This window comes from Streptococcus mitis SK1080, from assembly GCF_000220085.1.
Classification (GTDB): Bacteria; Bacillota; Bacilli; order Lactobacillales; family Streptococcaceae; genus Streptococcus; species Streptococcus mitis_K.
In genome coordinates this window covers 1-57,671 of sequence record NZ_AFQV01000006.1, presented here as the reverse complement: position 1 = coordinate 57,671, position 57,671 = coordinate 1, and the positions used below count along the sequence as shown (strand labels likewise).

The 57,671-nt window shown below is 41.7% G+C and carries 44 protein-coding genes, 2 tRNA genes, 3 rRNA genes, 1 other RNA gene and 6 pseudogenes (1 of these 56 running past the window's edge); 6 read left to right on the top strand and 50 right to left on the bottom strand.

Going from position 1 to position 57,671, the window contains the following annotated elements; all coding sequences use genetic code 11:
* The 25 genes from purK to HMPREF9957_RS03490 form a co-directional block, all read right to left on the bottom strand.
* On the bottom strand, positions 1-801 hold the 5' portion of the coding sequence (gene purK / locus HMPREF9957_RS03605) for a 5-(carboxyamino)imidazole ribonucleotide synthase (protein ID WP_000097975.1). 291 nt of this gene lie to the left of the window's left edge; only the first 801 of its 1,092 coding nucleotides appear in the window; it begins with the start codon at positions 799-801; its stop codon lies beyond the left edge, outside the window.
* A complete protein-coding gene (purE, locus tag HMPREF9957_RS03600; protein ID WP_000165492.1) occupies positions 788-1,279 on the bottom strand; it encodes a 5-(carboxyamino)imidazole ribonucleotide mutase in 492 nt (163 codons plus the stop codon). The genes purK and purE overlap by 14 nt, the downstream gene beginning before the upstream one ends.
* Before the next feature lie 185 nt (positions 1,280-1,464).
* Positions 1,465-2,727, bottom strand: coding sequence for a phosphoribosylamine--glycine ligase (gene purD / locus HMPREF9957_RS03595; protein WP_000772231.1), 1,263 nt, complete (start codon positions 2,725-2,727; stop codon positions 1,465-1,467).
* Between the two features lie 120 nt (positions 2,728-2,847).
* Complete coding sequence (gene purH / locus HMPREF9957_RS03590; RefSeq protein ID WP_000166539.1) at positions 2,848-4,395, bottom strand: bifunctional phosphoribosylaminoimidazolecarboxamide formyltransferase/IMP cyclohydrolase; 1,548 nt, start codon at positions 4,393-4,395, stop codon at positions 2,848-2,850.
* Between the two features lies 1 nt (position 4,396).
* Positions 4,397-5,098, bottom strand: a complete 702-nt coding sequence (locus HMPREF9957_RS03585; protein ID WP_001045459.1) for a hypothetical protein — start codon at positions 5,096-5,098, stop codon at positions 4,397-4,399.
* On the bottom strand, positions 5,095-5,661 hold the full coding sequence (gene purN, locus HMPREF9957_RS03580) for a phosphoribosylglycinamide formyltransferase (RefSeq protein ID WP_000717475.1): 567 nt from the start codon (positions 5,659-5,661) through the stop codon (positions 5,095-5,097). Before purN ends, HMPREF9957_RS03585 begins: the two co-directional genes overlap by 4 nt.
* A complete protein-coding gene (purM, locus tag HMPREF9957_RS03575; protein ID WP_001284584.1) occupies positions 5,658-6,680 on the bottom strand; it encodes a phosphoribosylformylglycinamidine cyclo-ligase in 1,023 nt (340 codons plus the stop codon). Before purM ends, purN begins: the two co-directional genes overlap by 4 nt.
* A 224-nt stretch (positions 6,681-6,904) precedes the next feature.
* On the bottom strand, positions 6,905-8,347 hold the full coding sequence (gene purF, locus HMPREF9957_RS03570) for an amidophosphoribosyltransferase (protein ID WP_000220613.1): 1,443 nt from the start codon (positions 8,345-8,347) through the stop codon (positions 6,905-6,907).
* A gap of 93 nt (positions 8,348-8,440) precedes the next feature.
* Positions 8,441-12,166, bottom strand: a complete 3,726-nt coding sequence (locus tag HMPREF9957_RS03565) for a phosphoribosylformylglycinamidine synthase (RefSeq protein WP_000361200.1) — start codon at positions 12,164-12,166, stop codon at positions 8,441-8,443.
* A gap of 54 nt (positions 12,167-12,220) precedes the next feature.
* A complete protein-coding gene (locus HMPREF9957_RS13730) occupies positions 12,221-12,364 on the bottom strand; it encodes a phosphoribosylaminoimidazolesuccinocarboxamide synthase (protein ID WP_078228447.1) in 144 nt (47 codons plus the stop codon).
* A gap of 1 nt (position 12,365) precedes the next feature.
* Complete coding sequence (gene purC / locus HMPREF9957_RS03560; protein WP_000043307.1) at positions 12,366-13,073, bottom strand: phosphoribosylaminoimidazolesuccinocarboxamide synthase; 708 nt, start codon at positions 13,071-13,073, stop codon at positions 12,366-12,368.
* A gap of 170 nt (positions 13,074-13,243) precedes the next feature.
* The gene (gene comB / locus HMPREF9957_RS03555) at positions 13,244-14,593 is read right to left on the bottom strand and encodes a competence pheromone export protein ComB (RefSeq protein WP_000801599.1); all 1,350 of its coding nucleotides are present in this window, start codon (positions 14,591-14,593) and stop codon (positions 13,244-13,246) included.
* Between the two features lie 12 nt (positions 14,594-14,605).
* Complete coding sequence (gene comA, locus HMPREF9957_RS03550; protein ID WP_000668274.1) at positions 14,606-16,759, bottom strand: peptide cleavage/export ABC transporter ComA; 2,154 nt, start codon at positions 16,757-16,759, stop codon at positions 14,606-14,608.
* A gap of 1,075 nt (positions 16,760-17,834) precedes the next feature.
* Entirely contained in the window at positions 17,835-18,014 is a 180-nt protein-coding gene (locus HMPREF9957_RS03540; protein WP_001024119.1) for a Blp family class II bacteriocin, read from the bottom strand.
* A gap of 208 nt (positions 18,015-18,222) precedes the next feature.
* Positions 18,223-18,411: a class IIb bacteriocin, lactobin A/cerein 7B family gene (locus tag HMPREF9957_RS03535; RefSeq protein ID WP_000180826.1), complete on the bottom strand. Its 189-nt coding sequence runs from the start codon at positions 18,409-18,411 to the stop codon at positions 18,223-18,225.
* Positions 18,412-19,354: 943 nt separating this feature from the next.
* Positions 19,355-20,086, bottom strand: a complete 732-nt coding sequence (locus HMPREF9957_RS03530; protein ID WP_001221867.1) for a response regulator transcription factor — start codon at positions 20,084-20,086, stop codon at positions 19,355-19,357.
* Positions 20,083-20,898 carry a GHKL domain-containing protein gene (locus tag HMPREF9957_RS13445; protein WP_000184942.1) on the bottom strand — a complete coding sequence of 272 codons (816 nt, stop codon included), beginning with the start codon at positions 20,896-20,898 and terminating at the stop codon, positions 20,083-20,085. Before HMPREF9957_RS13445 ends, HMPREF9957_RS03530 begins: the two co-directional genes overlap by 4 nt.
* A gap of 564 nt (positions 20,899-21,462) precedes the next feature.
* Positions 21,463-21,609 carry a smi_0057.1 family bacteriocin-like peptide gene (locus HMPREF9957_RS03520; protein ID WP_000425304.1) on the bottom strand — a complete coding sequence of 49 codons (147 nt, stop codon included), beginning with the start codon at positions 21,607-21,609 and terminating at the stop codon, positions 21,463-21,465.
* 152 nt (positions 21,610-21,761) lie between these two features.
* Positions 21,762-22,931, bottom strand: a complete 1,170-nt coding sequence (locus HMPREF9957_RS03515) for a PspC-like choline-binding domain-containing protein (RefSeq protein ID WP_000748704.1) — start codon at positions 22,929-22,931, stop codon at positions 21,762-21,764.
* A gap of 485 nt (positions 22,932-23,416) precedes the next feature.
* Entirely contained in the window at positions 23,417-24,073 is a 657-nt protein-coding gene (locus HMPREF9957_RS03510) for a hypothetical protein (RefSeq protein WP_000780633.1), read from the bottom strand.
* A gap of 3 nt (positions 24,074-24,076) precedes the next feature.
* Complete coding sequence (locus tag HMPREF9957_RS12945) at positions 24,077-24,271, bottom strand: hypothetical protein (protein WP_102211087.1); 195 nt, start codon at positions 24,269-24,271, stop codon at positions 24,077-24,079.
* Between the two features lie 89 nt (positions 24,272-24,360).
* Positions 24,361-24,594 carry an acyl carrier protein gene (locus HMPREF9957_RS03505; protein ID WP_000136446.1) on the bottom strand — a complete coding sequence of 78 codons (234 nt, stop codon included), beginning with the start codon at positions 24,592-24,594 and terminating at the stop codon, positions 24,361-24,363.
* Positions 24,595-24,599: 5 nt separating this feature from the next.
* A complete protein-coding gene (gene plsX, locus HMPREF9957_RS03500; protein WP_000717439.1) occupies positions 24,600-25,592 on the bottom strand; it encodes a phosphate acyltransferase PlsX in 993 nt (330 codons plus the stop codon).
* A complete protein-coding gene (gene recO / locus HMPREF9957_RS03495) occupies positions 25,589-26,359 on the bottom strand; it encodes a DNA repair protein RecO (RefSeq protein WP_000616132.1) in 771 nt (256 codons plus the stop codon). Before recO ends, plsX begins: the two co-directional genes overlap by 4 nt.
* Positions 26,356-27,525, bottom strand: a complete 1,170-nt coding sequence (locus HMPREF9957_RS03490; RefSeq protein ID WP_000366355.1) for a pyridoxal phosphate-dependent aminotransferase — start codon at positions 27,523-27,525, stop codon at positions 26,356-26,358. The genes recO and HMPREF9957_RS03490 overlap by 4 nt, the downstream gene beginning before the upstream one ends.
* Positions 27,526-28,094: 569 nt before the next feature.
* Between HMPREF9957_RS03490 and HMPREF9957_RS03485 the strand changes: the two genes are divergently transcribed.
* The gene (locus HMPREF9957_RS03485) at positions 28,095-29,105 is read left to right on the top strand and encodes a YeiH family protein (RefSeq protein WP_000009166.1); all 1,011 of its coding nucleotides are present in this window, start codon (positions 28,095-28,097) and stop codon (positions 29,103-29,105) included.
* Positions 29,106-29,286: 181 nt separating this feature from the next.
* Here HMPREF9957_RS03485 and HMPREF9957_RS03480 read toward each other — a convergent pair whose 3' ends face one another.
* A complete protein-coding gene (locus HMPREF9957_RS03480; protein WP_000076477.1) occupies positions 29,287-29,724 on the bottom strand; it encodes a CoA-binding protein in 438 nt (145 codons plus the stop codon).
* An 83-nt stretch (positions 29,725-29,807) separates the two neighbouring features.
* Positions 29,808-32,441: a DNA polymerase I gene (polA, locus tag HMPREF9957_RS03475; RefSeq protein WP_004241996.1), complete on the bottom strand. Its 2,634-nt coding sequence runs from the start codon at positions 32,439-32,441 to the stop codon at positions 29,808-29,810.
* Between the two features lie 147 nt (positions 32,442-32,588).
* Between polA and HMPREF9957_RS03470 the strand changes: the two are divergent.
* Positions 32,589-33,562 (top strand): annotated as a pseudogene (locus HMPREF9957_RS03470) (Rpn family recombination-promoting nuclease/putative transposase).
* Positions 33,559-34,011, top strand: a pseudogene (locus tag HMPREF9957_RS0102070) (Rpn family recombination-promoting nuclease/putative transposase); the annotation flags it as partial. The pseudogenes HMPREF9957_RS03470 and HMPREF9957_RS0102070, both read left to right, overlap by 4 nt.
* Before the next feature lie 150 nt (positions 34,012-34,161).
* Here the strand turns inward: HMPREF9957_RS0102070 and HMPREF9957_RS03460 are convergent.
* The 6 genes and pseudogenes from HMPREF9957_RS03460 to HMPREF9957_RS03445 all read right to left on the bottom strand — a co-directional run bounded on the left by HMPREF9957_RS03460 (position 34,162) and on the right by HMPREF9957_RS03445 (position 41,542).
* Positions 34,162-36,612, bottom strand: coding sequence for an LPXTG cell wall anchor domain-containing protein (locus HMPREF9957_RS03460; protein WP_001080342.1), 2,451 nt, complete (start codon positions 36,610-36,612; stop codon positions 34,162-34,164).
* Between the two features lie 322 nt (positions 36,613-36,934).
* The gene (locus HMPREF9957_RS13680; protein ID WP_000757038.1) at positions 36,935-38,323 is read right to left on the bottom strand and encodes a hypothetical protein; all 1,389 of its coding nucleotides are present in this window, start codon (positions 38,321-38,323) and stop codon (positions 36,935-36,937) included.
* A 366-nt stretch (positions 38,324-38,689) separates the two neighbouring features.
* Positions 38,690-39,118 (bottom strand): annotated as a pseudogene (locus HMPREF9957_RS0102055) (Rpn family recombination-promoting nuclease/putative transposase); the annotation flags it as partial.
* Between the two features lie 7 nt (positions 39,119-39,125).
* Positions 39,126-40,088: an Rpn family recombination-promoting nuclease/putative transposase gene (locus HMPREF9957_RS03450; RefSeq protein ID WP_000603329.1), complete on the bottom strand. Its 963-nt coding sequence runs from the start codon at positions 40,086-40,088 to the stop codon at positions 39,126-39,128.
* A gap of 183 nt (positions 40,089-40,271) precedes the next feature.
* Positions 40,272-40,436: a hypothetical protein gene (locus tag HMPREF9957_RS13285; RefSeq protein ID WP_004242079.1), complete on the bottom strand. Its 165-nt coding sequence runs from the start codon at positions 40,434-40,436 to the stop codon at positions 40,272-40,274.
* 107 nt (positions 40,437-40,543) lie between these two features.
* On the bottom strand, positions 40,544-41,542 hold the full coding sequence (locus tag HMPREF9957_RS03445; protein ID WP_000288758.1) for an Abi family protein: 999 nt from the start codon (positions 41,540-41,542) through the stop codon (positions 40,544-40,546).
* Between the two features lie 337 nt (positions 41,543-41,879).
* Between HMPREF9957_RS03445 and HMPREF9957_RS12395 the strand changes: the two genes are divergently transcribed.
* A protein-coding gene (locus HMPREF9957_RS12395; protein ID WP_141562063.1) for an IS3 family transposase occupies positions 41,880-43,228 on the top strand; the annotation gives its coding sequence in 2 pieces (ribosomal slippage) (positions 41,880-42,321 and positions 42,321-43,228; 1,350 coding nt in all).
* Positions 43,229-43,261: 33 nt separating this feature from the next.
* Here the strand turns inward: HMPREF9957_RS12395 and HMPREF9957_RS13280 are convergent.
* The 12 genes and pseudogenes from HMPREF9957_RS13280 to comW form a co-directional block, all read right to left on the bottom strand.
* Positions 43,262-43,483, bottom strand: a pseudogene (locus tag HMPREF9957_RS13280) (Rpn family recombination-promoting nuclease/putative transposase); the annotation flags it as partial.
* A complete protein-coding gene (locus tag HMPREF9957_RS03420) occupies positions 43,482-44,393 on the bottom strand; it encodes an Rpn family recombination-promoting nuclease/putative transposase (protein WP_000603340.1) in 912 nt (303 codons plus the stop codon). The gene HMPREF9957_RS03420 and the pseudogene HMPREF9957_RS13280, both read right to left, overlap by 2 nt.
* Before the next feature lie 117 nt (positions 44,394-44,510).
* Complete coding sequence (locus HMPREF9957_RS03415; RefSeq protein ID WP_000010155.1) at positions 44,511-45,479, bottom strand: ribose-phosphate diphosphokinase; 969 nt, start codon at positions 45,477-45,479, stop codon at positions 44,511-44,513.
* Between the two features lie 144 nt (positions 45,480-45,623).
* Positions 45,624-46,439 (bottom strand): PrsW family intramembrane metalloprotease, encoded by an 816-nt coding sequence (locus HMPREF9957_RS03410; RefSeq protein WP_000742253.1) that lies wholly within the window; start codon positions 46,437-46,439, stop codon positions 45,624-45,626.
* A 24-nt stretch (positions 46,440-46,463) separates the two neighbouring features.
* Positions 46,464-46,961 (bottom strand): beta-class carbonic anhydrase, encoded by a 498-nt coding sequence (locus HMPREF9957_RS03405; RefSeq protein ID WP_004237611.1) that lies wholly within the window; start codon positions 46,959-46,961, stop codon positions 46,464-46,466.
* A gap of 72 nt (positions 46,962-47,033) precedes the next feature.
* Positions 47,034-48,395, bottom strand: coding sequence for a DNA repair protein RadA (gene radA, locus HMPREF9957_RS03400; RefSeq protein WP_077804517.1), 1,362 nt, complete (start codon positions 48,393-48,395; stop codon positions 47,034-47,036).
* Between the two features lie 13 nt (positions 48,396-48,408).
* A complete protein-coding gene (locus tag HMPREF9957_RS03395) occupies positions 48,409-48,966 on the bottom strand; it encodes a histidine phosphatase family protein (RefSeq protein ID WP_000863573.1) in 558 nt (185 codons plus the stop codon).
* On the bottom strand, positions 48,926-49,369 hold the full coding sequence (locus HMPREF9957_RS03390; protein WP_000701982.1) for a dUTP diphosphatase: 444 nt from the start codon (positions 49,367-49,369) through the stop codon (positions 48,926-48,928). The genes HMPREF9957_RS03395 and HMPREF9957_RS03390 overlap by 41 nt, the downstream gene beginning before the upstream one ends.
* Positions 49,370-49,425: 56 nt before the next feature.
* An RNA gene (ffs, locus tag HMPREF9957_RS12390) (signal recognition particle sRNA small type) lies at positions 49,426-49,523 on the bottom strand.
* Positions 49,524-49,555: 32 nt separating this feature from the next.
* A complete protein-coding gene (tadA, locus tag HMPREF9957_RS03385) occupies positions 49,556-50,023 on the bottom strand; it encodes a tRNA adenosine(34) deaminase TadA (protein ID WP_001110110.1) in 468 nt (155 codons plus the stop codon).
* A 199-nt stretch (positions 50,024-50,222) separates the two neighbouring features.
* Complete coding sequence (locus tag HMPREF9957_RS03380) at positions 50,223-51,509, bottom strand: adenylosuccinate synthase (RefSeq protein WP_001832534.1); 1,287 nt, start codon at positions 51,507-51,509, stop codon at positions 50,223-50,225.
* A gap of 230 nt (positions 51,510-51,739) precedes the next feature.
* Positions 51,740-51,976 carry a sigma(X)-activator ComW gene (gene comW / locus HMPREF9957_RS03375; protein WP_000941924.1) on the bottom strand — a complete coding sequence of 79 codons (237 nt, stop codon included), beginning with the start codon at positions 51,974-51,976 and terminating at the stop codon, positions 51,740-51,742.
* Between the two features lie 141 nt (positions 51,977-52,117).
* On the opposite strand from comW, the pseudogene HMPREF9957_RS12385 reads away from it, so the two are divergent.
* Both HMPREF9957_RS12385 and HMPREF9957_RS0102045 read left to right on the top strand, forming a co-directional pair.
* A pseudogene (locus tag HMPREF9957_RS12385) lies at positions 52,118-52,346 on the top strand (transposase); the annotation flags it as partial.
* Between the two features lie 129 nt (positions 52,347-52,475).
* Positions 52,476-52,772 (top strand): annotated as a pseudogene (locus HMPREF9957_RS0102045) (transposase family protein); the annotation flags it as partial.
* Positions 52,773-52,848: 76 nt separating this feature from the next.
* Here the strand turns inward: HMPREF9957_RS0102045 and HMPREF9957_RS03370 are convergent.
* From HMPREF9957_RS03370 to HMPREF9957_RS03350, 5 genes are all read right to left on the bottom strand, one after another.
* Positions 52,849-52,922, bottom strand: a tRNA-Asn gene (locus HMPREF9957_RS03370).
* A 5-nt stretch (positions 52,923-52,927) separates the two neighbouring features.
* Positions 52,928-53,043, bottom strand: a 5S ribosomal RNA gene (rrf, locus tag HMPREF9957_RS03365).
* A 76-nt stretch (positions 53,044-53,119) separates the two neighbouring features.
* Positions 53,120-56,020 (bottom strand): 23S ribosomal RNA (locus tag HMPREF9957_RS03360).
* A gap of 125 nt (positions 56,021-56,145) precedes the next feature.
* Positions 56,146-56,218 (bottom strand) — tRNA-Ala (locus HMPREF9957_RS03355).
* Positions 56,219-56,269: 51 nt separating this feature from the next.
* Positions 56,270-57,671 (bottom strand): 16S ribosomal RNA (locus HMPREF9957_RS03350); the annotation flags it as partial.

Genomic DNA, 57,671 nt, shown 5'->3' with positions numbered 1-57,671 from the left:
GTTGTGTGGTCGTGGAGCAATCTCATTGACGATGATATCATCAGCTGTCGCAAACATTTCTACGCAGAGAGTTCCAGAGAGACTCAGCTGTTCTGCGATTCGCACTGCCATGGCTTTGGCTTTATCAGCTAGACTTTCTGAAATGCGAGCTGGGACGATAGTCTTTGAAAGAATGTTGTTTCGGTGCATATTTTCCTGAACTGGGAAGACTGTCACATCCTTGCCATTTCCTGATAAGATGACAGAAATTTCAAGGTCAAAATTGACAAATTCTTCCAAAACACAGTCAGCTGAATCTACTAGTTCATAGGCTTCTTCCAAATCTTCTGCTGAGCGAATGACCTTTTGACCATGTCCATCGTAGCCACCAGTCGCAGTCTTGAGGACATAGTTTTTGGACAAGTCAATCTCCGCCAAATCTTGGCTTGAAGTCACAACCTTGTAAGGTGCCACTGTTACTTGAGCCTTATTTGACAAAAAATCCTTTTCAAAGATGCGATTTTGCGAAATACGGAGCAGGTCAGTACCTTGAGGAAGTTGTCCATCCTTGATGACAGCATCCAGACCATCAGCATCGACATTTTCAAACTCATAGGTGAGGACATCGCAACGCTTAGCCAACTGACGCAGAGCATCCACGTCATTATAAGGAGCAACGATGATCTCCGCCACGCGAGAGGCCGGGCAATCCGCCGCAGGATCCAGCGCGATAACCTTGTGCCCCATGTAGATAGCAGAAATGGCCATCATCTGACCCAGCTGGCCGCCACCTATAATTCCGATTGTTTTAGGTGAGCTCATTTGTAGACTCCTCTGCGATTTTTCCTTGCTCTTCTGCAAAATCTGCCAATGCTGTCGCGATAGCCCGATCCTCTACTGAGAGGAGACGGAGAGCGAAGAGGGCAGCGTTAGTCGCACCTGCTTCACCAATAGCCATAGTTGCGACTGGCACACCACCTGGCATCTGCACAATGGAATAGAGTGAATCCACGCCACTAAGGGCACGAGATTTGACTGGCACCCCAATGACAGGAAGGGTTGTTTTGGCAGCTACCATTCCTGGCAAATGGGCTGCGCCTCCAGCACCTGCGATGATAACCTTGATGCCACGACTACGAGCTTCTTCGGCATGTTGGAACATGAGGTCTGGTGTACGGTGGGCAGAAACAACTTTCTTTTCGTAGGCTACACCGAAGCTGTCTAGGACTTCTGCTGTTTTTTGCATGGTTGCCCAGTCTGATTTTGAGCCCATGATGATGGAAATAATTGGTTTAGTCATAATTTTTCCTTTTTTCTTCTTTTTTGATAATGGTCTTAGGTGGTGGGGACGGAAGCAAACCTTCGGTTTCATTCCTAAAATTTGAGCCTAAGGTCTCAAATTTTCCCTAGACCAGAACAGAAATTGTTCTGGTCTTTTCACCACGGCGACCATTATCGTACTTGGTGACTTCGTCGCTTTTTTCTTTATCGAATAGCCTTGCTTCCGATATCTGTTCGGTAAAAGAGGCCTTCTGTTTTTTGTTGGGCGAGTTCTTGATAGATGGTACTTTGAGCTTCTTTGACGGTTTCTGCTGTGGTGACGAGCATATAAACTCGTCCGCCATTTGAGAGCAGTGCTCTGCTATTTTCCGCAAACTTAGCTCCTGCATAGTAGGTGATAATGTCGCCATCGGTTTTGGCTGGCAACTTGACACCTTTTTCATAGTCTAGCGGGTAGCCGTTTGATGCGACAACCACACCCAGAGTCACACCCTTATCCGTCCAGGTGATGTTTGGCTCCTTGCTATCCAGAATATCTGTAATATTTTGTGCAAAGTCAGATGTCAAACGAGGCAAGATAATCTGTGTTTCAGGATCTCCAAAGCGAGCATTGAACTCGATGACTTTAGGACCTTCTGCTGTCAGGATAAGCCCTGCATAGAGGATGCCAAGATACGGACGGCCTTCTTTGATCATCCCTTCAAGGACTGGCTTGACAATAGTCTCAACCGCTGTATCAACTACACGCTGTGGTAAGTGTGGAACTGGCGCATAGGCACCCATACCGCCCGTGTTAGGGCCCTTGTCGCCATCATAGGCACGTTTGTGATCCTGAGCCGTTGGCATAACGTAGAACTTGTCCCCATTGACAAAGGCAAAGAGAGAGAATTCTTCTCCGTCGAGGAATTCCTCGATGACCACACGCGCTCCTGAGTCACCAAATTTATTGTCCAAAAGCATCTCATGAGCGGCTTCGACCGCTTGCTCAACCGTCTCAGCAACGACGACACCCTTCCCAAGCGCCAAGCCATCTGCCTTAACTACGATAGGCGCACCCTGCTTTTCGATATAGGCTTTTGCTTCCTCAAAGTCTGAGAATGTGCCATAGGTTGCTGTCGGAACGCCATATTTGACCATGATTTCCTTAGCAAAATCCTTGGACCACTCCAACTCTGCCGCCAATCTTGTCGGACCAAAGGCTTTGAGACCAGCTTGGTTAAAATTATCCACGATACCAGCTGCAAGGGCGTCATCTGGCCCTATAAAGGTCCAAGCAATATCGTTGGCTTTTGCAAACTCAATCAATTTAAAATGTTCGGAAATAGAGATATTTACCAATTCCAAACTATCAAGAGTCATCCCATCATTCCCAGGAGCTACAAATACTTTTTCAACGTCTTTTGACTCAAGCAACTTCTTAGCAATCGCATGTTCACGACCACCCGAACCGACAACTAACAGCTTCATTCCTCAACCTCTTTTGCGAATTATTTACTAATATTATATCACAAACGTTCGCTTTAATCTTGTTTCACTTAGTATTTTAAGCTAAAAAAGGAAAGAAACTGTTTTCTTCCCTTTACCTTCTTAATGTCTAAAATGTCTCACGCCTGTGAAGACCATGGTCAGACCATATTTGTCAGCAGCTTCGATGGATTCCTGATCACGGACGGACCCACCTGGCTGGATGATAGCCTTGATACCTGCTTTGGCGATTTCCTCCACGTTATCCGCAAATGGGAAGAAGGCATCCGATGCAAGAACAGCACCATCAAGACGATCTTTAGCTTGTTCAATCGCAATACGAACAGAAGCCACACGGTTGGTTTGACCTGGGCCAACGCCAAGTGTCATGTGGTCATTGGTCACGATGATACCGTTTGATTTGACGTACTTGATAGCTTTCCAAGCAAACTCAAGAGCAGTCGCTTCTGTCTCAGTTGGCTGGCGTTTGGTCACCACTTGCCAGTCAGCTGGGCTTTCTTTGACCACGTCTTGATTTTGCACAAGAAGTCCACCCACAACACCTGTGTATTCTGCTTCTGCTTCACTGGCATCTTGTGCGTCAAATGGCAAGGCAAGGATACGCAAGTTTTTCTTTTTATTAGTCAAAATAGCTAGCGCTTCATCCGTATAGCTTGGTGCGATGATGATTTCAAGGAATACACCATGCATCTTTTCAGCTGTCGCAGCATCCACCTCACGGTTGAGAACGACAATTCCACCAAAGATAGACACTGGGTCAGACTCATAAGCGTAGTCCCAAGCAGTCTCGATGTCATCAGCCTGACCGATTCCACATGGGTTCATGTGTTTGAGAGCAACAACGGTTGGACGGTCTTTGAAGTCACGGATAATACGAATGGCCGCATCAGCGTCACGGATATTATTGAATGACAGTTCCTTACCGTTAAGCTGTTTCGCTGATGCAATAGAATAATCTGTCGGCAAAGCTTTCTGGTAAAAGTCTGCATCTTGTTGAGGGTTTTCACCGTAACGCATAGCTTGTTTGAGGTCATAGGTCAAAGTCAACTTTTCAGGTTTGCTTTCCCCCACTTGAACTGTGAAATACTCTGCAATCAAGGCATCATAAGCCGCTGTGTGACGGAAAACCTTGGCTGCCAAACGTTGACGCGTTTCGTAAGTCGTTTCACCATTGGCTGACAACTCGTCCAAAACCACTGTATAGTCAGCAGGGTCTACCACAACCGTCACGCTGGCATGATTCTTCGCTGCCGAGCGAAGCATAGATGGCCCACCGATATCGATGTTCTCAACCGCATCAGCGTACCTCACGTCTGGTTTGAGGATCGTTTCCTTGAAAGGATAAAGGTTGACCACTACAAGGTCGATAAGCTCAATTTGGTTCTCCTTGGCCGCTTCCAAGTGGCTATCCAAATCACGACGGGCGAGGAGCCCACCGTGGATATTTGGATGAAGGGTCTTAACACGGCCATCCATCATCTCTGGGAAGCCCGTCACATCATCGATCGCAATAGTCTCCACCCCAGCATTGTCAAGGGCAACCTTTGTCCCACCTGTCGAGATAATATCCCAACCAAGTTTTTTGAGTTCTTGGGCAAATTCAACAATGCCCGCTTTATCTGAGACGCTGATTAAGGCGCGTTTAGTCATGTTAGTTATCTTCCTTTTCTAATATCATATACTTCACTTCGTATAAAATATCTGTTAAATACACTTCTTTTGAAGCCTTTCCAAATACAGGATATTTAATAATTTTTTTAATCCCACTATCTATAAGTTTGATTAAAATTACCATTATAGCTACAATAATAATTATATTTCCAAACGTTTCTCCAGAAATGTTTGTTTTATCTTCAACGAATAATCTATTTAAAGCCAGAGTAATAGTTGCTGTTACCAAAACTTTCCCAATAGTACCTATAGCTTTAACTATATTTTCATATTTTTGTAGCTGACTATTTCTTTTCTCGCTTAAATCATTAACCAACATATCAGCGACTTCTTTAGCATTATCTCCGTAAAGATATTTCAATCTATACTTGACTTTATCACATAATTTGGTAAATTTACTAGGCACCCCAACTGAAACTTCATCAAATTTTATAGTATAAAATAAAACTAATACTGTAAAAATTATGGTAAGAAAAATAAGAATATTCCTCAAACAAACAAATTTAGGGAAAAATTGGAATACAATTGCAGCTCCTATGATAAACAGTATCCATAAGATAAAGTATATCATCAACCTTTGTCTCTCTTTCCGTATTTCAGGATAAAATTGTTTTTCATATTCATTAAAGGATGCTTCAAATTCTTTTATATTTTTCAACAAATCATCAACTACTTTATTCATAAAATTCTCTTATTTATCCTTTCCACTCCCAAACTATCCAGCACCTCTGGATAGAGCTGATACTCCGCTTCATGAATACGTTCTTCAAAGCTGGCTATGGTATCATCAGCTAACCGTGGCACACGGACTTGTTTGATGATCTTACCAGTATCCACACCAGAATCTACCCAGTGAATGGTCACACCAGACTGATCCACGCCAGCATTCCAAGCGTCCTCAATCCCATGAGCTCCTGGAAATTCTGGCAAATAGGCTGGATGAATGTTGATAATCCTGCCTTCATAAGTTGCCAGTAAGGTAGGCCCAACAATTTTCATGTAGCCTGCTAGACAAACCAAGTCAATCTGGTGCTCTTCTAATAGCTCAACAAGTGCTGCTTCGTAGTCTGCCTTGCTCTCAAACTCCTTGAGTTCAAAAGCATAGGACAGAACGCCGAGTTTGTCTGCACGTTCGAGCACATAGGCTTCATGATGGTCTGAAAAGACAAATTCCACTGGAAATTCTTCGGCAATCACCTGAAAATTTGAGCCATTACCAGAGGCAAAAACCGCTATTTTTTTCATTTGATGATGACACTTTCGTTTTCTTTTTTGACAATGCGACCAATTTCATATACTGGTTCATCCAACAATTCCTTGACACGACTTACATTTTCAGGGCTAACTGCTAGCACAAGTCCCACACCCATATTGAAGATTTCAAACATTTCTTCATGTTTGATCTGACCGTATTTTTCAAGGGCTTTGAAAATTGGAAGCACTGGAACCTTGTCTTCTTCAATCTCAGCAGCCAAGTCAGCTGCAAACATACGAGGGACATTCTCAATAAAGCCACCACCAGTGATGTGGGCAATGCCGTTGACCAACCCTTCCTTGATGAGTGGTAAGACAGCCTTGACATAGATACGAGTCGGCTCAAGAAGAACTTCCTTGAGTTTCTTGCCTTCCAATTCTGGCAAGATTTCCTCACCTGTGTAATCCGCAAAGACACGACGGACGAGAGAGTAACCATTGGAATGAATCCCACTTGAAGCAAGTCCGAGAAGAACATCTCCCTCTGCCACTTTTGAACCGTCAATGATTTGAGATTTTTCAGCCACACCGACCGCAAAACCAGCCAAATCATAGTCATCTTCGCCGTACATGCCAGGCATTTCAGCCGTTTCCCCACCAATGAGGGCAGCGCCTGCCTGCACACAACCTTCTGCCACACCAGCGACAACTTGTTCTAGCTTAGCTGGTTCATTCTTCCCTGTCGCTACGTAGTCAAGGAAATAGAGGGGCTCCGCACCTGCAGCAATGATATCATTGACACACATGGCCACACAGTCCTGACCGATGGTATCGTGCTTGTCGTACTTGATAGCCAGCATGAGTTTGGTTCCGACACCGTCAGTTCCTGAAATCAAGACAGGTTCTTTAACCCCAGTCTTTGAAAGGTCAAACATACCACCAAAGCCACCCAGAGCTCCCATGACACCTGCACGCTCCGTACGAGCCACGTGCTTTTTGATTCGTTCAACAACTTCATAACCCGCTTCAACATCCACACCAGATTGAGCGTACGCATTTTTATTTGCCATTTTATTTTTCCTTTTCTTTTTTTGGGAAAGACTGCGACGTATTTTTAGGTAAACAATTATTTTATCTAAAAATACTAGTCAGGTCTCTAGCTTTGGTCCTATAGGAGAAAGCGTCTACTGACAAATGCTTTAGCTTTTAGTCAGTAGTGAGACGTGGAGCATAAGCATTTTTATTTGTCATTTTGTCTCCTCTTCCTTTCCTTTAATGGAGAATCTTTATCCGCCTATTTGTAAAAACTGGTCTTTTCTTCCAAACTTCTACGATAGTCTTCTTCGTAGTCATATAGAGGTGTTGGGTAATCACCGTCAAAGTAAGCAACACAGAGACCACCATTTGGCGCATCCGTTTCAATCCCAATTGACTCAATCAAACCTTCAACAGACAGATAGGTCAGACTGTCCGCACCAATGATTTGGCGAGTTTCTTCAACCGTATGATTGGCCGCAATTAGCTCCTGACGGGTCTGGATATCAATTCCATAGAAGCATGGATAAGCTAGCGCTGGACTACCAATGGCAACGTGAACCTCAGTCGCACCCGCTTCTTTCAAGAGCTGAACGATACGACGAGAGGTTGTTCCACGTACAATAGAGTCATCAATCATAACCACACGCTTGCCTTTTACAACACCAGAAACAGCAGAGAGTTTCATCCGCACTCCTTGCTCCCGCAATTCTTGAGTCGGTTGAATAAAGGTACGTTGGGTGTATTGGTTCTTAATGAGGCCCATTTCATTTGGGAGCCCGGACTCTTCCGCAAATCCCATAGCCGCGCTGAGGGAAGAATTGGGCACACCGACCACAATATCTGCTTCATGCTTGAATTCACGCGCCAATTGGGCACCCATACGTTTACGTGCCGTATGGACATTGACACCATGGATATTAGAATCAGGGCGGGCAAAATAGATATACTCCATAGAACAGATTGCTAACTGAGTATCATCTGTATAGCTGTCATACTGAATGCCCTTGTCATCAATGATCACAATCTCACCTGGCTTCAAATCACGAATCCATTCAGCACCAATGACCTCAAAAGCACAGGTTTCAGAGGAAACGACTACTGCTCCGTTGGCCATTTTCCCGATAGAAAGTGGACGGAAACCATTGGGGTCAAGAGCCGCAATCAACTTATCCTCAAACAGCAAGATATAGGCAAAACCACCTTTGACAAGGCTGAGCGCCTCCTTAATTTTACCCATCAGGCTAGGATTATGACTGCGACGAATGAGGTGAGCTAAGATTTCCGAGTCCGAAGTAGCACTGAAAATCGCGCCTCTATCTTCCAATTCTTTCTTGAGAGAGGCCGCATTGGTCAGATTCCCATTATGAGCCAAGCCAAACTGCATATCGTGAAAACGGAAGAGGAAAGGCTGGATGTTATCTACAGAAGCTTCGCCAGCAGTCGCATAACGCACATGCCCAATCGCACCAGTTCCTGTCAATTTATCTAAGTTAGCAGGATTTCTGAAGACTTCTGATAGAAGACCCATATCGCGATGCCGCTTTAGTTTCCCTTGGTCATTGGAGAGAATTCCTGCCCCCTCCTGACCACGGTGCTGAAGACTATGGAGACCAAAATAGGTCAATTTAGCAGCATCTGGATGTCCCCAGATACCGAAAACACCACATTCTTCATTAAGAGATTTTACTTCGTATGTCATTTTATATACCTAATTTTTATTTGTGTAGCACCAAGAGCTAAATCTACATGACTTTTACATTACTGATACTATCTATTAGAAAATCTGCAAGTCTTATTTTCCAGTAAAGTATTTAACCGCTGACGCGAACAGGTGCTGGTCTTTATTTCCTGGGATGTTTTGGAAAAGACCGTCTTCATAACGTTCTGAGTGGCCCATCTTACCAATGATTTGGCCGTTCTTGCTGGTAATTCCTTCGATGGCATGGACAGAACCATTCGGATTGTACTTAGAGTCCATACTTGGTTTGCCGTTAAAGTCAACATATTGGCTAAAGATTTGACCATTGTCACGGAGCTCCGCAAATTCCTCAGCCGTCACGACAAACTTCCCTTCACCGTGCGAAACAGGAATGGCATGGATATCGCCCACTTGCACCCCAGCAAGCCATGGTGAGTTAGTATTGGCAATGCGAGTTTCTACCATCTTGGCCACGTGTTGGTTGGCATCATTGTAGAAGAGGGTTGGGCTCGTACTGCTTGCATCTTCAAAGTTCCCGTATGGAAGAAGACCTGATTTGACGAGGGCCTGGAATCCATTACAGATACCGATAATCAAGCCACCACGAGCGATAAAGCTATCAATAGCTACACGCACTTTTTCATTAAGCAGAATATTGACAATAAACTTGGCTGAACCATCTGGCTCGTCCGCAGCTGAGAATCCACCGGCAAAAAAGAGAATGTTAGCTTTACTGATGTTGTCAACCATAGTTTCGACTGACTTGACAATAGCTTCTTCATTCAAGGTCACAAATGGCACCAAGTTAACTTCTGCACCTTCTTTCTCAAAGGCCTTTGCTGAGTCATATTCTGAGTTGGTTCCTGGGAATACTGGGATGTAAACCACAGGTTTTTCAACCTTTTCTCTGGCTTTAATCACAACATCTGATACCACAGCTGGTACTTCAGCCAGTTCTTTCGCTTGAGCAAATTCTGTTGGGTAAACTTCCTCCAGTTTGCCTTGGAAGGCACTGTCAAGTTTCTGTCCATCTAGCTTCACACCGTTGACAAGGAGTGTAAAGTCTGCTTTCGTTTGACCGATTTTCTCTACTCCAGCAATTTCTTCAGGAGATGTGAAGACAAATCCGCCCAATTGAGCTGTCAAAGCCGTTTCAAGTTCAGGCAAGGTTACTTCTGCACCGATATGATTTCCAAAGGTAGCAAGGGCCAAACTTTCAAGCACACCACCGTATTTAACAGCTGAAGCTGCTGTTACTTTGTGAGCCTTTTGAAGGGCTTCAAACTGAGCAAAGTTAGACTTAATCAAGTCAAAATCAATCTCTGCAGCAAGAGCTTGACCTGGGATGTAGTAGATGTTTTCACCAGCATTCTTGAACTCTGGCGAAAGCACCTTACGGCTATCTGCCGTCGTCACCCCAAAGGCTACCAAAGTTGGTGGCACAGTTAATTCTTCAAAGGTACCAGACATAGAGTCCTTCCCACCGATAGATGGCAAACCAAGCTGAATCTGAGCTTCGATAGAGCCTAGGAGAGCTGCTACTGGCTGACCAAAACGCTCAGCTTGTTTGTCCATGCGTTCGAAATACTCTTGGTAAGAGAAACGAGCCTTAGACCAGTTGGCACCAGCAGCCACCAAACGAGCAGTCGCTTCAATAACCGCATAAGCAGCACCGTGGTATGGAGACCATTCTGCTACATAAGGGTTGAAACCTTGAGCCATGACTGACGCAGTATGAGTCACACCGTGTTGAACTGGCAATTTCTGCACAGATGCCTCAGTTGGTGTGAGTTGGTAACGACCACCAAGTGGGTGATTAACCGTAGAGCGTCCAACAGAGCAGTCAAAGATAGTCTGTAATCCTTTTTGACTGGCATGGTTGAGGTCAGATAGAACCGTAAGGGTATCTGCTTCAAGTGTGTCAGCGCTTGTTGTACGCTCTTCTGGGAGTTTGACATCCTTGTCCACCACCTTTGCATCAACGACCACACGCACACCATTGGTGTCAAGGAAACGACGTTCCAAGTCGACAATGATTTCACCATTCCAGTGCATGACTAGATTTGGTTTTTCAGTTACTGTCGCAACCACAACAGCATCAATATTCTCTTTGTTACATTCTGAAACGAAGGCATCTACATCCTCAGGACGAACCACCACAGCCATCCGTTCTTGAGATTCAGAGATGGCAATTTCGGTACCATTCAAGCCCTGATATTTAAGAGGCACCTTGTCTAGATCAATTTCAAGACCGTCTGCCAATTCACCGATGGCTACACAGACACCACCTGCTCCAAAGTCATTGGACTTCTTGATAAGACGAGTGACATCGCCATTACGGAAAAGGCGCTGAATCTTGCGTTCTTCGATAGCATTCCCTTTTTGAACCTCAGCTCCAGCAGTCTCTACAGACTCAACTGTTTGAACCTTGGAAGAACCTGTCGCACCACCGACACCATCACGTCCAGTCTTACCTCCAAGGAGGATAATGACATCACCCGCTTCCGGTTTTTCACGGACAACATTGCCCTTTGGAGCAGCACCGACAACTGCACCAAGCTCCATGCGTTTAGCTACAAAGCCTGGGTGGAAGTATTCACGAACGTAGGTTGTTGCAAGCCCAATTTGGTTACCGTATGAAGAATAACCATGAGCCGCTGTCTTAGAAATGACCTGTTGTGGTAATTTCCCAGCACGCGTTTCCGAAATCGGTGCGGTAATATCACCGGCACCTGAGATACGCATAGCTTGGTAGACATATGAGCGACCTGACAATGGGTCACGAATGGCTCCACCGATACAAGTAGCCGCCCCACCAAATGGCTCAATCTCAGTTGGGTGATTGTGGGTTTCGTTTTTAAACATGAGGAGCCATGGTTCTTTCACACCATCAACGTCCACTTCAATTTCGACTGAGCAAGCATTGATTTCGTCTGACACTTCCATATCATCCAAACGTCCATTAGCACGCTCATAACGACCAAAAATAGTGGCCATGTCCATCAAGGTTTGTGGCTTTTCAGAACGCCCCAACTCATCACGCATGGCAATATATTTTTCATAGGTTGACTGCAATTGCTTTTGGAATTTCGATGCGGAGAAATCAATCTGTTTCAACTCTGTCTCAAAAGTCGTGTGACGGCAATGATCAGACCAGTAAGTGTCCAAAACCTTGAGTTCAGTCTCAGTTGGTACACGCCCGATTGACTTAAAGTAGTCCTGGATAAAGAGCAAATCATCCACTTCCATAGCCATCCCTTGCTCGGCCTTGTAGCGGGCAAAGTCTTCTGCCCTATAGCTTTCAAAGAAAGTCAATTTAGGAATGGTCTTGTCTGACTCAGAAAATTCCTGCTTGGCAATCCCTGTCGTGATATCCTTGAAACGAGAATCAACTGGGTTGAGCAAGTAGTTCTTGACTGCTTCCAACTCAGTCACATCAATATCTTTATTGACTAAGTAAAGTTGAGCGGTATTGACTGTTACATCACTCGAACTTCCTAGTAAAAGCAAGGCTTCCTGTGAAGATGCTGCGCGCTGGTCAAACTGCCCTGGTAGGCTTTCAATGGCAAAGAAAGCATAGTTGGCAAGATCCGCCTGCACAGCCGCTTCGTCCAAGACATGGTCTGTCACCTGCTCAGAGAAGATGTGTTTCTCTGCAGGTGCAAACAAACCCTCTGCCAAATCAAAGACATCATACACTTGCACAATACGAATACTTTTCAAGCTTGAAAGTCCCAAGTTATGCTGAAGTTCTCTAACTAAACTTTCTGATTTGACCTGAAAATCAGCCTTTTTTTCAACAAAAATACGTTTATCCATCAATTCTTATTCCTTTATTTCAGCTCTTGCAATGTTCCAACGACCTTGAGGTTGTTATTTCAACCCCTGCAACTTTTCCCAAACAATCTCGTAAACGTCGGTTAGTTCTCCCAATCCTCTACGGAGTGAAAAGGTCTGGGGAACCTTTTCAGCCTGAGTCCTTTTAGTTGAGAGACGAAGGTTTTCCGTTGCAAACAGATTATTTCAACCCCTGTAACTTTTCCCAAACAATCTCATAAACGTCGGTTAGTTCTCCCAATCCTCTACGGAAAACATCCTTATCCATGTGGTTGCCATCCGCATCCCACAAACGGCAGTTATCTGGTGAAAATTCATCTGCTAAGATAATCTTGCCATCCTTGTCAAAACCGAACTCTAGTTTAAAGTCAATCAACTTAAGCCCAATCTCAGCAAACCAGCCCTTCAAAAGTTCATTGATACGACGGGTTTCCTCCTTCAAGTAGGCAATCTGCTGGTCATTCGCAATCTGTAGGAATTTCACATGCTCATCATTGATGAATGGATCATCCAAATCATCATTTTTATAGTAAAATTCAACAATCGGAGTCTCAAATGCGATTCCCTCATCCACACCAAAACGTTTTGAAAAGGAACCAGCCGTGTAGTTGCGAAGCACGACTTCCAAAGGAATAATCTTAACCTTTTTATTGAGTTGTTCCGTATCTGAAAGTTTCTCCACAAAGTGAGTCGCCACACCAGACGCATTTAATTTCTCAAAAATAAAAGATGAAATCTGATTATTCAAGACTCCCTTACCTGCAATCTGCTCCTTCTTAACACCATTGAAAGCAGTCGCCTGGTCCTTGTAAGTTGAAATAATAAGATTTTCATCCTCAGTTGTATAGATATCTTTAGCTTTTCCCGAATAGATCAATTGTTTTGACATTTTAAAGTTCGCCTTTCGTATTACTTGAGCACATTCTACCATAAAAAACCTAAAATTACAAGAATTTTAACCGAATAAACAACGTGGTGGTCTCAAAAATCATAAAGAAAAAACTGCAAGAAAAAGATTTCTCACAGTTTTAAAATCATTTAACTATAAAAACACGAACATTACTCTTTGTTCAAAAATTGATCCAAATAATAACGCAGGTAACTTTTCTTACCTGTAATCATCTGTAGACGACCTTCCACCCCGTACCGAAGTTTTTCAGCCTGCTCAGAAGTTAGATTAGTCTCCGCCTCGATTTTAAAGAAATTCCCTTTTTCAGTCTTGGTAGCTGTCGCATCAATACTTGTAATAGTAGAATCTAGGAAAAGTTGATTCTTGGCATCATGAGTCGTCGTATAACGAACAGAATCACCGACCTTGATCCTTGCTACATCTTTTGAACTTAGATAAGCTGTGAGTTTGGCTTTCCCTTCTTTTTCCAAAGACGGATAGAGTTGGGCTAGTAGAGTCCCCTCTGCTACCATGGTAGAATCACTGGTCTCAGGATTAAGGTGAATCACCCCATCCTCACTCGCCGTAATTTTCCCCTTGTCTAAAAGATTTCCCTGAACCTTCTTACCTGACTCTGCCTCCAAGATTTTCTGGGCTAGAAGGGTCAATTCCTGACCAACCTTTGCCAAGTGTTGGGATTTGAGAGACTCCAATTGACTGCTTAAACCAGACGCATAGGCTTGCTGGGCACCCGAACCTGCATATTGGACACGGTAAGTAGCAAGACTGGATTCTAACTGAGAAAGCTGTGCTTCAACCTGCGCAATAGCCTGGGCCTTAGATTGCGAATTTTCCTCGCCCTGAGACTGGTAGGACTGGTAGAGAGAGTAGGCTAGATTCTGACTGGTCAAGGAAGCACCTGTTTCCATAGCTGACTTAGCTGTCTGGTAATCGCGAATTTTAGCCTCTGTTTGGCTGATGAGATTCCCGATTTCAGCTTGGGTTTGACTAGCTGCTGCATTCTGGGACGCGATGGTCTCATTTTGTTGCGATGTACTAGCCCTAAGACTGCCTGCTTGACTGAGGTAGTCACGAAAGGTGGCTTGGTAGCCAAACTTATCCTCCTCTGGAAAGTGGTTCTCCCCTTCTTGCAGACTTTTTTGCAAATACTCCAATTGCTTTTTTTGATCCTTGAGCATGTCCAACTGACTAGCATAGGCCTCCGCTTGGATACCCTCTGCCCCTTCCTGGTATTGAACTAAAAGATCCCCCTGCTTAACCAGCTTATTTTCTTCCAAATGATTGACAAGAATACGATTGTTGCTAGTTGACTGGATACTTGCAAGAATACGACTAGGCTCGACAGTAGCTCTAGTTGACAAACTCATCTCCTTCTCTGCAAATGTTGCAAAGCCAAGCAAAAACACGAGCAGAAGGGACATGGGTACAATCACTCGACTGGAAAAATTATGGTAACGACGATTATAAAACTCCGCACTTTCTAAAAATTCTGGTTTCATCCTCTCCTCTTTCTAGCTATTCACCAAATGGGCGTAAAAGCCACCCCGTGCAAGCAAATCAGCATGCTTTCCTTCTTCAACAATCTTGCCCTGATCCAAGACAACAACCTTCTCTGTCCGCTCAGCAATGGTCAAACGGTGGGCAATGAAAATCAAGGTCTTGTCCAAAGCCATGAGATTATCTACAATTCTCTTCTCAGTCAAAATATCCAAACTGCTGGTCGCCTCGTCCAAAATCAAGACAGGGGCATCTGTCAAGAGAGCACGCGCCAGAGCGATTCTCTGCCGTTGACCACCTGAAATTCCTGCCCCGTCCGAAGTCAATTCTGTCTGGTAATTCAGTGGCATGCGCTCAATGTCCTCCCGAATCTCTGCCAATTCGACCGCCCGTAAGATATCTTCCTGTGTCGTCCCTTCCTTGGCTCCAAGGAGAAGATTCTCCAAAATCGTTCCGTTAAAGACATAGGGCTGTTGAGGCAGATAGTTGATATACTGGCGCAAGGCCTTTTTATCAATCTGATTGAGATTGACACCACCCAGACTAATCTCTCCCTGACTTGGGTCGTAAAAATTAACCATCATCTTGGCCAAGGTCGTCTTACCTGACCCTGAAATTCCCACAAAAGCCACCTTAGAGCCTTTGGGAATGGTCAAATTGATATCTGACAAGACATCTCGACCATAGCCATACTTGTAGGAAACCTGCTTGAAAGTCATCTCTCCCTTCATCAAGCTCAGATCCTCAACTGTTTTCTTCTCCTCAAACTCAGAAGCTACCAGATAAACCTCATTCAGACGGTTATTGGCAACCTGCGCTGTCTGAAGCTTAGTTTGCAGGTTGATGATATTCTCCAAAGGATTGGTAAAGTAAACCAGCAAGGTATTATAGGTAATCAACTGCCCCAAACTCATCTTGCCATCCATGACCAGAACAGCCCCCATCCAGAGAATGCCGACATTGAGCAAGAGATGGGCAACTTTTTTCAGAGCCTTTTGCTGACTCTCTGCTCGACTATAGGTAAAGGATTTTTTCAGATAATCCACAAATTCCTTGTCAATCTTTTGGTAACGCTGACTTTCACTGGTCAAGGACTTGATAGTCTCAATACCGTTGATGTCCTCAATGATAGAAGAGGATAGAACCGCATTGGCTTCCATGGTGTCCCGGTTCATCTTTTCAAACGGCTTCATAAAAGCAAAGATAATCACTGTATAGATAGGAAGTGCCAATAAAGTCATGAAAAAGAGATTGGTATTTTGTGAAAATAAAACAAGAGAAATAATGACAACCGTTGACACATCTAGGAAAATCGAAAGAATGGTCGAAGCCAGCGCATCAATGATACTGTTAGCATCTGTAAAACGAGACACGATTTCCCCTGTCCTGCGTGTCGCAAAAAAGGACATAGGCAGGTGAAAAACATGCTTGATATAGGACAAAATCACATCAATCGACAAGCGTTGCCCCAAAACAAGTAAGAGATACTCCTGAGCGTAAGACAAGATCTGCTGAAGAATATAAACAATCACCAGCCCAATAGAAATAATCCCCAGTGTCGAACGCATCTGATCTGGCACATAGGTATCAATGATAGACTGCAGATAATAAGAACCCACAATGTTAATCAAGGTTACCAAGAGTGTTGCCAAAACGATATTGGCAATCAAGCCACGCTGCTTCACTAATATAGGGATAAAAGAGAGCAAACCATTCTTTTGATCCTTATGAGGCTTGTAGTCTGGACTAGGTGCCATAAAAAGAGTCACTCCTGTCCATTCTTCCGCAAAACGCTCACGTGGCAGTTTGGTCAATTTCACCCCAGGATCTGGATCGGCAATATGAATGCTATCCTTGTCCTGCCCAGTCACCACATAGTAGTGGAGCAATTTTCCTTCCTTAAGCACATGGGCAACAAAAGGAAAAGTCAAATCTGGCAAGTCAAAAAGCGTCATATCCGCCTTAATTGCTCGCGTCTCAAAACCAATCTCCTCTGCCACCTTGACCAAGCCCAAGGCCGTCGTCCCATCCATAGTCGTCTTGGCCAATTCTCGCAAGTGAGCCAAAGAATAGTAACTACCATAGTAGCCAAAAATCATAGCTAATGAAGCTACACCGCAGTCCATCTGATCCACCTGCGGACGATAGTGACGTTTCCCAAATTTCATATTCATCTCCTTTTCCTAATACTCAATGAAAATCAAAGAGCAAACTAGGAAACTAGCCGCAGGCTGCTCAAAACACTGTTTTGAGGTTGTAGATAGGACTGACGAAGTCAGTCACATATATACGGCAAGGCGACGTTGACGTGGTTTGAATTTGATTTTCGAAGAGTATAAACTCATCTGATAATAACTATCTTACCCCAATCCCCAAACAAAAACTGGACTTCCTTCCCAAATGCGCCTATCTCCCTCCCAACTGCACTTTTTGGATAAAAAAATAGGCAGAAGCAACGTCCTACCTACTAAAAATATGCTATTGAAAGGAAAATGATTTTTTACTGACACCCTAGGCAAGCTTGGAACAAATAAATCATTGATAGTAACATTTACGACATCCTATTTATTACTTCAATTACTAATGTCCCTGCTATTTCTAAGCCACCTCTGGTATAATCTATTCACAGTCAGAATAGATAACACCGTTCTAAATTACGATTCATAGTTACTCCTTTTTTTGATTCGTTACTATAAGACACCTATTCCCTATAGAGCGTCTACTGCTTCAAATTTATCTATTCTTTTTTTCTTTACTTCTGTATAAAAGAATGAAGACCATCATAAATAATGCAATCGTGGGTATATTAAAATTATCAAACCAAGTAGGTCAAGATACTTTATTTATGTCAGCTACTAATCTGATGATGATATAAGACATTGAACTAAGTAATACCATGATTTCAGGCAAAACTTTCAATACTGATTTAACGAATTTTTTAAAAAACATAGAAATGCCTCTCTGACAACAATCAGATTATGGTCTATTCGCATAATACCCTAAAGCTGCTCCACCAGCAGGAAGTAATAATCCTTCGATAACAATCAATAAACCTACTTCAACTTATTTACTTTGCTCTACGATTTCAAATTGATTCAAATTTTGCATGTTATACCCCTCTTTAAATAATACTAGCCAATCCAATAGTAACTCCCACTAATAAACCTACCATCCCTGAAGCTGATATAATAATAGCCGCAAATTCGTTTGAAAAATTCATTGATTTCTCCACAGTGTTTTATCTTATCTGAAGTAACCCCATGCAGCTAGCCCTACAGCGGATAAACCACCGACAACATACCCTGCAACCTTGATTCCTACTGGAACTGCTACTACCGCTGCAGGAAGTACTCCTCCATCAACTGTTGCTAGTTCTTTTTCTGTCATTGCTGTAAACTGATGATCATTTACTAAAATATTCATTTTAAGTTCTCCTTGTTCTTATTTACTTTTAATTTAAATATTTCTTTTTTATTAATATAGTATGTCAATGCTACTAACAAAATACAGCTCTCCAACGATACCTTTTCTAAATTAAGTAGAGAATAAATTAATAATATGCTGTAAGCTGTTAAAGCAAATCCTACATATATTTTTTTTAACATTCTATTCATAAAACTTACCCAAAGTTTTATTTTAGATTTTTTCCAACTTGATAAAGACCTGCTCCTAGTATAATAGCCCCTCCTGTTACAGAAAAACCTTTAAACGCAGCTACTCCAAACGCAACTACTAGTGGTGCAATCCCCCCATCTACATTCATCAACTCTTCTTCTGTAAGAGCTACAAAGTTCTGTTCCATTTTGTCAAAATTTGTCATCTTTTTTCTCCTTTATTTCTATTTTTTAGTTTACGATTTCTGGATCTTAAACCATTTTAAAAACCAGAATAGATAAATTACTGAATTCCTTTTCGTCTCACTTATCTATTTGAAAAGTGATTTAAAATGAACAGGTAAATTTCATTTATTTTAAATACCATTTGATAAACCATGGCAATAAGATTGGTAAATACATCGCGTAGTCTCCTTCCTTTTCGTCTCACTTATTTATTCGAAAAATAATTCGAAAATGTACAACTAAATTAAATTTTATTTCAAAAATAATTTAATGTACCATGAATAGAAAATCGGTAGATACATAAGCCAGACTCCTTTCTGTTTCCTCTTACTTATCTATTCGAAAAAAATTTCAAAAATGTACAACTAAATTAAATTTATTTGAAAAATAATTTAGTAAACCACGGATAAAAAATTGGTAGATACATAAACCAGGCTCCTTTCTTTTCCCTCTTACTTATCTATTCGAAAAAAATTTCGAAAATGAACAACTAAATTAAATTTTATTTAAAAAATAATTTAATGTACCATGAATAGAAAATTGGTAGATACATAAAGCAAACTCCTTTCCTTTTCCTCTTACTTATCTATTCGAAAAACAATTCGAAAATAAACAACTAAATTAAATTTTATTTAAAAAATAATTTAATATACCATGAATAGAAAATTGGTAGATACATGAATTAGACTCCTTTCTTTTTCCTCTTACTTATCTATTCGAAAAAAATTTCGAAAATATACAACTAAATTAAATTTATTTAAAAAATAACTCAGTGAACCATGGGTAGAACATTGATATAAACATGAACTAGGCTCCTTTCCTTTTCCTCTTACTTATCTATTCGAAAAAAAAGCCAAAAAAAATAAGAATATCAGAAAATTTTCCGACATTCTTATTGATAAACTCATCCAAGTCTAACAAATATTAGACATTGAGATGTTTTTTAAGGGTTCTTCTGGCTGTTCGTGATACGGGGAAATGCAAGCCTTCTAACAAGGTCACTTCTGTGGCAGTCATCTCTTCAATGGCTTGTAAACTGACTAAAGTATTGCGATTAGCATAGACAAAGTAATCTTTTTCAGCCTTGGCAGCGATATCCTTGAGACTGCCATAAATGGTCTTGATAGAATGATTGGCATAATAGACCTTGATACGATGGGATTCCACTGAGGTTTCAAAGGCTAAAATCTCATGGTAGGGCAGAGTGAAGCCCCGTCTTCCCTCAAAACTATAGGTGAAGAGACGCATATTTTCCCTCTTATCTACTGCCAGTACATAGTCCAGACAGCGCTCCATCTGATGACAGTAGTCCGCCTCTGGCTGATCCTTGGAAATAAAATCCAAGGCAGACAAGTGGTAGCGAAAAGCTAGAGGCAAGGCCTCCGAGTGTGTGGACACAAAGACAATGCTTGTAAAAGGATCCCGCTCCCGAACCTGTTGAGCAACCTGAAAGCCCCGTTCACGCTCTCCATCAATCTCTAAATCCAATAAATAGAGCTGGTAATGGTCAAAATACTGAGAATACTTTTCAACATCTCCATAGTTTTTAGCAATATCAATTTCCAATCTCAAATTGCGAGAGCGACCGATATCTAGTAAAGTCTGCTCTATCCGTCCTTGCTGGACTCTATCGTCTTCCAAAACTAAAATTCTCATTCCTCTCCCCCTCGTTTCTCATCCTTAAATGGCAATTCTAAATCTTGTCTAAAAGTCGTCTCTCCTAGCTGGGTATCTAAGTTTAAATCATAATGAAAAACCATATCCTCCAAGGTCGCTAAACCCAGTCCACTGTGGTTTCCCTTGGTAGAGTATCCCTTTTGACTGAGAATGCTGGGATTTAGTTCTTCCTTCTTACGAGTGTTTTCAATGATAAAACGGACACTCCTATCACTTGCCAACAAAGCAACCCTAATCTGCGGATTTTCCGCCTCACTGGCTGCCTCTAAGGCATTTGTCGTGAGGATAGAGAGGATACGGATAGCCTCCAACATAGGCAAAGCCAGCTCTTCGACAACCCCCACCGTCTCCAAACTAAAATGAATTCCCTGATTATCTGCCACAATCATGGCTTTTGCCAAGGTATTACGAATGGCTATGTCATGGATATTGTGAAGATTAAAGGCCGTGTAGTCCGCCTTTCTCAGCTTTTCATTGGTCTTCAGAAAGACATCTTGATAAATGGTAGACACCTCAGCCATATCTTGATTCGCTATGGCAGGCTCCATGCTAGCGACAATCCCTGCAAAATCATGACGGAAACCTCGAACCTCATCATAGAGATGACCCAACTTATCCACCATCCCTTGCAAGGAACGATTTTCTTCTTCCTGTCTCTGAATGGTCTGCTCATCACGATAAACCTGCTCTAAGTGTCTGATATAAAAGAGCCAGGAGAAAAAGAGAATGAAAATCAGGAGAGAAATGGTCGTGTCAAAGCGAACGTAAAAAGAACTATTTCTATTGGTCATGAACGAAGAGAATATCCTAAATCCAGTCAGAGGTAGGATAATGAAAAAGCTCTTACGATAGTGGGTTTTAAAAGTATCTGAAAAGAATAAATCCAAATCCAAAGACCAACGCTTCATAATTTTACAACATAGAAAGATTGATAATAAATCAAATATAGATATATATAAAGTAGAAAACGAATCTACGAAACAACAATGCTCACCAGATAATACACGAATCCAAATTGTCAAAAATAAATAACGAATACTTTGAAAGAAGAGAAAAAGATACAGAGAAAGAAAAAGAGATTCCCCTTTTCCCTTGTGCAATACTAATAAAAAAATACAGTAAAAGTAGATAAGAACTCCTATATGAAATAATTCTCCAAATGTTTGACGAGCAGATAAACTAATTAAAAATATAAGTATCCAATAACGTTTTTTATAAAATTCTGGGGAAATTTGAGCACCCAAATAAATAGTAGGCACTATGGTTGAAACGACTACCAACAGTAGATATATCACAGAAAATAAGAATTCTAAAATAAGCATAAATAAATCTAATCTCTAACTAATACTGTGAATTTAAGCAACGTGTCTACCCGTACCAAATAATTTATTGCACCATTTTACAGTATCTTCAAAAATCCCTCCACCATTCACTTCCTCCAAAACCTCTGGAGTTAACTCTTCAAATTGTTCCAATTCTACAAATGTATTTTTCATTTCCATGACAGACTCCTTTTCATTATTTTATAGATAACTCTATCCCCTGCTCCATCTACAAAAGGCTTTAGTTTCCTTTTAAAATACAAGAAATCTAAAGCCTCCTGAAAATGGTATATTGGTTAGAGCGTTAACGATTAGTTGTGAAGATGTTATTTTTATTTAACCACAACCACTTTATAATATTCGTTTGAGTGTGGAGATTCAATCTTAATTTTTTCACCGTATAAACCATCGATTTCTTTATCCAGATAATCTGAAACTCCTGATGGCAAGCGTTTCATCTTAAGAATTTCACCAGATTGATCCGCATAGGCTAGGAAGTGATAGTGGGTTGTAGCCATACCATCATCAATTAATACAAAGTAACCTGTTTTGAGCTTACCTTGCTCATTTTCTAAATAGTATAGTTTATTGTTATTGATTGTAAAGTGGGTAGCTCCAAGACGAAGTCGTGCACCTGGATTTTCTAAATAGACATCATTGCCAACTTTTTTAATCTCTGAATAGGTTGTCATTGCTGGGATATTAACCACACGATGTCCATTTTCATCAAAGTAGTAGCGATTTGGTAAGTTTTGGAAGTTCTGTACAACTGCCTTAGGATCAATTTCTTGTCCTTCTTCTTTATTATCCACTAAAGCTAAGGTAGTATTTGCAACCTCATCTCCATATTTATTAGAAAACTTCTTGAACTCTGGTCTGATATACCAAGCATTTTTTTCAATAATAACATCGTCACCTTTAGCATTTAGCAAATATTCTTGCCCATCTCCAAGTTTGACAATATCATGAATACTGTATCCAGCATCTTTTCTATTTGCTAGATAGCCATTCTTACCAATAACATAACTTTCCCCATCACTGGCTGGGACAGCTCTATCTGCGACCATAGCACCTGATTTTTCAAAGTAAGACCATTTACCATTTGGAGTCGCCCATCCTGTTGCCATAGCGCCACTGTCTTTGAGGTAATACCATGTAGATCCTTCTTTGTACCAACCTGTACGCATAGCACCACTATTTGCTAGTGAGTACCATGTGTTTCCTTCCTTGTACCAGCCTGTGCGCATAGCACCACTATCTGCTAGAGAATACCAAGTATTGCCGTCTTTGAGCCAGCCTGTCTGCATTTTACCAGTGCTGTCGAAGTGATACCATGAGCCAGCATTTTGTACCCATTTATCCTTAGCTAGACTGCCATCTTGTGAAAGATTCCAGTCAGCACCATTTTTAACCCAAGTATCTGCAGCCTGTGCTTGGTTGATAGACAAAAGCAGACCAGCACCTACAAGCAGACCAAGAGTGAGTAGTTTAGATTTTTTCATAGCCATTTCCTCCTTTATTGAATAGCTATAGGAGGGTTTCCCCTCTTTATTTAGCTATATTCTAATACTTTTCATAATCAAAGTCAATAATATTGTGAAAGATTAGACAATATTACCAATATCTACGAATTGTATTTTGAGTAATACCGTATTGATATAACTCTATAAAAATCCTTTCTTTTCTCCTTTTTGGAGATTGATTTTTTCTGACTCTATTATATCCCTTATTTCTCCTCAGATTTCTACTGTCCCTAGAAAGACTAAATCTGTTCCTAAACGGTCACTTATACTCAATGAAAATCAAAGAGCAAACTAGGAAGCTAGCCGCAGGTTGCTCAAAACACAGTTTTGAGGTTGTGGATAGAACTGACGAAGTCAGTAACCATACCTACGGTAAGGCGACGCTGACGTGGTTTGAATTTGATTTTCGAAGAGTATTAAGCCAAATAAAAAATTCCAAAGCAAGTGCCTTGGAACTCCTATATCTACTCAACAATCACTTTTGTCATATCAAGAGCCATTGGTTGATAGTATACATCAGGGTGCTTATTATCCCTAATAATCTCACCGTATTCAACAAAACCAAACGATTTATAAAAATTAATCACTTTATCTTCATTGACACTATCCAAATAAACCATTTTACCCCCTAAAATGCTCTGGGCTAATTGAATTTTGTCAACAACTAATTCCATAACTTGGTGACCAGTAATTTTATTAAAGTGTAAATTTCTTCCAAATTGAGCAATCAAAAGTCCTGGTATATAATTTAAGTTTCTAGCGTTTTTCCCACTTAAAACAAAAGATTTTTTGCTATCATTATCTAATTCTTGAACATTAACAATTTTTAATGTTAGTGTAAAAAAACCTAAAATCTCAAATCTCTCTTCTGATATCTCTTGATCAATAATAATAAAATTTCTCGATTTATGTGTCAGCTCTGTTGTAATTGCGTCATTTTTAAGATACTCTAACATATCCTCATTTTTACCAAACGACACTTGCTCAGAAACAATCTTAGAGAAGTTCTCACGGACTTTTTGACGTATTCTCCGTTCATTAGTATATTCAGGATTTCTAGTAATAACGGTTTGTCGTATGAATTTGATGACATCCCCTAGTGGTAAGGCATATAATTTCATACTTTATCTTACCAGCTTCTCTAGACCTAGTAAGGAAGGTTGTTCTTGTTTATCTGTATTCTTTTTGATAATATCAAGCAACAAATCAGTTGATTTAGAGGCTTGAATTTTTTCAAAATCTTCTTTTGTGAGTGTGATATCACGAGTAATACTAAATGTAGCCACGAGTATACTTCCTTTCTCTTCTAATAAGTCCATTATAACGTGTTTTTCCCATTTTTACAAGGATATCCGATATTCCTCATTTCTAAAAACCATCTACTTCCGTTGCCTTGGAACTCCGATTGCTATTTTCCTTGAATAATCTTAACCACATCTCCTACGCTCTGCAGTTGATCAATTTCCTCGTCACTGATTTCGATATTAAATTCATCTTCCAGTGTCAAGATAAACTCCATCAAGTCGACTGAATCAGCATCCAAATCGTCTTTCAGACTCAAGGATTCTGTCACGACAAAGTCCTCTCCCTGTCGCTCTTGGATAATGGTCACAATACGGTCAAAAATTTCTTTTTCTGTCATCTCTTTTATTCTCCTGAAAATTCACGCGCAGTCTGGGCAACTACGTCTGTTTCTAGCATGGTACGAATCTGGCGAATTGTACTATAAACAGCCTTGGCATCGCTTGAGCCATGAGTCTTGACAACAGGTGCCTTGACACCAAACAAGACCGCTCCACCAACATCTGAGTAGTTGAGCTGTTTTTTCAAACATCTGAGGCTGTCCTTGAGAAGGAGTGCGCCTAGTTTCGCTCGGAGACCACCACCTGTAATAGCTGTCTTGAGCAATCCCATGATTCCCATGGCTGTCCCTTCAATGGATTTGAGCACAGCGTTTCCCGTGAAACCATCTGCCACAACAACATCCGCAACGCCATTCATCAAATCACGCGCTTCCACGTTTCCGATAAAGTTCAAACTTTCATCAGCTGCTAGTAATTCGTAAGTTTCCTTACGAAGCGGGTCACCCTTGCTACTCTCTGTTCCATTGTTGAGCAAACCAACACGTGGTTGCGCAATTCCACGGACATTTTTAGCATAGAAGGAACCGAGGACAGCGTATTGATGGAGGTGCTGGGCTGTATTTTCCGCATTAGCACCGAGGTCTAGCATGTCAAAACCTTTCCCATCTACAGTCGGCAAAGTCGACATAAGCCCAGGACGATCGATGTTCTTGATACGACCCACGATGAAAAACCCAGCCGCCAACAAAGCACCTGTATTCCCAGCTGAGAGAACAGCGTCTGCTTCGCCTTCTTTGACAGCCTTGGCCGCCAATACCATACTGGCATTTTTCTTCTTCCGAATAGCTCTCGTAGGTTCATCGTCTGAATCAATCTTCTCATCCGTATGGATAATGCTGACGCGCTCTGTCGCTGTCAGATATTGCTTGATTTTAGCTTCATCTCCGTAGAGTTGAACCTCGATATCTGAAAAGTCAGCTAGGGCTTGATTGACACCCTCAACGATGGCCTGAGGTGCGTAATCGCCCCCCATGGCATCTACTGCGATTTTTTTCATTTCTTTTCCTCTTTTAGTAATTGTCCCCAGTCGGATAGGGAATCAATAAATTTCTTTGATTTTAGGTGAATCCCAACGTACTCTTCGTAGAGTTGATCCATAAATTGGCGTAGCTCTTGCTTGATTTCAGGATTGAGCGAAATGGTCTCCAAGGTCTCAAAATCAATGGCTTGAAACTGATTGAGCAAATAAGGGATATTGGGATTGAGATGACAACGTCTCTCATCCTCATGATAATGCTCTGGACAGAGGCAGGCTCCATATTTGAAAGAAAAGTCAAAAGCCTGACCGATCCGATGGCAAAAGACACACTCATTAAAATTGAGGCTGATCCCAAATCGAGTCAAGATTTGAATTTCAAAAATATTAGTCAAAACCTGATAATCCAAGCCAGCTTCCATCAACTCCAAAGTCTTTTGCAAAAAAGCAAACAAGGGAGCATCCTGCTGATTATCCTGCAAACTAGCATCGGCAAGAGCTGCCACGTAGGTCGCATAGGCCATGACAAAGAGATCACTATTAATCTTGGGAAAGGTCATCACCTCATGATAGTCCTCGATGTAACTGAGCCCATCATCATTGATTCGTAAGAGAAATCGTGCCAACACCAAGGGCTGAATAACAGGAGCCAGTTTGGACTGGCCAGCATGTTTGACAAAAAACATGCGCTTGCCAGCCTGCTCTGTAAAAATCTTGACGAGCTTGTCATCCTCACGAAAATTGCGATTGTAGAGCACCAAGCCTTGACTCGTGATAGACTGAATCATGCTTCTCTCATGTACTCCTCAAGTCGTTTCATAGCTTCTGTGATAGTCTCCATGCTGGCTGCATAAGACAGACGCACATAGCCTTCTCCGTAACGCCCAAAGGCAGCTCCAGGGATAAAGGCAACGGCCTTCTTCTGAGCAAAATCCTTTAGAAAAGCAAAGGAATCTTGATTGTAGCCCGCTGGAATCTTAGCAAAGATATAGAAGGCACCGTCTGGTTTGATAATCTCAAAACCAAGAGCAGTCATTTTCTCGATAATATAGTCCCGACGCTGGATGTATTCCTTCTTCATAGGTTCCGCATCATTTTTACCAGCCGTCAAGGCTTCCACCGCAGCATGTTGCGCCATGGTATTTGCGGCAGTAACCAAATACTGGTGACTCTTGATCAACTGGGCTGTAAAGGCTGCAGGAGCGAAAATCAGACCCAAACGCCAACCTGTCATGGCATGTGATTTAGATAGACCATTGATAATAATAGCCTGGTCTCTCAACATAGTTCCCAGAGACACATGGGCTTCGCCTGTGTAGGTCAATTCTGAGTAAACCTCATCACAGACAACAAAAATTTCGTACTTGCGTAAAACAGCTGCCAAGGCCTCCAACTGCTCCCGACTGTAGGTAATTCCTGTCGGATTTGCTGGATAGTTGAGAATAACCGCCTTGAGCTTGTCTCCCTGCTCCAAAATGGCCTTCTCCAACATTTCAGGAGTTAAGACAAACCCATTTTCAGTCGTATCAATCTCGACAACCTCTGCCCCAACTAGATTGACAATCGGTTCATAACCCGGATAAGCAGGAGCTGGCAAGAGCACCTTGTCTCCCTCTTCCAAAATAGCTGTCAAAGTCGCAGATAAAGCCTCTGTCGCTCCGATAGTGACCAAGATTTCATTTTCAGGAGCATAGTCCAGTTGGTACTTTTCCTTAACAAAGTCACTGGCCGCCTGACGTAGAGTCAGCAGGCCACTCATCCCTGTATAGTAGGATTGGTTCTGGTCAATCGCTCGCTTGGCCGCCTCCTTGACATGATCTGGCGTTGTAAAATCAGGTTCCCCCAAAGTCAAACGCAAGACCCCAGGAATCTCCGAAATAGCCTGGTCAAACTGACGAATCAACGAAACTTGAATCTTATCTAACTGTTTATTAAAGCGCTTAGTTAAGTCCATAGATACCTCCTACTGTAAAAACGTATCTCTATTATACTACAAAAGCCCCCCGACCGCAAAAATACATTATAGAATAACGCTAGCATAACAAATTGAAGTGTGTTAATTTAAATTGATTACAACACTATGTTTTTAGAATACCCAATGAAAATCTCATGAGACTAGGAATCGAGGTGAAAGCATAACTAAAGTTAGGTAAGCCGAAGATGACAACGTATCATGAGATTTTCGACGAGTATTGAGGTTTTGATAATCTTCGTTACAACTATTCTAGCCCCGTTACTGATTACTATTATCGGTAATGTCATTTCTGAGTGGATAGTCAGAAAGTGGTTAGATAAGCGCGACAAAAAATAAAACCTGAGTTTAGTTTTAATGTAACTGGACAAAAAGAAATACCAGAGGTGGAGCTCTAGTATCTTTGTTTTTGCCAAGACTTCGTTACAGTTCTTGTAAGATTATTATCACATGATTAGCGCGCCTTGTCAAATAATTGTTAGCTCCACTTTCTATTTTACTTTTCCTCTCTACAGGTCTATAATGGTAACAGATTCTATTTGGAGGTTTTTATGTCATTTCTATCAAAAAATGGAGCAGGTATCTTGACCTGCCTTCTCATTTCTATCCTATCTTGGTACTTAGGCGGATTCTTCCCTGTCATTGGCGCGCCCGTCTTTGCAATTTTCATAGGCATGCTTCTCCATCCCTTTCTCTCACCCTATAAACAACTGGATGCTGGATTGACCTTTAGTTCTAAAAAATTGCTCCAGTATGCCGTTATCTTGCTTGGTTTTGGTCTCAATATCTCGCAAGTCTTCGCAGTTGGGCAATCTTCACTCCCTGTCATCCTATCCACCATTTCAATAGCCTTGATTGTTGCCTACCTCTTCCAGCACTTCTTTACACTGGATACAAAACTGGCTACCTTGATTGGAGTAGGTTCTTCTATCTGTGGGGGTTCTGCCATTGCGGCGACAGCGCCTGTTATCCATGCTAAGGAAAAGGAAGTAGCCCAAGCTATCTCCGTTATCTTTTTCTTCAATGTCTTGGCTGCGCTCATCTTTCCAACGCTAGGTACCTGGCTTCATCTATCAAATGACGGCTTCGCCCTCTTTGCAGGGACTGCGGTCAATGACACTTCCTCTGTAACCGCCACAGCCAGCGCTTGGGACAGTCTCTACCAGACTAATACCCTCGAATCCGCAACCATTGTCAAACTTACGCGGACTCTGGCTATCATCCCCATCACTCTCTTTCTCTCCTACTGGCAAAGTCGCGAGCAAAAAAATAAGCAAGGCTTACAACTGAAAAAAGTCTTCCCACTGTTTATCCTTTACTTTATCCTTGCATCTCTCCTAACCACCCTACTGACCTCTCTCGGTGTGTCCAGTAGTTTCTTTACCCCTCTCAAACAACTCTCCAAATTCCTCATTATCATGGCCATGAGTGCTATCGGTCTCAAAACTAATCTGGTCGCTATGGTCAAATCCAGTGGAAAATCCATTATTCTCGGAGCCATCTGCTGGATTGCCATCATCCTCACCAGTCTTGGTATGCAGACCCTTATCGGCATTTTCTAATACTCTTCGAAAATCTCTTCAAACCACGTCAACGTCGCCTTGCCGTAGGTATGGTTACTGACTTCGTCAGTTCTATCCACAACCTCAAAACTGTGTTTTGAGCAACCTGCGGCTAGTTTCCTAGTTTGCTCTTTAATTTTCATTGAGTATAATAAAAAGGTAGCCCACAGCTACCTTTTTATTATGCTTCCTCAATCAAGCGTGTATGTTCTCTCTTGATGCAACGATTCATCACGATATCATCACATCCACCAGCACGCAAGATTTCTTCTGCTTCTAGACTTTCAAGTCCTAGCTGTGCCCAAAAAATCTTGGCATCAGCTTTGAGAAAATCACGCGCCACATCAGGCAGAAACTCGCTGCGACGGTAAACATTGACAATATCTACAGGAAAAGGAATCTCAGCGAGACTAGCATAAGCCTTTTCACCCAAGATTTCTCCACCTGCCGCCTTGGGATTGACTGGGATAATTTTATAACCCCGAGCCTGCATTTCCTTAGTCACTCGATTGCTGGTTGTTTCCTCACGGTCTGACAAACCCACAACAGCAAGGGTTTTACTCGTTGCTAGATACTGACGAATCACACCATCACTTGGATTGATAAATTCTTGACTCATAGAAATCCTCCTTTTTCATCAGTATAGCACATTTTGAAAAGGCTTGCATAATTCTACTACAAAAAGGAGGACTAGCCCCCTTTTTATTTAGCCTCGTACCAGGTTGCCCCTTCATTCTCATCTGCGATAAGAGGAACACTGAGTTGAATGGCTTCTTCCATGGTTTGTTTGACCAATTTTTTCATCTCTACCAATTCAGATTTAGGCACTTCAAGGACGATTTCATCGTGCACTTGTAACAGCATCTTAGTCTGATAAGCACCTGCAACCAAGGCTTTATCCAGCTGAATCATGGCAATCTTGAGAATATCTGCTGCCGAACCCTGGATAGGTGAGTTGATAGCCGTCCTCTCTGCGAAACCACGAATGTTAAAGTTACGCGAATTGATATCTGGCAACTCACGACGACGCTTGAAGAGGGTCTCCACATAGCCCTTATCACGCGCCTCACGCACCACTTCATCCATGTAGTTTTTGATGCCTGGGAAGCGTTCAAAGTAGGTATCAATGTAGGCTTTGGCTTCCTTACGGCTAATGCCCAGGTTATTAGACAAACCAAAGTCTGAAATCCCGTAAACCACTCCAAAGTTAACTGCCTTGGCATTGCGACGGTCGTTTGCAGTCACATCCTCAGGACGCTCAATGCCAAAGACCCGCATGGCTGTCGAAGTATGGATATCTGCCCCCTCTTGGAAGGCCTTAATCAAGTGCTCATCCTTAGAGATATGCGCCAAAACGCGCAATTCAATCTGTGAATAGTCCGAGCTGAGCAGCACACTATCCCCCCACTCAGGCACAAAAGCCTTCCGAATCAAGCGCCCTTGTTCCAAACGCACAGGAATGTTTTGCAAGTTTGGATCCACACTAGACAAACGCCCGGTCTGGGTCAAATCCTGCACATAACGAGTATGAATCTTGCCATCAGCCAAAATCCAGTCCTGCAAGCCAATCACATAAGTCGATTGAATCTTGGCAATCTGACGGTAGTCTAAGATTTTCTTAACAATTGGCGCAATAGGAGCGAGACGCTCCAACACATCCACTGCTGTCGAATAACCGGTCTTAGTTTTCTTAGTGTATTCTAGAGGTAGCCCCAATTTTTCAAAGAGAAGCACGCCCAACTGCTTAGGTGAGTTGATATTAAACTCCTCACCAGCCAGTTCGTAAATCTCCTGAGTGAGCTTTTCAATGACAAGCTCATTTTCAGCCTGCATCTCAAGCAAGGTCTCTTTCTTGACCGTAATCCCAGCAATTTCCATCTTGGCAAGTACAAAGGCAAGAGGTTGCTCTATATCATAAAGAAGCTCTAATTGCCCATTTTCGATAAGTTTTTCAAGCAAAACAGGCTCTGTTTCGACCAAAACAGCAAGCTTACGAGCCAAGTGTTCCAAGAATTTCTCGCGTTCAGGAATGGCTCTCTTGACTCCCTTACCATAGAAAGTCTCATCATCGACCAAATAAGTCTGACCATAAAGACTAGCAATAGTCGCAATTTCATTGTCCTCCACAGTCGAAAGGAGGTATTTAGCCAAACGACTGTCAAAAGCAGGCACCTGCAAATCCACACCCAAACGATGCAAGAGAACTTTAGCTTTTTTAAAATCATAAACTCTCAGAGGTGTTTTTTCTAGAAAGTCCTTGAAAATCGGCTCTTGCAAAATCTCAAGCTTGTCTGTAGCATAGAGCTTATCCCCACAAGACCAGGCAAAACCAACCAAATCATCCGTATGGTAATTCTCACCAAAAAGCTCAAAATGGAAGATAGACTCTTCACTCAGCATATCTTGACTGATTTGGTCAACAATAGTAAAATTCAAGCTCTTAGCCACATCAGCTGACGACACATTTAAAGCCTGTTTGAGCTGTTTGAAGCCCATCTCATCGTAGAATTTCCCAAGATTTTCCACATCTGGACCACTATAGACCAAATCCTCCAAACCAATCTCAATCGGTGCCTTAGTATCAATGGTCGCCAGTGTTTTAGACAAAAAGGCTTGTTCCTTATCATTGATGAGATTTTCCTTCATCTTAGAAGCCTTCATCCCATCGATATTTTCATAAATACCTTCAAGCGAACCATACTCCAGCAAGAGCTTGATACCCGTCTTTTCACCGATTTTGGTCACCCCAGGGATATTATCCGACTTATCACCCATAAGCGCCTTGAGATCGATAAACTGAGTCGGTGTGATACCCAGCTTTTCCATAAGATATTCTGGCGTAAAGGCCTCAAACTCAGCCACACCTTTCTTGGAAATTTCAACCACTGTATGCTCATCCGTCAGCTGAATCAAATCCTTGTCCCCACTGACAATGGTAATATCAAAACCATCCTGCTCTGCTAGTTTATCCAGTGTCCCAATGATGTCATCCGCCTCATACTGAGCCAACTCATAGTGACGAATCCCCATATGATCCAGCAACTCACGAATAAAGGGAAATTGCTCACGAAACTCATCCGGAGTCTTAGCCCGACCACCCTTATAGTCCGCATACATCTCTGTACGGAAGGTCGTCTTCCCCGCATCAAAAGCCACCAAAATATGACTAGGCTCAACCCGCTCCAACAAATGGCTCAACATCAACTGAAAGCCATAAATCGCATTGGTATGCAAACCAGCCGCATTCTTAAAACGGTCCAACTGCTGATAGAGCGCAAAAAACGCCCGAAAGGCAACAGAAGACCCATCAATCAATAATAATTTTTTCTTATCCATACACCCATTATAAAGGAAAGCACCAAAAAATACCATTGGAAAGAGCCATACCCAATATTTTTCATACTTTTTCCGAATAAATAGATAGAAGCATCAAATCTAGTAAACCTAGATTAAAAAATGTGCTATAATGAAAGGAGAAGAAATATGACCTTACGTCATCCGGGCATCAGCCCAACTAACGATTTGGTTGCTAAGAAAATCTTTAGCAATCCAGAAATCACTTGTCAATTTATCCGCGATATGCTGGATTTACCAGCCAAAAATGTAACCATTTTGGAAGGAAGTAATATTCATGTCTTACCTTCCCTGCCGTACTCGGCGAAGGATTTCTATACAAGTATAGATGTTTTGGCTGAGTTGGATAACGGCACTCAAGTAATTATTGAGATTCAGGTGCATCATCAGAATTTTTTCATCAATCGCCTATGGGCTTATCTATGTAGTCAGGTCAATCAAAACCTCGAAAAAATTCGCCAACGAGAAGGTGATACACACCAGAGCTACAAGCATATCGCACCTGTTTACGCAATAGCTATTGTGGATAGCAACTACTTCTCAGATGATTTGGCTTTTCATAGCTTTAGCATGCGAGAAGATACGACGGGTGAAGTCTTAACCATCACCAATAATGGACAAGAAAACCATCTGGTTAAGATGGCATTCTTGGAATTAAAAAATACAGAGAAACCAGCAAGGACGAGGTTCGCAAGCCATGGTTGGAGTTTTTCGGTAATAAACCCTTTACTCAACAACCCGAGCGAGCCATCAGCCAAGCAGACCAACTGCTAGACTACAAGAGCTGGTCCGAGGAGGACAGGAAGATGTTTAGTCAACTACGTATGCGTGAAGAACAGGCATTATTAGCACACGACTATGCCTTGGAACAAGCGGAGGAAAAAGGCTTAGAGCGTGGTCGAGCAGAGGGGATTGAACAAGGACTGGAACGAGGACGAGCAGAAGGCATTGAACAGGGACTAGAGCGTGGGAAAGTTGAAGGACAAATTTTTACCTTTCTTGATTTAGTTCACCAACATGTTTTAAGCTCTGAATTTGCCAGTCATCAGCTGGGTATGACTGTCTCTGAGTTTGAAGAATTATTGAAAGACCATCATAAATAAAAATTAAAAAATACAGAGAAACCAGCAAGGACGAGGTTCGCAAGCCATGGTTGGAGTTTTTCGGTAATAAACCCTTTACTCAACAACCCGAGCGAGCCATCAGCCAAGCAGACCAACTGCTAGACTATAAAAGCTGGTCCGAGGAGGACAGGAAAATGTTTAGTCAACTACGTATGCGTGAAGAACAAGCCTTGTTAGCACAGGACTATGCCTTGGAACAAGCTGAGGAAAAAGGCTTAGAACGTGGTCGAGCAGAGGGGATTGAACAAGGACTGAAACGAGGACGAGCAGAAGGCATTGAACAGGGACTGGAGCGTGGGAAAGTTGAAGGAAGGGAAGAAGGGAAACTTTTTGCCTTCTTAGACATGGTCCGCCAAGGTCTCCTGACTTCCGAGGTTGCCAGCCAGCAGTTGGGCATGACCGTCGCTGAGTTTGAGGCACTGTTATAAGATTATACAATCACTAATAACATAAAAGCGAACAAGAATGAAATATTGTCTTGTTCACTTTTTATTTTCTACTATCCAACAAAGTCCTCACGCGATTATATACAAAAAAAGAGAAGGTAACAAGTCCTTCTCTTTCATATTTTTAACTAATTAGTTTTTACGTTTTACAAATGGAAGGGCACCAAGGAGCAAGCCTAGGAATCCTAATGATGCAATTGCAGCATTATCTTTGCCACCAGTGTTTGGAAGTTCTTTCTTATCTTCTGCTTTTGCAGCTGGTGCTTGATAAGTGTTGTCTTGACTAGTACCTGCTACAGCTGGAGCTGTCGGTGCTGGTGCTGGTGTTTCAGCTGTTGGTGCAGCTGGAGTATCTGTTCCAGGAGCTGGTGTAGACGGTGTTGTTGAACCTGATGTAGGACGATTGCCTTGTCTTGGCGCGTCATCAAGATTTACTCCACCATTAAACTCTGGAAGTTCTGGTTGTAGAACTGTATCACTATTTGAAGATTCCTTTGCTTTAGCAGCTGCTATATCTTTAAGAGTTTGGTTGTACTCATCAGTAAGCCTGTTGATTTCTTCAGTATAAGCTTGTAATGGTTCATTATATTTATCAAACTCTGTTTTAGCTTCCTCTGTAGCTGCTTGAAGTTTGTTCACAGCCTCTTGTAATTCATCAACCACTTCTTTAGTAGCATTGTTATCCTTTGCTGCTTTTAGGGCTGCTTTAGCTTTCTCTAAAATTGCATTTTGTTTTTCAAATGCTGCTGCTTTTTTCTCAGCTTCTGCTTTGTCTTTTTCAGCTACTTTAGTTAATTTTTCAATCTTTTCAGCTAAATCATCAGCTTTATCTTGCAATTTTTCTGATTCTGTCTTAGCATCTTCTTTAGCTTTATCTGCTTTATTAATTTCGTCGATTTTCTTAGCTTCTTCAGCGTCTAATTTTTTAGTTTCGTCAACCTTTTCAGGATCTTTATTTCTAGTGTTATAGTCATTTTCTAATTCTTTAAGAACATCTCCTGCAGTCAAGTCACCTTTTTCAACTGCTTCTAAGATAGCTTCTTTACCAATTTCAGCTTTTTTCTCAGCAATGGCTTTTTCCTTGTCTGTGATGCTTGCATCTTTATTGATTTCAGCGATTGCAGCTTCTTCAAGTTGATCTAAAGCGTCTTTAAGAGCAGTTCTAGTGTCAGCTTCATCTTTTTTAAGTTCTTCAACTTTAGCTTTAGCTTTTTCTGCTTCTTCTTTAGCTTTAGCTAATTCAGCTTCTGCATCAGCTTTAGCTTTTTCAGCTTCCGTTTTTGCTGTTTCAGCAACTTTTACATCTTCAACTTCTTTTGTAGCTTTAGCAGTAGCTTCTTCAACTTTTTTAGTTTCTTCAGCAACTTTTTTCTCTAACTCAGCAACTTTAGCATCCGCTTCTGCTTTAGCTTCAGCAGCTTTTTCAGCTTCTGTTTTTTCTGCTGGTTTAGCTGGTTCTTCTTCTGCTGGTTTAGCTGGTTCGTTAGCTTCTTTTTCTTTAGCAGCTTTTACTTCATCAAGAGCTTTGTTATACTCGTCAGTAAGTGCATCGATTTCAGCTTTGTAGCCAGCTAATGGAGAATTTGCTTCGTCAAAAGCATTTTGAGCAGCATCACGTTCTTTTTCGATAGCTTTTACAGCTTTATCTAATGAAGCGACGATATCAGCATCAGAACCATTTTCTTTAGCAGATTTTAATGCCTCTTTAGCTTCTTTTAAAGTATCTTCTTGTTTTTTAAGAGCTTCAGCTTTTTTATCAGCGTTAGCTTTATCAGCCTCAGCAACTGCAGTTAATTCTTCGATTTTTTCAGCTAGGTCATCAGCTTTATCTTGAAGTTTTTCTGATGCAGGACGAGCAGCATCAGCTTTTTCAGCTTTTTCAATTCCAGCTTTAACGTCTTCTGGTAATTCATCTTTAGTTTTGGCTTCAGCTGAAGTTGTAGCAGTACTGCTTGCAGTGTTATTGTCGTTTTCTAATTCTTTAAGAACATCACCAGCTTTTAAATCACCAGCTTCTACAGCTGCTAGTAAGTCTTCTTTACCAAGTAATTTTTTTGCAGCTTCTTTGTCTTTGATATTAGAATCAGCGTCGATTTCTTTTTCAAGTTTAGCGAAAGCTTCTTTTAGAGCTTCTTTTGAATCAGCTTCTTCTTTTTTAGCTTCTTCTTCTTTTTTAGCTTCTTCTTTAGCTTTAGCGTCAGCTTCAGCAGCTTTTGCTTTAGCAGCAGCTAATTCATCAGCAGCAGTTTTCTTAGCTTCTTCAGCTTTAGTTTTAGCAGCATCAGCTTCAGTAGCTTCTTTTTTCTCAGCTTCAAGTTTAGTAGCTGCTTCGTTAGCTGCAGTAGTTGTTGTATCTACTTTCGCTTGAGCTTCAGTAACTTTTTCTTCCTTAGCTTTAGCATCAGCTTCAGCTTCTTTAATCTCTGGACTTGTAACTTCTGATTTAGAAGTGTCAGTTGTTCCAGCTGGTTGAGCTAGAGTAGTATCATCAGCTTTCACGACTGACGGCTGAGATGCAGCTAAAGTCGCTCCCAAAACAGCAACACTAGCTAAGCTAGCAGTGAGAAGTTTTTTTCTATTCATAAAGTATTACCACCTTTAATATCTTTTTGTCGCAATTATACCATTTTCTTTAGAAAAACTCAAGAAATAAGGCCCATATCCACTATTTGTATATACCTGTATATACTGTGTAAACATCAGAGGTAATACCATACTCCCCTTTGATTTCTGAAAAGTATTACCATAAAAAATTTTTGCCATCCAGTAACTTTGCGTCTCCAGTAATATAGGTAAAACTCATACCCTACCATTGTTAAAGGGCATTTCTCCCATAGATGAACAGCACACCTGTCGCAATCAAAAAAACTAGGAGAGATTTCTCCTAGCTTTAAATTATCTTAGATTATTTAACCCATTCACCGTTTCCGTTTACAGTATAACCACCTACAGTAGTGTTTACTGCGATAGCTCCTGAAGCAGTTGCGTAGTACCATTTGTCTCCTACTTGGAACCAGCCGTTAGCTTTCATGGCACCTGTAGCGTCAAGGTAGTACCAGCTACCGTTGTTTTGAATCCATTGGCTAGCTTTCATAGCACCTGAAGCATCTAGGAAGTACCATTTACCACCGTCTTGCAACCAACCTGTAACGAGTTCACCTGAACCGTTTAGGTAGTACCAAGTGTTGCCATCTTTAACCCAGAATTTTTGCATTTCGCCTGCTGCGTTAAAGTAGTACCAAGTGCCATCTACTTGTTTCCAACCAGTAGCTTTATCACCAGCAGTTGAGTAGTATGCCCACATACCTGCATGGTTTTTGTACCAACCAACTTTAGTATTGTTTACGTTTGTATCAGCAACTTCAAATACAGAACGGTTGTAAGTCAAGCCTTTATCAGCAAATTTTTCTGAAACCATAGTTTCAGCAGTTTCAAGTGCATTCTTAGCTGCATCACGTTCAGCGCGAGCAGTCTCAATAGATGCTTCAGCTGCTCTAACTGCTTCTTCAGCTGCTTTAACTTTCTTACCTAAGTCAAATGAAGCTTCAAGAATCTTAGATTGATCTCCTGCCATATAAGCAACAACTGCTGCTTTAGCGGCATTATAACGACCAATATTGAAAGCATTTTCTTTTTGTTCTGCTACTTTTTCTGAAAGTTGCTCATTAAGCTCATTAGCTTTCTTAACAGCAGCTGCATAGTCATTATTTACTTTTTGTAATTCATTGTTGATTTCTGCATCAACTTTTGCTCCCGCACTTTCAGCTGCTTTAACTGCTGAAGAATATTGAAGTTCCAAATCTAATTTCTTAGCACGCAATTCAGCGACTTTATCATTAGCAACACCTAATGATGCTTTGATATCTTTAATCTCGTCTGCGATAATACCAACCTTATGTGTAGCATTAGTAATCGCTACATCAAGCTCAGCTACCTTGCTAGCTAATGCATTAGCATCACCTTTCATATCTTCAATCTTGATTTGTTCTTGTCTAAGAGCCTCAAGATTAGCATATGCAGCTTTAACTGTTTCAGGAAGTGCTTTATATGCTGCCTCTTTAGCAACATAATTAATATAAAGTTCTCTTAAAGTTTTTCCACCAAATTGTTGTTTATTCAATAGATTGTATTGGAAATCTCTAAGTTCTTCAGCTTTTGCTTTAACTTTAGCTTTAGCATTAGTATCAGTGATTCCAGATAAAATGCTATTAAAATCTACAATATCTGCTGAAACAGCTTGTGTAGCACCAAATGTAGCAAGAACTACTGCGCTTGTCAATAAAACTTTTTTCATCGTTTTATCTCCTTTGTTTTCTTTAAAATATTTTTTTCGTAAGACTATCTTACTACCATACAGTATATAAATATTTGCAGGATTTGTCAAGGGTTTTCTTTAACTTTTTACCTATTTTTTCAAAAAAGGTGAAAAAACGTCTTTGTGAGATGAAATACTCTTCAAATATCGTATCTCCCAAGTGAAAATCTCACAAATTTCTTAAACCCTGAGTCAAACCTCACATATCTAATCCATATCGATAGTTGGATAGAACTCACTTCTATGGTATTATCCTATAACCCCTTCCAAATGTCAAGCAAAAATGACAAGTATTTTAGAAATAACTCGCCATTTCATTAACTTTCTACTATTTAAAATGTGACCTCATAGCAAGGACTCAAACTCAGTAACTGACATGCCCAACTGTTCACTCGCAAATTCAGAGGTTAAAACATGTTGGCGTACTAAATCTAGAAAGGTAAAGATTTTCCCACGCTCCAGTCCCTGTTCAACGCCTTCTGCTCGTCCTTGTTCAAGACCCTCTGCACGACCACGTTCAAGACCTCGCTCTAAACCTTTTTCGATTCCTTCCGCTCTAGCTGTTTCCAAGGCATAGTCATGAGCGAGTAAGGCTTGTTCTTCACGCCTGCGTTGTTCACTAAACATTCTCCTGTCCTCCTCGGACCAGCTCTTGTAGTCCAGCAGTTGGTCTGCTTGGCTGATGGCTCGCTCGGGTTCTTGGGTAAAGGGCTTGTTGCCGAAAAACTCCAACCATGGCTTGCGAACCTCATCTTTGCTGGTTTCTCTATATTTTTAGGTCTTATTTATGATGGTCTTTCAATAGTTCTTCAAACTCAGCCACGGTCATGCCTAATTGCTCACTCGCAACCTCAGGTGTTAGAAGACCTTGACGTACTAGATTTACTAAACCTACTTTTAATCCCTCTTCTCGCCCTTTTTCAATACCCTCTGCACGGCCACGTTCAAGTCCTTGTTCAATACCACGCTCCAGTCCCTGTTCAATACCTTCCGCCCTAGCTGTTTCCAAGGCATAGTCATGAGCGAGTAAGGCTTGTTCTTCGCGTCTGCGTTGTTCACTAAACATTTTCCTGTCCTCCTCGGACCAGCTCTTGTAATCTAGCAGTTGGTCTGCTTGGCTGATAGCTCGCTCGGGTGCTTGGGTAAAGGGCTTGTTGCCGAAAAACTCTAACCACGGCTTGCGAACCTCGTCTTTGCTGGTTTCTCTGTATTTTCTTAATTCCAAGAACGCCATCTTGACTAGATGATGTTCCTGTCCATTATTGGTGATGGTTAAAACCTCACCTGTCGTATCCTCGCGCATACTAAAGCTATGAAAAGCTAAGTCATCTGAAAAGTAATTGCTGTCCACGATTGCGATAGCGTATACTGGTGCAATGTGTTTGTAACTCTGGTGGGTATCACCTTCTCGCTGGCGAATTTTTTCAAGATTTTGATTGACCTGACTGCACAGGTAAGCCCACAGGCGATTGATGAAAAAATTCTGATGATGGACTTGAATCTCAATAATTACTTGCGTTCCATTGTCCAACTCCGCCAAGACGTCTATACTGGTATAAAAATCCTGCGCTGAATAAGGCAGGGAAGGGAAGACGTGAATATTGCTTCCCTCCAAAATGGTCACATTTTTAGCTGGCAAGTCCAACATATCGCGAATAAATTGACAAGTGATTTCTGGATTGCTAAAGATTTTCTTAGCTACCAAGTCATTAGTCGGGCTGATGCCCGGATGTCTTAGAATCATCCTTTTCCTCCTTCTATTATAGCACATTTTTTAATCTAGGTTTGCTAGATTCACTGCTTCTATCTATTTATTCGGAAAAGAGACGAAAAAAATAAAAGTTATTAAAATTATTGTTTATCCTTAATTTTGTCTGTATTAAAAAAGGTTTCGACACCTAATTTTTAAAATTAAAGCACACTGAATCTAGGAACGATTTGAATCATCTTGACCTGCTCTTGGTATTCTTGACTGAGTTTCCAAATCTTCTTTACAGACGGAAAGAGCATCATCGTGTTCCTTGATGATTCTGATTTTCTCACCTTGTTCAGCTATTACATCGTCCGCTATAGCGATTCCAAAATCTCGCATCTTATCCTTCATTCATCTTGGTAATCAACTTCTTAATGTTTGGTTTCTCATCTGGATTGTCAAAGATTCTCTGAATAATAGCTTGAGCAAATAAATCATTCCTTAGTTCAACCAATCCACAATATATCTTTCCAATTGCTTGGCAAACCAATCTTACTAGATAATATGATATTTGACTTTTCCATCAACTGTGCCTCTAAACTCATTAAAAAATCGTTCCAATCTTGAACAAAAGAATGTGAATGATGTTGTATAAGATTTTTCATAGCTAAAAGATAAGCAAATAAATCGTTATTATGGGTCTTTTTCTTTTTAGTCTCTGCATTCTTGTTTATTTGACGCAAATCAGCTGAAAAGAAACTTGGACTTGCTATTGTAAAATTTTGACCATATAGTCTTAAATGATGTGCTGTCCTATTTCTCATATACCATGTAGCTGAAACCCAGCCAAATAATTTACTCTGGATTTCTTCTCCATGAATTTTAGAATTTACCACACCAGTTGATAAAAATGTAGTATCTATCCAATACTCCCGGTACTCTTTTTTCAGTGCACTTATAAAACGAGTTGTTTCCCCAAAAGTCATCTCTTGAAAAAGCACCCAAATTGGGAACTTAGAACCTTTATTTTTGATATGATGCTGTATTGACAGACTTTGATTCTCTGATAAATGTTTTTCTATAATTGAAATAAATTCGTTATATAATTCAGAGTTTTCATAAATAGTTTCATCCAAGTAACACTCACCTTTTTGATATTTTCCATTATATTGCTGACAAAGCGATTCAATAAAAGTTGATTTTATAAACTGCTCTAATCTACCAGAAAATATAAACAGAAACTGTGACAACCAGTCATTAAATTCATACAATGAAATCGCTGCTTGAAATTTTCCTTTATGAAGATTATCTGGAACCTGTTTAATAAAAGCAGAAAACGAATAGTAATTATGGCAACGTAAAAAATTTTTGGAATCTAGTTCCTCTTCAGGTGACATATCTAGCTTATCTGAAAGATAACTTACCAAATCTTCAAGAGGTAAAAATGCTTTCATTTCTCTCTTTAAATCTCTTGACAAAGAAATACTATTATCAGTTGTGTACATCATTAACCTTCTAAATTTATAAAAAAATGACTCCAGTTGCTATGAAACAGGGAGCAAAAGGAGTGCTTGTATCTAAATACTATACTATTCTATAAAAAAAGTCAAGTCAACTTGATATTTTTTCAATTTGTGTCTAATTGTTCACTCGTAAATTCGAAAGGCAAAGCATGTTGTCATACTAAATCAATAAAGGCAAAGATTTATCCTTCAACTTTCCCGCGCTCCAGTCCTTGTTCGATACCTTCCACCCTAGCAGTTTCCAAGGCATAGTCCTGTGCTAACTGTACTGCACCCCAAAAGTTAGACAAAAAAATCTAACTTTTGGGGTGTTTTTATTATGAAATTGACTTATAAAGATAAAGTTCAGATCTATGAACTTAGAAAACAAGGACAAAGCTTCAAAGAGCTTTCAAATATATTTGGAATAAACATTTCTAATCTTCAGTACATGATTAGATTGATTGATCGTTATGGAATAGAAATTGTCAAAAAAGGAAAGAATTGTTACTATTCACCTGAACTAAAACAAGAGATCATTGATAAAGTTCTTCTCGAAGGTCGTTCTCAAATAAGGGTGTCTCTAGATTATGCTCTTCCAAGTGTTGGAATGTTGCCTAATTGGCTGGCACAATATAAGAAAAACGGGTATACTATTGTTGAGAAAACAAGAGGGAGACCATCTAAAATGGGACGTAAGCCAAAGAAGAAACCTGAAGAGATGACAGAGCTAGAGCGACTTCAAGCAGAAAATGAGTACTTGAGAGCGGAGAATGCCATTCTAAAAAAGTTGAGAGAACTCCGATTGAGGGACGAAAAGGAGCGAGAAGAAAAACAGAAATTGTCCGAGGATTGGTAACGGAGTTTGCCTTAGAGATTCTTCTAAAGATTATTAAGCTAGCTCGTTCAACCTATTATTACCAGCTAAAGCAGTTAAATAAAAGCGATAAAAATCATGATATTAAAGATGAAATTCAAGCTATTTTTACTGAGCATAAAGGAAATTATGGTTATCGCCGAATGACTCTAGAATTGAGGAATCGTGGTTTTGTAGTGAACCATAAGAAGGTCCAACGTCTGATGAAGATCCTTGGTTTAAGTGCTCGGATTCGTCGTAAACGAAAGTATTCTTCCTACCAAGGAGAGATTGGCAAGAAAGCAGATAACCTTATTCAACGCCAATTTGAAGCATCGAAGCCAATGGAAAAGTGCTACACAGATGTAACAGAGTTTGCCATTCCGGCAAGCAGTCAAAAGCTCTATTTATCACCAGTTTTAGATGGTTTTAACAGTGAAATTATCGCCTATAATCTTTCTACGTCACCGAACTTGATACAAGTGAAAGATATGCTAGAACAAACCTTTACAGAGGAATATTACGAAAATACAATTCTCCATAGTGACCAGGGATGGCAATACCAACACGATTTCTATCATCATTTTTTAGAGGATAAAGGAATCCAGCCATCTATGTCGCGTAAGGGAAATAGTCCAGACAACGGCATGATGGAATCCTTCTTTGGTATTTTGAAATCCGAAATGTTTTATGGTTATGAGAAGACGTTTAAATCACTTAATCAATTGGAGCAAGCTATTGTAGACTATATTGATTACTACAACAATAAACGCATTAAGGTAAAATTAAAAGGACTCAGTCCTGTGCAATACAGAACTAAATCCTTTACTTAAATTATTTGTCTAACTTTTTGGGGTCAGTACAAACAAGGCCTGTTCTTCTCGCATACGTAGTTGGCTAAACATCTTCCTGTCCTCCTCGGACCAGCTCTGATAGTCCAGCAGTTGGTCTGCCTGGCTGATGGCTAGCTCGGGTTGTTGGGTAAAGGGCTTGTTCCCGAAAAACTCCAACCACGGCTTGCGAACGCTATCTTTGCTGGTTTCTCTGTATTTTCTTAATTCCAAGAACGCCATTACTGTGATGGTATTACAAAAGTGCTTCAAACTCCGCTACTGACATACCCAATTGTTCACTCGCGAATTCGGAAGTTAAAACATGTTGGCGTACTAAATCTAGAAAGGTAAAGATTTTCCCACGCTCTAAACCTTGTTCAATACCTTCTGCACGACCACGTTCTAAGCCCTTTTCCTCAGCTTGTTCCAAGGCATAGTCCTGTGCTAACAAGGCTTGTTCTTCGCGCATACGTAGTTGACTAAACATTTTTCTGTCCTCCTCGGACCAGCTCTTGTAGTCTAGCAGTTGGTCTGCTTGGCTGATGGCTCGCTCGGGTTGCTGAGTAAAGGGTTTATTCCCGAAAAACTCCAACCACGGCTTGCGAACCTTGTCTTTGCTGGTTTCTCTGTATTTTTTTAATTCCAAGAATGCCATCTTAACCAGATGGTTTTCTTGACCGTTATTTGTGATAGTTAAGACCTCACCTGTCGTGTCTTCGCGCATACTGAAACTGTGGAAAGCTAGATCATCTTGGAAATAATTACTATCCACAATAGCTATTGCGTAAACAGGTGCGATATGCTTGTAACTCTGGTGGGTATCACCTTCACGTTGGCGAATTTTTTCTAGATTTTGATTGACCTGACTGCACAAGTAAGCCCACAAACGATTGATGAAAAAATTCTGATGATGAACCTGAATTTCGATGATAACTTGCGTACCATTATCCAACTCCGCCAAAACATCTATACTGGTATAGAAATCCTGTGCCGAGTACGGTAAGGAAGGCAAGACATGAATGTTACTTCCCTCCAAAATGGTCACATTTTTAGCTGGTAAATCCAGCATATCGCGAATAAATTGACAAGTGATTTCTGGATTGCTAAAGATTTTCTTAGCTACCAAGTCATTGGTTGGGCTGATACCCGGATGTCTGAGAATCATCCTTTTCCTCCTTCTATTATAGCACATTTTTAAATCTAAGCTCACTAGATTCACTGCTACTATCTATTTATTCGGAAAAAAGACGAAAAAACCTGAGAATCATCTCAGGCTTGGTCATTAAATTTTTTTCTCAATACCGAAAAGTGGAGAAAGTGGTCGTTTTTCATGAATACGTACGATAGCATCCCCCAAGAGATGAGCGATTGAAATCTGCTCAATCTTATCAATCAAACGCTCTTCTGGCAGATAAATGGTATCCAAAACAACCAATTTCTTAATAGCTGAATTTTGGATATTGTCCATAGCAGGACCAGAAAGCACTGGGTGCGTACAGCTTGCATAGACTTCAACAGCACCAGCTTCCGCAAGAGCATCTGCCGCATGACAAATCGTTCCAGCCGTATCAATCATATCATCAATCAAGATACAAGTCTTGCCTTCTACCTTACCGATGATGTTCATGACTTCACTGGTATTCATCTTATCAACACTACGACGTTTGTCAATGATAGCGATAGATGTTTTCAAAAATTCTGCCAACTTACGAGCACGAGTCACCCCTCCATGGTCTGGGCTGACAACCACATAGTCAGAACCAATCATGCCACGACGCTCAAAATAATCCGCAATCAGAGGAGCCCCCATCAAGTGATCCACAGGAATATCAAAGAATCCTTGAATCTGCGCAGCATGCAAGTCGATGGTCAATAAACGATCCACTCCAGCTACTTCAAGCATATTTGCGACAAGTTTTGAAGTGATTGGCTCACGCGCTCTCGCCTTTCTATCCTGACGTGCATACCCATAGTAAGGCATGACAACATTGACAGATTCTGCACTCGCACGTTTCAAAGCATCTACCATAATCAAAATTTCAAGCAGATTGTCATTTACAGGCGAGCTAGTTGATTGTAGGATAAAGACGTGTTTCCCACGGATTGATTCTTCGATGTTGACCTGAATCTCTCCATCTGAAAATTGGCGAACACTTGATTTCCCCAACTCTATCCCAATCTCCTGCGCCACACGTTCTGCCAATTCTTTATTAGAAGAAAGGGCAAACAGCTTTAAATCAGAAAAAGACATGATTTCCTCCGGTATATATGTATCACTTGTGCTTTTCACAAGATTTTCCATATACCATTGTAGCGCTTTTTACACTATTTTTCAATCAAAAATAAAAGAAGGGCACCATATTTGTACCCTTGCATCATTCTTTTGAAAAATATTCTAATTCATTATCTCATCGTTCTTCTCAACAAAACGATAAGCCTGATAAAAACCATAGAGAGTAATAGCCATAGCCACTGGAATCGCTAAAGGCAACTCTGTCTCTAATTCTACAAAAGGAGAATTAAACAAGAAATGAGTTCCCAAGGCTAAACCTAGGAAAATAACCCCCTCTTTCTTGCCAACCTTCTGTCCTTTATAAGCTCTGTAAAGCAAGTAAACACCCACTACAGCCAGACCTGAAAAAGTCCAGTGAGAGGCAATTCCTGAGATGATACGCTCCAAAATCCTTGAAATGGTAAAATCAAAGCCCTCTGGCAAATCTGTACGAATGTAGCCAATATCCTCAATCATTTGGAATCCCAAACCAGAAGCAATCCCTAGTAAAAACAAAGATTTTAATTTTCGTACAGGAACCAGAGCCAAAACAAAGACAAGTGGCAACAATTTCAAGGGCTCTTCTACCAAAGGAGCCACAATAGCACTTTCAAAGGCATTTAAAAATGCACTATCTAGGAAAAGAACGCCAAGCAAATCATGGATATAGGTATTCGCAAAGCTAGATAGCCAGCCTGAAAGGAACATCCCGCCCAATAAAGACAAGATCAAGGCGTTCTTTGGCAATTCCCATTTTTTCCCAATACGGAAAAGGAAATAAAGAGCCGGAATCATGTAAAAGAGAGCTAGAAAGATAGAAACTCCCATTAGTCCATATTCCGCACCTGACATCGAACCGTCCGTATAGTAGATGGTTTCATACTGCAAACCAATACATAGCAATAAAATAAAAATAAATAAAATACTGTTTTTCTTCATACACTTTCTTTCTAAATGAATTTTTTACAATTCTACGACTGTCATACTTCCTGTATCCACATCGTAAATGGCACCAGAGATAATGACATCGTCTGGTATTAGGGGAGATTCGATAAGCAATTGCATGTCCTCACGTACACTCTCCTCTATATCTTGGAAGGGCAAAAAATCCTGATCTGACACATCGACACCTAGTTCCTCTTTCAGATACTCCTGAAAAGGACCATTTTCAAAGGTCTGAGCACCACAGTCTGTATGGTGCAGCACCACAATCTCTCTTGTCCCCATTTGTTGTTGGGAAATAACTAGCGAACGAATCATGTCCTCAGTCACCCGACCACCTGCATTCCGCAAGATATGAGCATCCCCAAGTGCCAAGCCCAGAGCTTGCGCAACGTGCAAACGTGAGTCCATACAGGTCACAATGGCTACTCTTGTTTTGGGTTTAAGTGGCAGATTTAATTGCCCATGTAGGGCAACATAAGCCTGATTGGCTTGCATAAACTGTTCAAAATACGACACGATTCCCTCCTTGAAAATTTGATAGTCAAATATTTCTCCTATCTTATCATTTTTAAGAGGATTTGTCACGGATTATGCAAAGACCTTTTTCAAAACTTCCTGAATCGTTGTTACTCCAATGACCTGAATTTCCTTGGGCGGAGTGATGCCTGTCAAGGAATTTTTGGGTACATAGATTTTTGTAAATCCAAGCTTAGCAGCTTCATTGATGCGTTGCTCGATACGATTCACACGCCGAATTTCTCCTGTCAAGCCCAGTTCGCCTACAAAACATTCCTGAGGATTAGTTGGCTTGTCTTTATAGCTCGAAGCAATAGCAACCGCAACGGCCAAGTCTATCGCAGGTTCATCCAATTTGACACCGCCAGCAGATTTGAGATAGGCATCCTGATTTTGCAAGAGAAGACCTGCACGCTTTTCCAAAACAGCCATAATCAGACTAGCACGATTAAAATCAAGTCCTGTCGTTGTACGCTTGGCATTTCCAAACATGGTCGGTGTCACCAAAGCCTGCACTTCCGCCAAAATCGGACGCGTTCCTTCCATGGTCACAACGATTGATGAACCAGTTGCTCCATCCAAACGCTCTTCTAGGAAAACTTGACTCGGATTGAGTACCTCAACCAATCCACCCGACTGCATCTCAAAAATCCCAATCTCATTAGTGGAACCAAAACGATTTTTGACCGCTCTTAAAATACGGAAGGTATGATGGCGCTCCCCTTCAAAGTAAAGCACCGTATCCACCATATGCTCCAACATACGAGGACCAGCTAATGTTCCTTCCTTGGTCACATGCCCTACAATAAAGATGGCAATGTTATTGGTTTTGGCCAGCTGCATAAGTTCAGCCGTCACCTCACGCACTTGAGAAACAGACCCCTGCACCCCTGAAATCTCAGGAGACATAATGGTCTGGATAGAGTCAATGATGAGGAAGTCTGGCTGGATGCGCTCCACCTCAGCTCGAACACTCTGCATATTGGTCTCTGCATAGAGATAAAACTCGCTATCAATATCTCCCAAGCGCTCTGCTCGTAGCTTAATCTGCTGGGCAGACTCCTCCCCACTGACATAGAGAACTGTCCCCACTTGAGACAACTGGGTTGAGACTTGTAGGAGAAGGGTTGATTTCCCAATCCCAGGATCCCCACCTATGAGGACGAGACTTCCTGGTACCACTCCGCCTCCAAGTACACGGTTGAATTCCTCCATCTCCGTCTTGGTTCGATTGACATTGATTGAAGTCACCTCAGCCAATTTCATGGGCTTGGTTTTCTCACCTGTCAAGGACACACGCGCATTCTTGACCTCGGCAACCTCAACCTCTTCTACAAAAGAAGACCAAGACCCACAGTTGGGGCATCGTCCCAGATATTTAGGGGAATTATACCCACAATTTTGACATACAAATGTCGCTTTTTTCTTTGCGATGATAAACCTCTTTCTATATCTCTAACTCATACTCAATCACTTGGCAAAAATCAATCTTCTCGTCTGGTACAAATTGGCGCATGAGCATTCGATGAGCAACAACTACCACAGTCTGATATTCTCGATACTTAGACATACATTCTAGAAACCGAGACTTCATCTCCGCAGCTGTCTCATATTGAATAGGACTATTAGGAAGTAATTCCCCCTTATTTTCTAGAAACATAGTACGAGCTTTTTCAAAATTATCTGTGCCACTTTCATAGACCTGCCATTCATGTAATAAAGGCTCTACTCTTAAAGGAAGTCCCGTAGCACAGGCCACATAAGAAGCCGTTTCTAAAGCTCTTGTGACTGCAGAAGATACGATTATTTCAGCTGACGAGAGTAAAGGATTTTTGCTCAGTTCCTGAGCTTGCTGCCGTCCCTTCTCAGACAAGGGTGCCAAATCTATCCCAAATCCCGTATAAGAACGCTCCTCTAACTCACGGTAATCTGGCTCCCCATGACGTACAAAGATAATCTTCATTCTAGTGCCCTGTCGATCCAAATCCACCAGTTCGAACGCCATCAGCCGCATCTCCATCTGCAATTAAGAAAGGAGCAAAGACAGCTTGGACAACACGTTCTCCAACTTCGAGAATCACCTCTTGGTCTGTGATATTCTTCATCTGCGCAAAAATATGCCCTTCATTTCCAGGATTTCCATAATAGTCCCCATCAATGACCCCAACAGAGTTAATCAAGACCAAGCCCTTCTTACGAGGGTTTGAAGAACGATCATAAAGGTAGAGAACCTCCGTCGGCTGCATATAAGCCTTAACCCCTGTCGGAACCAAGACAATCTCTCCTGGCGCAATAATTGTACGCACAGCAACCTTTAAGTCGTAACCAGCCGCATGCGCTGTCTCACGCTTGGGCAATAAATTTTCATCTGTAAAACTAGAAACCAATTCAAAACCACGAATTTTCATCATCTTCTCTTTTCTATTATCATTTATTCTAGATTATTCTATCTTATTTATTCGGAAAAAGCACGAAAAAAAGAGCACACAATTCAAATCGCTTAGGGCTGCTGGATTCCTCCCCTGACCCGCTTCACGCAGAACTGTTGCTCCACTATTTATTATATCACATTCCTATTCATTTTAAAAGCAAAATTATTTTTTCCGTCTATTTCTAAAAAAATCCTGCATGATAGCTGCGCATTCATCTTCCAAAATTCCCGTTTCAACATCCACACGATGGTTGAGACGCTCATCTGTCAAGATATCGTACAAACTCCCAGCAGCGCCAAATTTCTGATTTTTAGCCCCATAGACCACGTTTGGAATACGGGCGAGTCCAATCGCCCCACTACACATGACACACGGCTCAATGGTCACAAAAAGCGTGCAATCCAGCAAGCGCCAGCTCTCCTCACTCAGGTTCGCATTCTCTATTGCCATAATCTCCGCATGCATAACCGCTCGTTGCAATTCCTCACGCGCATTATGCCCACGGCCAATGATTTCTCCGTCCTTGACAATCACACAACCAATTGGAATTTCATCGTGTTCAAGAGCAATCTCAGCCTCTCTCAAAGCTTCCCTCATAAAGACTTCTTTTTCTTCAACTGTATAATTCATCAATTTCCCTTTTCCTACTTGTCGATTTTATTATTATATCATGAATCCCAAGACAAAAAAAGCCACCGAATGCGGTGACTTTATAGGGAGATTATTATGAAAAAGAAAAGTTTAGGATATTTGTTACAACAAGTTAGGAGGTCTTCTTGTAACTGTTTATAGTATACCCGACCTATCTTAAACAAATCTTAAAAATCTCTTAGGACCAAACACTTTCTAAAATATTTGTTTGTTCACGACCAGGACCCACTGAGAAAGTAGAAATACGAACGCCAACCAATTCACTCACACGACGAACGTAGTTACGCGCATTCTCAGGAAGATCTTCCAAATTACGAACTCCAGTAATATCTTCTGACCAACCTGGCAACTCTTCATAGATAGGCTTGCAACGTTTCAATTGCTCAAGACTAGCTGGATAGTAGTCAATACGTTGACCATCCAGATCATAAGCCACACAGATTTTCACTGTATCTAAACCACTCAAAACATCGATAGAGTTCAATGAAAGGTTAGTGATACCAGAAACGCGACGGCTATGACGCATCACAACTGAGTCAAACCAACCCACACGACGTGGACGACCAGTTGTTGTACCATATTCATGACCTACTTCACGGATACGTTCTCCCACTTCATCAAACAACTCAGTTGGGAAAGGACCGTCTCCTACACGACTGGTATAGGCTTTACATACACCAACAACCTTGTCAATCTTACTTGGACCAACACCTGAACCAATGGTCACACCACCAGCCACAGGGTTTGATGACGTAACAAATGGATAGGTCCCTTGGTCGATATCTAGCATAACACCTTGTGCACCTTCAAAAAGCACACGTTTACCGTTATCAAGCGCATCATTCAAAATGACAGATGTATCTGTCACATATTTCTTGATTTGTTGACCATATTCGTAATACTCTTCAAAAATATCATCAAAAGCAATCGCTTTACTGTCATACAATTTTTCAAAAAGACGATTCTTTTCAGCAAGGTTACGTTCTAAACGCTCACGGAAAATGTCTTTATCCAAAAGATCTGCGATACGAATTCCCACACGAGCAGCCTTGTCCATATAAGCTGGACCAATTCCCTTAATTGTAGTACCAATCTTATTGTCGCCCTTAGCTTCTTCTTGCAAACGGTCTAACTCGATATGATAAGGTAAAATAACATGCGCGCGATCAGAAATACGCAAGTTATCCGTTGTCACACCCTCCTCATGAAGATAGCTCAACTCTTTTACAAGAGATTTAGGATTTACAACCATTCCGTTTCCAATAACAGAGATTTTTTCAGGGAAGAAAATCCCAGATGGAATCAAGTGCAATTTAAATTTCTTACCATCAATCACAATCGTGTGACCTGCATTATCACCACCTTGGTAACGTGCAATCACTTCTGCATTCGCTGAAAGGAAATCTGTAATCTTCCCTTTCCCTTCATCACCCCACTGGGTACCTACAACAACAACTGAAGTCATAATCTTGTCTGAGCCCTCAGGCTCTTCCTTTCTCACATACATGGCAGGACTCTCACCTGCAATTATATCTTACAATTTATTATAAGAAAAAATCGCCTTTTTATCAAGAAGAAACAATAGAAAGATTTGCTATTTCCAACTATTAAAAAATATTTTAGAAAAATAACCAGCTATTTATTATTATATTGCCATAAAAAAGTAAGTTTGTTCGGAAATTAACTCATATTGTCTCAACAAGCAACAAAACCTTGTTTCATTATCAATTTTTCAAGATACAAACGATAAGCAACACGATAATGGTAAACAATAAAATCCCTACGACACCCAATGCCATATCTAACTAAATAATAAATCAAAAATTTAAAATGAAAATGTTCCCAGTCCCAACTATTACCAAAGAAAATAGCATACTCTTCTTCGATACTGTCATAGAAATCAGTCATCTGATCATAAATACTTTGTAGCATAAGCATACACTCCTTTACTTTTTATGATCTTATTCTAACAAAAAATTTTAATTAATCATTAATAATTTCTGAATTGTTAAAATACCAACCTCAACAAGAGAAAAAATAGGAAAAGTTGACAGAATAGAAACAAATTTACTACCTATTTTTCAAACTATCTTTAAAACATTTCTCAAAGATAACAAGAAAATTGTCAATGTCCTTAAACTAGCCTATTCTAACGCCAAACTAGAAGTCACTAATAATCCCATCAAACTTATCAAGCGCAACGACTTTGGTTTTCGGAACTTTAAAAACTTCAAAAAACGGATTTTCATCGCTCTAAACATCAAAAAAAGAAAGGACGAAATTTGTCCTTTCTCGAGATTAGCTTTTCTGGCTCTATAATATTTGTAGTGGGTAAATCCCCTATAGATATTATGGAGCCTATTTTAATGTAGAAAAAAGTCCCATATCATCTATAATGAAAAGCGACCAAACCATCATTAGAAAGATTCATATAGAACAATTACATTTTATCACAAAACTACTAGACATTAAAGACCCTAATATTCAAATTATAGATATCATCAATAGAGATTCCCACAAAGAAATCATTGCTAAATTGGATTATGAGGCTCCATCTTGCTCTGATTGTGGAAGCCTAATGAAGAAATATGACTTTCAAAAAACCTCTAAGATCCCTTACCTCGAAACGACTAATATGCCTACTAGAATTCTCCTTAGAAAGCGTCGATTCAAGTGCTTTCACTGTTCAAAAATGATGGTGTCTGAAACTTCTATCGTCAAGAAAAATATCTCGCTTCATTAGGTGCGAGATAGATTATTAATTATATAACAAAAAAGAGGTCAAAACCTCTTTTAATTAACTACTCCGCCAGTAGGACTCGAACCTACGACATCATGATTAACAGTCATGCGCTACTACCAACTGAGCTATGGCGGAATAAAGCTAAGCGACTTCCATATCTCACAGGGGGCAACCCCCAACTACTTCCGGCGTTCTAGGGCTTAACTTCTGTGTTCGGCATGGGTACAGGTGTATCTCCTAGGCTATCGTCACTTAACTCTGAGTAATACCTACTCAAAATTGAATATCTATTCAAACCAAGAAAACCTCTCGCTTTCATATTCTCAGTTACTTTGGATAAGTCCTCGAGCTATTAGTATTAGTCCGCTACATGTGTCGCCACACTTCCACTTCTAACCTATCTACCTGATCATCTCTCAGGGCTCTTACTGATATATAATCATGGGAAATCTCATCTTGAGGTGGGTTTCACACTTAGATGCTTTCAGCGTTTATCCCTTCCCTACATAGCTACCCAGCGATGCCTTTGGCAAGACAACTGGTACACCAGCGGTAAGTCCACTCTGGTCCTCTCGTACTAGGAGCAGATCCTCTCAAATTTCCTACGCCCGCGACGGATAGGGACCGAACTGTCTCACGACGTTCTGAACCCAGCTCGCGTGCCGCTTTAATGGGCGAACAGCCCAACCCTTGGGACCGACTACAGCCCCAGGATGCGACGAGCCGACATCGAGGTGCCAAACCTCCCCGTCGATGTGAACTCTTGGGGGAGATAAGCCTGTTATCCCCAGGGTAGCTTTTATCCGTTGAGCGATGGCCCTTCCATACGGAACCACCGGATCACTAAGCCCGACTTTCGTCCCTGCTCGAGTTGTAGCTCTCGCAGTCAAGCTCCCTTATACCTTTACACTCTGCGAATGATTTCCAACCATTCTGAGGGAACCTTTGGGCGCCTCCGTTACCTTTTAGGAGGCGACCGCCCCAGTCAAACTGCCCGTCAGACACTGTCTCCGATAGGGATCACCTATCTGGGTTAGAGTGGCCATAACACAAGGGTAGTATCCCAACAACGTCTCCTTCGAAACTGGCGTCCCGATCTCGTAGACTCCTACCTATCCTGTACATGTGGTACAGACACTCAATATCAAACTGCAGTAAAGCTCCATGGGGTCTTTCCGTCCTGTCGCGGGTAACCTGCATCTTCACAGGTACTAAAATTTCACCGAGTCTCTCGTTGAGACAGTGCCCAAATCATTACGCCTTTCGTGCGGGTCGGAACTTACCCGACAAGGAATTTCGCTACCTTAGGACCGTTATAGTTACGGCCGCCGTTTACTGGGGCTTCAATTCATACCTTCGCTTGCGCTAAGCACTCCTCTTAACCTTCCAGCACCGGGCAGGCGTCACCCCCTATACATCATCTTACGATTTAGCAGAGAGCTGTGTTTTTGATAAACAGTTGCTTGGGCCTATTCACTGCGGCTGACTTAAAGTCAGCACCCCTTCTCCCGAAGTTACGGGGTCATTTTGCCGAGTTCCTTAACGAGAGTTCTCTCGCTCACCTGAGGCTACTCGCCTCGACTACCTGTGTCGGTTTGCGGTACGGGTAGAGTATGTTTAAACGCTAGAAGCTTTTCTTGGCAGTGTGACGTCACTAACTTCGCTACTAAACTTCGCTCCCCATCACAGCTCAATGTTATAGAACTAAGCATTTAACTCAATTCACACCTCACTGCTTAGACAGACACTTCCAATCGTCTGCTTTAGTTAGCCTACTGCGTCCCTCCATCACTACATACTCTAGTACAGGAATATCAACCTGTTGTCCATCGGATACACCTTTCGGTCTCTCCTTAGGTCCCGACTAACCCAGGGCGGACGAGCCTTCCCCTGGAAACCTTAGTCTTACGGTGGACAGGATTCTCACCTGTCTTTCGCTACTCATACCGGCATTCTCACTTCTATGCGTTCCAGCACTCCTCACGGTACACCTTCATCACACATAGAACGCTCTCCTACCATACCTATAAAGGTATCCACAGCTTCGGTAAATTGTTTTAGCCCCGGTACATTTTCGGCGCAGGGTCACTCGACTAGTGAGCTATTACGCACTCTTTGAATGAATAGCTGCTTCTAAGCTAACATCCTAGTTGTCTGTGCAACCCCACATCCTTTTCCACTTAACAATTATTTTGGGACCTTAGCTGGTGGTCTGGGCTGTTTCCCTTTCGACTACGGATCTTAGCACTCGCAGTCTGACTGCCGACCATAATTCATTGGCATTCGGAGTTTATCTGAGATTGGTAATCCGGGATGGACCCCTCACCCAAACGGTGCTCTACCTCCAAGAATCTTTATGTCGACGCTAGCCCTAAAGCTATTTCGGAGAGAACCAGCTATCTCCAAGTTCGTTTGGAATTTCTCCGCTACCCACAAGTCATCCAAGCACTTTTCAACGTGCCCTGGTTCGGTCCTCCAGTGCGTCTTACCGCACCTTCAACCTGCTCATGGGTAGGTCACATGGTTTCGGGTCTACGTCATGATACTAATTCGCCCTATTCAGACTCGGTTTCCCTACGGCTCCGTCTCTTCAACTTAACCTCGCATCATAACGTAACTCGCCGGTTCATTCTACAAAAGGCACGCTCTCACCCATTAACGGGCTCGAACTTGTTGTAGGCACACGGTTTCAGGTTCTATTTCACTCCCCTCCCGGGGTGCTTTTCACCTTTCCCTCACGGTACTGGTTCACTATCGGTCACTAGGGAGTATTTAGGGTTGGGAGATGGTCCTCCCAGATTCCGACGGGATTTCACGTGTCCCGCCGTACTCAGGATACTGCTAGGTACAAAGACTATTTTAAATACGAGGCTATTACTCTCTTTGGCTGATCTTCCCAAATCATTCTTCTATAATCTTTGAGTCCACATTGCAGTCCTACAACCCCGAAGAGTAAACTCTTCGGTTTGCCCTTCTGCCGTTTCGCTCGCCGCTACTAAGGCAATCGCTTTTGCTTTCTCTTCCTGCAGCTACTTAGATGTTTCAGTTCACTGCGTCTTCCTCCTCACATCCTTAACAGATGCGGGTAACAGGTAGTACCTGTTGGGTTCCCCCATTCGGAAATCCCTGGATCATCGCTTACTTACAGCTACCCAAGGCATATCGTCGTTTGTCACGTCCTTCTTCGGCTCCTAGTGCCAAGGCATCCACCGTGCGCCCTTATTAACTTAACCTTATTTTTCTGACCTTTCAGTCATAAACTCTTATTAATACTACAGCGTTTTCGGTTTATTTTCTTGTTACTATTTGATATAGATATTCAATTTTCAATGTGCATTACTTGGTGATCTCTCACCAATGGAGCCTAGCGGGATCGAACCGCTGACCTCCTGCGTGCAAAGCAGGCGCTCTCCCAGCTGAGCTAAGGCCCCACAAGACCTCTCAAGACTAAACAAGACCAATGCGCAGTTCCTTATCCTTAGAAAGGAGGTGATCCAGCCGCACCTTCCGATACGGCTACCTTGTTACGACTTCACCCCAATCATCTATCCCACCTTAGGCGGCTGGCTCCTTACGGTTACCTCACCGACTTCGGGTGTTACAAACTCTCGTGGTGTGACGGGCGGTGTGTACAAGGCCCGGGAACGTATTCACCGCGGCGTGCTGATCCGCGATTACTAGCGATTCCGACTTCATGTAGGCGAGTTGCAGCCTACAATCCGAACTGAGACTGGCTTTAAGAGATTAGCTTGCCGTCACCGGCTTGCGACTCGTTGTACCAGCCATTGTAGCACGTGTGTAGCCCAGGTCATAAGGGGCATGATGATTTGACGTCATCCCCACCTTCCTCCGGTTTATTACCGGCAGTCTCGCTAGAGTGCCCAACTGAATGATGGCAACTAACAATAGGGGTTGCGCTCGTTGCGGGACTTAACCCAACATCTCACGACACGAGCTGACGACAACCATGCACCACCTGTCACCTCTGTCCCGAAGGAAAACTCTATCTCTAGAGCGGTCAGAGGGATGTCAAGACCTGGTAAGGTTCTTCGCGTTGCTTCGAATTAAACCACATGCTCCACCGCTTGTGCGGGCCCCCGTCAATTCCTTTGAGTTTCAACCTTGCGGTCGTACTCCCCAGGCGGAGTGCTTAATGCGTTAGCTACGGCACTAAACCCCGGAAAGGGTCTAACACCTAGCACTCATCGTTTACGGCGTGGACTACCAGGGTATCTAATCCTGTTTGCTCCCCACGCTTTCGAGCCTCAGCGTCAGTTACAAGCCAGAGAGCCGCTTTCGCCACCGGTGTTCCTCCATATATCTACGCATTTCACCGCTACACATGGAATTCCACTCTCCCCTCTTGCACTCAAGTTAAACAGTTTCCAAAGCGTACTATGGTTAAGCCACAGCCTTTAACTTCAGACTTATCTAACCGCCTGCGCTCGCTTTACGCCCAATAAATCCGGACAACGCTCGGGACCTACGTATTACCGCGGCTGCTGGCACGTAGTTAGCCGTCCCTTTCTGGTAAGATACCGTCACAGTGTGAACTTTCCACTCTCACACTCGTTCTTCTCTTACAACAGAGCTTTACGATCCGAAAACCTTCTTCACTCACGCGGCGTTGCTCGGTCAGACTTCCGTCCATTGCCGAAGATTCCCTACTGCTGCCTCCCGTAGGAGTCTGGGCCGTGTCTCAGTCCCAGTGTGGCCGATCACCCTCTCAGGTCGGCTATGTATCGTCGCCTTGGTGAGCCGTTACCCCACCAACTAGCTAATACAACGCAGGTCCATCTGGTAGTGATGCAATTGCACCTTTTAAGCAAATGTCATGCAACATCTACTCTTATGCGGTATTAGCTATCGTTTCCAATAGTTATC

Bases quoted from the DNA above. Each gene is read 5' to 3' on its own strand.
- comB (WP_000801599.1), bottom strand. From the start codon at position 14,593: ATGAAACCAGAATTTTTAGAAAGTGCGGAGTTTTATAATCGTCGTTAC.
- plsX (WP_000717439.1), bottom strand. From the start codon at position 25,592: ATGAAAAAAATCGCAGTAGATGCCATGGGGGGCGATTACGCACCTCAG.
- polA (WP_004241996.1), bottom strand. From the start codon at position 32,441: ATGGATAAGAAAAAATTATTATTGATTGATGGGTCTTCTGTTGCCTTT.
- HMPREF9957_RS03380 (WP_001832534.1), bottom strand. From the start codon at position 51,509: ATGACTTCAGTTGTTGTTGTAGGTACCCAGTGGGGTGATGAAGGGAAA.
- purM (WP_001284584.1), bottom strand. From the start codon at position 6,680: ATGGCAAATAAAAATGCGTACGCTCAATCTGGTGTGGATGTTGAAGCG.
- HMPREF9957_RS03515 (WP_000748704.1), bottom strand. From the start codon at position 22,931: ATGAAAAAATCTAAACTACTCACTCTTGGTCTGCTTGTAGGTGCTGGT.
- HMPREF9957_RS13445 (WP_000184942.1), bottom strand. From the start codon at position 20,898: ATGACCAATAGAAATAGTTCTTTTTACGTTCGCTTTGACACGACCATT.
- HMPREF9957_RS03490 (WP_000366355.1), bottom strand. From the start codon at position 27,525: ATGGACTTAACTAAGCGCTTTAATAAACAGTTAGATAAGATTCAAGTT.
- HMPREF9957_RS03420 (WP_000603340.1), bottom strand. From the start codon at position 44,393: ATGATTCTCAGACATCCGGGTATCAGCCCAACCAATGACTTGGTAGCT.
- HMPREF9957_RS03480 (WP_000076477.1), bottom strand. From the start codon at position 29,724: ATGAGTCAAGAATTTATCAATCCAAGTGATGGTGTGATTCGTCAGTAT.
- purN (WP_000717475.1), bottom strand. From the start codon at position 5,661: ATGAAAAAAATAGCGGTTTTTGCCTCTGGTAATGGCTCAAATTTTCAG.
- HMPREF9957_RS03585 (WP_001045459.1), bottom strand. From the start codon at position 5,098: ATGAATAAAGTAGTTGATGATTTGTTGAAAAATATAAAAGAATTTGAA.
- HMPREF9957_RS03530 (WP_001221867.1), bottom strand. From the start codon at position 20,086: ATGAGAATTTTAGTTTTGGAAGACGATAGAGTCCAGCAAGGACGGATA.
- tadA (WP_001110110.1), bottom strand. From the start codon at position 50,023: ATGAATTATACAGTTGAAGAAAAAGAAGTCTTTATGAGGGAAGCTTTG.
- purE (WP_000165492.1), bottom strand. From the start codon at position 1,279: ATGACTAAACCAATTATTTCCATCATCATGGGCTCAAAATCAGACTGG.
- HMPREF9957_RS03415 (WP_000010155.1), bottom strand. From the start codon at position 45,479: ATGTCTTTTTCTGATTTAAAGCTGTTTGCCCTTTCTTCTAATAAAGAA.
- HMPREF9957_RS03535 (WP_000180826.1), bottom strand. From the start codon at position 18,411: ATGACAAATTTTGACAAAATGGAACAGAACTTTGTAGCTCTTACAGAA.
- recO (WP_000616132.1), bottom strand. From the start codon at position 26,359: ATGATTCAGTCTATCACGAGTCAAGGCTTGGTGCTCTACAATCGCAAT.
- HMPREF9957_RS03565 (WP_000361200.1), bottom strand. From the start codon at position 12,166: ATGGATAAACGTATTTTTGTTGAAAAAAAGGCTGATTTTCAGGTCAAA.
- comW (WP_000941924.1), bottom strand. From the start codon at position 51,976: ATGCTACAAAGTATTTATGATCAGATGACTGATTTCTATGACAGTATC.
- HMPREF9957_RS03395 (WP_000863573.1), bottom strand. From the start codon at position 48,966: ATGGCGTTCGAACTGGTGGATTTGGATCGACAGGGCACTAGAATGAAG.
- purD (WP_000772231.1), bottom strand. From the start codon at position 2,727: ATGAAGCTGTTAGTTGTCGGTTCGGGTGGTCGTGAACATGCGATTGCT.
- HMPREF9957_RS12945 (WP_102211087.1), bottom strand. From the start codon at position 24,271: ATGGACTTATTAGAAGAGAAAGGAAGTATACTCGTGGCTACATTTAGT.
- HMPREF9957_RS03510 (WP_000780633.1), bottom strand. From the start codon at position 24,073: ATGAAATTATATGCCTTACCACTAGGGGATGTCATCAAATTCATACGA.
- purH (WP_000166539.1), bottom strand. From the start codon at position 4,395: ATGACTAAACGCGCCTTAATCAGCGTCTCAGATAAAGCGGGCATTGTT.
- HMPREF9957_RS03505 (WP_000136446.1), bottom strand. From the start codon at position 24,594: ATGACAGAAAAAGAAATTTTTGACCGTATTGTGACCATTATCCAAGAG.
- HMPREF9957_RS03445 (WP_000288758.1), bottom strand. From the start codon at position 41,542: ATGTACACAACTGATAATAGTATTTCTTTGTCAAGAGATTTAAAGAGA.
- HMPREF9957_RS13285 (WP_004242079.1), bottom strand. From the start codon at position 40,436: ATGCGAGATTTTGGAATCGCTATAGCGGACGATGTAATAGCTGAACAA.
- HMPREF9957_RS03485 (WP_000009166.1), top strand. From the start codon at position 28,095: ATGTCATTTCTATCAAAAAATGGAGCAGGTATCTTGACCTGCCTTCTC.
- HMPREF9957_RS03460 (WP_001080342.1), bottom strand. From the start codon at position 36,612: ATGAATAGAAAAAAACTTCTCACTGCTAGCTTAGCTAGTGTTGCTGTT.
- HMPREF9957_RS03390 (WP_000701982.1), bottom strand. From the start codon at position 49,369: ATGAAAATTCGTGGTTTTGAATTGGTTTCTAGTTTTACAGATGAAAAT.
- HMPREF9957_RS03520 (WP_000425304.1), bottom strand. From the start codon at position 21,609: ATGGAAATGAAAAATACATTTGTAGAATTGGAACAATTTGAAGAGTTA.
- comA (WP_000668274.1), bottom strand. From the start codon at position 16,759: ATGAAATTTGGGAAACGTCACTATCGTCCGCAGGTGGATCAGATGGAC.
- HMPREF9957_RS03540 (WP_001024119.1), bottom strand. From the start codon at position 18,014: ATGAATATTTTAGTAAATGATCATCAGTTTACAGCAATGACAGAAAAA.
- HMPREF9957_RS03410 (WP_000742253.1), bottom strand. From the start codon at position 46,439: ATGAAGAAAAACAGTATTTTATTTATTTTTATTTTATTGCTATGTATT.
- HMPREF9957_RS13680 (WP_000757038.1), bottom strand. From the start codon at position 38,323: ATGAAAAAAGTTTTATTGACAAGCGCAGTAGTTCTTGCTACATTTGGT.
- purC (WP_000043307.1), bottom strand. From the start codon at position 13,073: ATGTCAAAACAATTGATCTATTCGGGAAAAGCTAAAGATATCTATACA.
- purF (WP_000220613.1), bottom strand. From the start codon at position 8,347: ATGACATACGAAGTAAAATCTCTTAATGAAGAATGTGGTGTTTTCGGT.
- HMPREF9957_RS03450 (WP_000603329.1), bottom strand. From the start codon at position 40,088: ATGATTCTAAGACATCCGGGCATCAGCCCGACTAATGACTTGGTAGCT.